The 56,821-nt window shown below is 54.0% G+C and carries 59 protein-coding genes (1 of these 59 only partly in view); 27 read left to right on the forward strand and 32 right to left on the reverse strand.

Features of this window, described 5'->3' with window-relative positions; translation table 11 throughout:
• From CW354_RS02240 to CW354_RS02280, 9 genes are all read left to right on the forward strand, one after another.
• Positions 1-690 carry the 3' portion of a succinate dehydrogenase iron-sulfur subunit gene (locus tag CW354_RS02240; RefSeq protein ID WP_207764633.1) on the forward strand. The gene continues 75 nt to the left of window position 1, outside the view, so the window shows 690 of its 765 coding nt (coding positions 76-765); the start codon falls outside the window, past its left edge; the stop codon is at positions 688-690.
• Between the two features lie 5 nt (positions 691-695).
• Positions 696-1,082, forward strand: a complete 387-nt coding sequence (sdhC, locus tag CW354_RS24005; protein WP_104828491.1) for a succinate dehydrogenase, cytochrome b556 subunit — start codon at positions 696-698, stop codon at positions 1,080-1,082.
• 8 nt (positions 1,083-1,090) lie between these two features.
• The gene (sdhD, locus tag CW354_RS24010; protein ID WP_165793483.1) at positions 1,091-1,477 is read left to right on the forward strand and encodes a succinate dehydrogenase, hydrophobic membrane anchor protein; all 387 of its coding nucleotides are present in this window, start codon (positions 1,091-1,093) and stop codon (positions 1,475-1,477) included.
• Between the two features lie 84 nt (positions 1,478-1,561).
• Complete coding sequence (locus CW354_RS02255; RefSeq protein ID WP_104828403.1) at positions 1,562-2,005, forward strand: CBS domain-containing protein; 444 nt, start codon at positions 1,562-1,564, stop codon at positions 2,003-2,005.
• 66 nt (positions 2,006-2,071) lie between these two features.
• Positions 2,072-2,425, forward strand: coding sequence for a DUF488 domain-containing protein (locus tag CW354_RS02260; RefSeq protein WP_104828492.1), 354 nt, complete (start codon positions 2,072-2,074; stop codon positions 2,423-2,425).
• 216 nt (positions 2,426-2,641) lie between these two features.
• Entirely contained in the window at positions 2,642-3,682 is a 1,041-nt protein-coding gene (argC, locus tag CW354_RS02265) for an N-acetyl-gamma-glutamyl-phosphate reductase (RefSeq protein ID WP_104828404.1), read from the forward strand.
• A 1,228-nt stretch (positions 3,683-4,910) separates the two neighbouring features.
• Positions 4,911-5,336: a nucleoside diphosphate kinase regulator gene (rnk, locus tag CW354_RS02270; protein WP_104828405.1), complete on the forward strand. Its 426-nt coding sequence runs from the start codon at positions 4,911-4,913 to the stop codon at positions 5,334-5,336.
• A 135-nt stretch (positions 5,337-5,471) separates the two neighbouring features.
• On the forward strand, positions 5,472-5,900 hold the full coding sequence (locus CW354_RS02275) for a GreA/GreB family elongation factor (protein WP_104828406.1): 429 nt from the start codon (positions 5,472-5,474) through the stop codon (positions 5,898-5,900).
• A 107-nt stretch (positions 5,901-6,007) separates the two neighbouring features.
• Positions 6,008-7,261 (forward strand): D-amino acid dehydrogenase, encoded by a 1,254-nt coding sequence (locus tag CW354_RS02280; protein ID WP_104828493.1) that lies wholly within the window; start codon positions 6,008-6,010, stop codon positions 7,259-7,261.
• A gap of 50 nt (positions 7,262-7,311) precedes the next feature.
• Here CW354_RS02280 and CW354_RS02285 read toward each other — a convergent pair whose 3' ends face one another.
• Together CW354_RS02285 and CW354_RS02290 are read right to left on the reverse strand one after the other, a co-directional pair.
• Positions 7,312-7,746: a cupin domain-containing protein gene (locus CW354_RS02285; protein WP_104828407.1), complete on the reverse strand. Its 435-nt coding sequence runs from the start codon at positions 7,744-7,746 to the stop codon at positions 7,312-7,314.
• A gap of 37 nt (positions 7,747-7,783) precedes the next feature.
• Positions 7,784-9,934 carry a TonB-dependent receptor family protein gene (locus tag CW354_RS02290; RefSeq protein WP_104828408.1) on the reverse strand — a complete coding sequence of 717 codons (2,151 nt, stop codon included), beginning with the start codon at positions 9,932-9,934 and terminating at the stop codon, positions 7,784-7,786.
• Positions 9,935-9,960: 26 nt separating this feature from the next.
• On the opposite strand from CW354_RS02290, the gene CW354_RS02295 reads away from it, so the two are divergent.
• Both CW354_RS02295 and CW354_RS02300 read left to right on the forward strand, forming a co-directional pair.
• Positions 9,961-10,905, forward strand: coding sequence for a Crp/Fnr family transcriptional regulator (locus CW354_RS02295; RefSeq protein ID WP_207764624.1), 945 nt, complete (start codon positions 9,961-9,963; stop codon positions 10,903-10,905).
• Positions 10,906-11,003: 98 nt separating this feature from the next.
• Positions 11,004-11,480 (forward strand): hypothetical protein, encoded by a 477-nt coding sequence (locus tag CW354_RS02300; RefSeq protein WP_104828409.1) that lies wholly within the window; start codon positions 11,004-11,006, stop codon positions 11,478-11,480.
• Positions 11,481-11,517: 37 nt separating this feature from the next.
• Here the strand turns inward: CW354_RS02300 and CW354_RS02305 are convergent, their stop codons facing one another.
• From CW354_RS02305 to CW354_RS02370, 14 genes are all read right to left on the reverse strand, one after another.
• On the reverse strand, positions 11,518-11,964 hold the full coding sequence (locus CW354_RS02305) for a SirB2 family protein (protein WP_104828410.1): 447 nt from the start codon (positions 11,962-11,964) through the stop codon (positions 11,518-11,520).
• Positions 11,965-12,017: 53 nt separating this feature from the next.
• A complete protein-coding gene (locus CW354_RS02310; protein ID WP_207764625.1) occupies positions 12,018-13,238 on the reverse strand; it encodes an NnrS family protein in 1,221 nt (406 codons plus the stop codon).
• On the reverse strand, positions 13,222-13,974 hold the full coding sequence (locus tag CW354_RS02315) for an anaerobic ribonucleoside-triphosphate reductase activating protein (RefSeq protein ID WP_207764626.1): 753 nt from the start codon (positions 13,972-13,974) through the stop codon (positions 13,222-13,224). Before CW354_RS02315 ends, CW354_RS02310 begins: the two co-directional genes overlap by 17 nt.
• Positions 13,922-15,796 carry a ribonucleoside triphosphate reductase gene (locus CW354_RS02320; protein ID WP_104828412.1) on the reverse strand — a complete coding sequence of 625 codons (1,875 nt, stop codon included), beginning with the start codon at positions 15,794-15,796 and terminating at the stop codon, positions 13,922-13,924. The genes CW354_RS02315 and CW354_RS02320 overlap by 53 nt, the downstream gene beginning before the upstream one ends.
• A 192-nt stretch (positions 15,797-15,988) precedes the next feature.
• Positions 15,989-17,746 carry a pyridoxal phosphate-dependent decarboxylase family protein gene (locus tag CW354_RS02325; RefSeq protein ID WP_133162133.1) on the reverse strand — a complete coding sequence of 586 codons (1,758 nt, stop codon included), beginning with the start codon at positions 17,744-17,746 and terminating at the stop codon, positions 15,989-15,991.
• A 498-nt stretch (positions 17,747-18,244) separates the two neighbouring features.
• Positions 18,245-18,598: a YbaN family protein gene (locus CW354_RS24015; RefSeq protein ID WP_104828414.1), complete on the reverse strand. Its 354-nt coding sequence runs from the start codon at positions 18,596-18,598 to the stop codon at positions 18,245-18,247.
• Positions 18,599-18,648: 50 nt separating this feature from the next.
• Entirely contained in the window at positions 18,649-19,047 is a 399-nt protein-coding gene (locus tag CW354_RS02335; RefSeq protein ID WP_207764627.1) for a hypothetical protein, read from the reverse strand.
• A gap of 142 nt (positions 19,048-19,189) precedes the next feature.
• The gene (locus CW354_RS02340; RefSeq protein ID WP_104828416.1) at positions 19,190-19,762 is read right to left on the reverse strand and encodes a hemerythrin domain-containing protein; all 573 of its coding nucleotides are present in this window, start codon (positions 19,760-19,762) and stop codon (positions 19,190-19,192) included.
• A gap of 16 nt (positions 19,763-19,778) precedes the next feature.
• The gene (locus CW354_RS02345; protein WP_104828417.1) at positions 19,779-21,026 is read right to left on the reverse strand and encodes an alginate export family protein; all 1,248 of its coding nucleotides are present in this window, start codon (positions 21,024-21,026) and stop codon (positions 19,779-19,781) included.
• 14 nt (positions 21,027-21,040) lie between these two features.
• Positions 21,041-21,748 (reverse strand): respiratory nitrate reductase subunit gamma, encoded by a 708-nt coding sequence (gene narI / locus CW354_RS02350; RefSeq protein ID WP_104828418.1) that lies wholly within the window; start codon positions 21,746-21,748, stop codon positions 21,041-21,043.
• 2 nt (positions 21,749-21,750) lie between these two features.
• A complete protein-coding gene (narJ, locus tag CW354_RS02355) occupies positions 21,751-22,458 on the reverse strand; it encodes a nitrate reductase molybdenum cofactor assembly chaperone (protein WP_104828419.1) in 708 nt (235 codons plus the stop codon).
• Between the two features lie 9 nt (positions 22,459-22,467).
• Positions 22,468-23,985, reverse strand: a complete 1,518-nt coding sequence (narH, locus tag CW354_RS02360) for a nitrate reductase subunit beta (protein WP_104828420.1) — start codon at positions 23,983-23,985, stop codon at positions 22,468-22,470.
• On the reverse strand, positions 23,982-27,719 hold the full coding sequence (locus CW354_RS02365) for a nitrate reductase subunit alpha (protein WP_104828421.1): 3,738 nt from the start codon (positions 27,717-27,719) through the stop codon (positions 23,982-23,984). The genes narH and CW354_RS02365 overlap by 4 nt, the downstream gene beginning before the upstream one ends.
• On the reverse strand, positions 27,716-30,475 hold the full coding sequence (locus CW354_RS02370; protein WP_104828422.1) for a nitrate/nitrite transporter: 2,760 nt from the start codon (positions 30,473-30,475) through the stop codon (positions 27,716-27,718). Before CW354_RS02370 ends, CW354_RS02365 begins: the two co-directional genes overlap by 4 nt.
• Before the next feature lie 257 nt (positions 30,476-30,732).
• On the opposite strand from CW354_RS02370, the gene CW354_RS02380 reads away from it, so the two are divergent.
• The 9 genes from CW354_RS02380 to CW354_RS02420 all read left to right on the forward strand — a co-directional run bounded on the left by CW354_RS02380 (position 30,733) and on the right by CW354_RS02420 (position 37,976).
• On the forward strand, positions 30,733-31,458 hold the full coding sequence (locus CW354_RS02380; RefSeq protein ID WP_104828424.1) for a helix-turn-helix domain-containing protein: 726 nt from the start codon (positions 30,733-30,735) through the stop codon (positions 31,456-31,458).
• A 2-nt stretch (positions 31,459-31,460) separates the two neighbouring features.
• Entirely contained in the window at positions 31,461-31,772 is a 312-nt protein-coding gene (locus CW354_RS02385; RefSeq protein ID WP_104828425.1) for a carboxymuconolactone decarboxylase family protein, read from the forward strand.
• 152 nt (positions 31,773-31,924) lie between these two features.
• Positions 31,925-32,473, forward strand: coding sequence for a hemerythrin domain-containing protein (locus tag CW354_RS02390; protein WP_104828426.1), 549 nt, complete (start codon positions 31,925-31,927; stop codon positions 32,471-32,473).
• Positions 32,474-32,826: 353 nt separating this feature from the next.
• Positions 32,827-33,354 carry a molybdenum cofactor biosynthesis protein B gene (gene moaB, locus CW354_RS02395; RefSeq protein ID WP_104828427.1) on the forward strand — a complete coding sequence of 176 codons (528 nt, stop codon included), beginning with the start codon at positions 32,827-32,829 and terminating at the stop codon, positions 33,352-33,354.
• Positions 33,355-33,752: 398 nt separating this feature from the next.
• Positions 33,753-34,370 carry a UbiX family flavin prenyltransferase gene (locus tag CW354_RS02400; protein WP_104828428.1) on the forward strand — a complete coding sequence of 206 codons (618 nt, stop codon included), beginning with the start codon at positions 33,753-33,755 and terminating at the stop codon, positions 34,368-34,370.
• On the forward strand, positions 34,370-34,780 hold the full coding sequence (gene lpdD, locus CW354_RS02405; RefSeq protein WP_104828429.1) for a prenylated flavin chaperone LpdD: 411 nt from the start codon (positions 34,370-34,372) through the stop codon (positions 34,778-34,780). Before CW354_RS02400 ends, lpdD begins: the two co-directional genes overlap by 1 nt.
• Positions 34,781-34,831: 51 nt before the next feature.
• On the forward strand, positions 34,832-36,307 hold the full coding sequence (locus tag CW354_RS02410; protein WP_104828430.1) for a UbiD family decarboxylase: 1,476 nt from the start codon (positions 34,832-34,834) through the stop codon (positions 36,305-36,307).
• 20 nt (positions 36,308-36,327) lie between these two features.
• Positions 36,328-37,275 (forward strand): LysR family transcriptional regulator, encoded by a 948-nt coding sequence (locus CW354_RS02415; protein ID WP_104828431.1) that lies wholly within the window; start codon positions 36,328-36,330, stop codon positions 37,273-37,275.
• 59 nt (positions 37,276-37,334) lie between these two features.
• Complete coding sequence (locus CW354_RS02420) at positions 37,335-37,976, forward strand: TfuA-like protein (RefSeq protein WP_104828432.1); 642 nt, start codon at positions 37,335-37,337, stop codon at positions 37,974-37,976.
• A gap of 589 nt (positions 37,977-38,565) precedes the next feature.
• On the opposite strand, the gene CW354_RS02425 is transcribed toward CW354_RS02420, so the two are convergent.
• From CW354_RS02425 to CW354_RS02450, 6 genes are all read right to left on the reverse strand, one after another.
• A complete protein-coding gene (locus CW354_RS02425) occupies positions 38,566-39,456 on the reverse strand; it encodes a universal stress protein (protein ID WP_104828433.1) in 891 nt (296 codons plus the stop codon).
• Between the two features lie 12 nt (positions 39,457-39,468).
• Entirely contained in the window at positions 39,469-39,831 is a 363-nt protein-coding gene (locus CW354_RS02430; RefSeq protein WP_133162134.1) for a hypothetical protein, read from the reverse strand.
• A gap of 30 nt (positions 39,832-39,861) precedes the next feature.
• Positions 39,862-40,203 (reverse strand): hypothetical protein, encoded by a 342-nt coding sequence (locus tag CW354_RS02435; protein ID WP_104828435.1) that lies wholly within the window; start codon positions 40,201-40,203, stop codon positions 39,862-39,864.
• Positions 40,204-40,775: 572 nt separating this feature from the next.
• On the reverse strand, positions 40,776-41,210 hold the full coding sequence (locus tag CW354_RS02440) for an NADH dehydrogenase ubiquinone Fe-S protein 4 (RefSeq protein WP_104828436.1): 435 nt from the start codon (positions 41,208-41,210) through the stop codon (positions 40,776-40,778).
• 12 nt (positions 41,211-41,222) lie between these two features.
• Positions 41,223-41,888 (reverse strand): hypothetical protein, encoded by a 666-nt coding sequence (locus CW354_RS22890; RefSeq protein WP_133162135.1) that lies wholly within the window; start codon positions 41,886-41,888, stop codon positions 41,223-41,225.
• A 1-nt stretch (position 41,889) separates the two neighbouring features.
• Complete coding sequence (locus CW354_RS02450; RefSeq protein ID WP_165793484.1) at positions 41,890-42,300, reverse strand: GreA/GreB family elongation factor; 411 nt, start codon at positions 42,298-42,300, stop codon at positions 41,890-41,892.
• A gap of 406 nt (positions 42,301-42,706) precedes the next feature.
• Here CW354_RS02450 and CW354_RS02455 point away from each other — a divergent pair, with 406 nt between their 5' ends.
• The 4 genes from CW354_RS02455 to CW354_RS02470 all read left to right on the forward strand — a co-directional run bounded on the left by CW354_RS02455 (position 42,707) and on the right by CW354_RS02470 (position 45,915).
• On the forward strand, positions 42,707-42,943 hold the full coding sequence (locus CW354_RS02455; protein WP_104828439.1) for a glutaredoxin family protein: 237 nt from the start codon (positions 42,707-42,709) through the stop codon (positions 42,941-42,943).
• A gap of 142 nt (positions 42,944-43,085) precedes the next feature.
• Positions 43,086-44,000, forward strand: coding sequence for a bifunctional transcriptional activator/DNA repair enzyme AdaA (locus CW354_RS02460; RefSeq protein WP_104828440.1), 915 nt, complete (start codon positions 43,086-43,088; stop codon positions 43,998-44,000).
• Positions 44,001-44,152: 152 nt separating this feature from the next.
• Positions 44,153-44,533, forward strand: a complete 381-nt coding sequence (locus tag CW354_RS22895; RefSeq protein WP_133162137.1) for a hypothetical protein — start codon at positions 44,153-44,155, stop codon at positions 44,531-44,533.
• Between the two features lie 164 nt (positions 44,534-44,697).
• The gene (locus CW354_RS02470) at positions 44,698-45,915 is read left to right on the forward strand and encodes an MFS transporter (RefSeq protein ID WP_104828442.1); all 1,218 of its coding nucleotides are present in this window, start codon (positions 44,698-44,700) and stop codon (positions 45,913-45,915) included.
• Between the two features lie 11 nt (positions 45,916-45,926).
• Here CW354_RS02470 and CW354_RS02475 read toward each other — a convergent pair whose 3' ends face one another.
• Genes CW354_RS02475 through CW354_RS02480 form a run of 3 tightly spaced genes read right to left on the reverse strand, consistent with a single transcriptional unit; the run spans position 45,927 to position 47,573 of the window.
• Positions 45,927-46,529, reverse strand: a complete 603-nt coding sequence (locus CW354_RS02475; RefSeq protein WP_104828443.1) for a superoxide dismutase — start codon at positions 46,527-46,529, stop codon at positions 45,927-45,929.
• A gap of 22 nt (positions 46,530-46,551) precedes the next feature.
• Entirely contained in the window at positions 46,552-46,803 is a 252-nt protein-coding gene (locus tag CW354_RS22900; protein WP_133162138.1) for a hypothetical protein, read from the reverse strand.
• On the reverse strand, positions 46,800-47,573 hold the full coding sequence (locus CW354_RS02480; RefSeq protein ID WP_104828444.1) for a 5-formyltetrahydrofolate cyclo-ligase: 774 nt from the start codon (positions 47,571-47,573) through the stop codon (positions 46,800-46,802). Before CW354_RS02480 ends, CW354_RS22900 begins: the two co-directional genes overlap by 4 nt.
• A 53-nt stretch (positions 47,574-47,626) precedes the next feature.
• On the opposite strand from CW354_RS02480, the gene CW354_RS22905 reads away from it, so the two are divergent.
• Complete coding sequence (locus CW354_RS22905; protein ID WP_133162139.1) at positions 47,627-48,196, forward strand: hypothetical protein; 570 nt, start codon at positions 47,627-47,629, stop codon at positions 48,194-48,196.
• A 56-nt stretch (positions 48,197-48,252) separates the two neighbouring features.
• Positions 48,253-49,128, forward strand: a complete 876-nt coding sequence (locus CW354_RS02490; protein ID WP_104828446.1) for a LysR family transcriptional regulator — start codon at positions 48,253-48,255, stop codon at positions 49,126-49,128.
• 58 nt (positions 49,129-49,186) lie between these two features.
• Here the strand turns inward: CW354_RS02490 and CW354_RS02495 are convergent, their stop codons facing one another.
• From CW354_RS02495 to CW354_RS02530, 7 genes are all read right to left on the reverse strand, one after another.
• Positions 49,187-49,903, reverse strand: coding sequence for a CPBP family intramembrane glutamic endopeptidase, BDIM_20840 family (locus CW354_RS02495; protein WP_133162140.1), 717 nt, complete (start codon positions 49,901-49,903; stop codon positions 49,187-49,189).
• A 194-nt stretch (positions 49,904-50,097) separates the two neighbouring features.
• Positions 50,098-50,805 (reverse strand): FAD-dependent oxidoreductase, encoded by a 708-nt coding sequence (locus CW354_RS02500; RefSeq protein ID WP_104828448.1) that lies wholly within the window; start codon positions 50,803-50,805, stop codon positions 50,098-50,100.
• Between the two features lie 172 nt (positions 50,806-50,977).
• Positions 50,978-51,394: a c-type cytochrome gene (locus CW354_RS02505; RefSeq protein ID WP_207764628.1), complete on the reverse strand. Its 417-nt coding sequence runs from the start codon at positions 51,392-51,394 to the stop codon at positions 50,978-50,980.
• Between the two features lie 54 nt (positions 51,395-51,448).
• Positions 51,449-52,048: a ferritin-like domain-containing protein gene (locus CW354_RS02510; protein WP_104828497.1), complete on the reverse strand. Its 600-nt coding sequence runs from the start codon at positions 52,046-52,048 to the stop codon at positions 51,449-51,451.
• 57 nt (positions 52,049-52,105) lie between these two features.
• Entirely contained in the window at positions 52,106-52,930 is an 825-nt protein-coding gene (gene folE2 / locus CW354_RS02515) for a GTP cyclohydrolase FolE2 (protein ID WP_104828449.1), read from the reverse strand.
• Between the two features lie 31 nt (positions 52,931-52,961).
• Positions 52,962-53,687: an RNA polymerase sigma factor gene (locus CW354_RS02520; RefSeq protein WP_104828450.1), complete on the reverse strand. Its 726-nt coding sequence runs from the start codon at positions 53,685-53,687 to the stop codon at positions 52,962-52,964.
• Positions 53,688-55,370: 1,683 nt separating this feature from the next.
• Positions 55,371-56,186, reverse strand: a complete 816-nt coding sequence (locus CW354_RS02530; RefSeq protein WP_104828452.1) for a uroporphyrinogen-III synthase — start codon at positions 56,184-56,186, stop codon at positions 55,371-55,373.
• A gap of 433 nt (positions 56,187-56,619) precedes the next feature.
• Here CW354_RS02530 and CW354_RS23895 point away from each other — a divergent pair, with 433 nt between their 5' ends.
• Complete coding sequence (locus tag CW354_RS23895) at positions 56,620-56,745, forward strand: hypothetical protein (protein ID WP_279303115.1); 126 nt, start codon at positions 56,620-56,622, stop codon at positions 56,743-56,745.
• Positions 56,746-56,821: the final 76 nt, after the last annotated feature.

A 56,821-nucleotide genomic window follows, 5' to 3' on the forward strand; every position in this document is an offset into this window, starting at 1 on the left:
GAGGTTTACCGATATGAACCCGACACTTCAACAAATCCTCGGATCGATACTTATGAAATCGATCTCGGGAGTTGTGGTCCGATGGTCCTTGATGCGCTTGTCAAAATAAAGAACGAAATTGATCCCACATTGACCTTTCGCCGTTCCTGTCGTGAGGGAATTTGCGGCTCTTGTGCAATGAATATCGATGGGATGAACTGGCTGGCGTGCACGCGTTTCCTGTCCGAAACCGCGGATCCCGCAACGATTTATCCGCTCAATAATCTTCCGGTCATCAAAGACCTGGTCCCGGACCTGACACATCTTTACGCACAATATCATTCGGTTGAACCATGGCTCCAGACGACAACTCCGGATCCCGATTGCGAAAGGACGCAATCGCCCCGGGACCGGCAGAAATTGGAAGGGTACTATGAGTGCATTCTCTGTTTTTGTTGCACTTCGGGATGCCCCAGCCATTGGTGGAATGGAGATCGTTTCCTGGGGCCGGCCGCTCTCCTGCAAGCATGGCGCTGGCTGGCTGACAGTCGCGATGAATCGACCGGCAAACGCCTCGACGAACTTGAAGATCCATTTCGCCTGTATCGCTGTCATACAATCCTGAACTGCACGCGCACCTGCCCGAAAGGGCTTAATCCCGGAAAAGCCATCGCCGAAATCAAAAACTTGATCATCCAACGCAACGGTTGAAACCAATGCCTAACTGTCATCGCCCAAAATCACCGGATATTCAGATTTACCGTCCACAACTCACCTCAATACTATCGATCAGCCACAGAATTACGGGAGTATTTCTAAGCCTTGGCAGTTTTGTGATTGTAGCTTGGCTTGCGGCCGGCGCTTTCAGTCCCTCCGCTTACCTTAACTTACTGGCGTTCCTTAAATCCTGGTTTGGCATAAGCATTCTGGTAGGCTGGAGCTTCTCTGTGTTTTTTCATCTGTGCAATGGCGTTAGACATTTATGCTGGGATCTCGGATACGGATTCCGACTCAGCTCAATCTACGCCTCAGGATGGGTCGTGGTCACATTGAGCGCCGTATTGACGATTGGGTGCTGGGCAACAGCAATATATTTGAATTGAGGCGTCAAATGAAGAGATTTCAATTCCAAACGCCTCTCGCGCATGCTCGCGGGATTGGTTCCGCAAAGTCAGGCGCCGGCCAATGGTGGGCTCAACGAACTTCAGCATGCGCGCTCGCTCCGCTGACACTATGGTTCATTGTTTCGGCTGTGCGCCTACTCTCAGACGATCATGAAGCTTTCCTTATTTGGATCGCCTCCCCCGTAAACGCCGTTTTAATGGCGCTTATGATCTTGGCGCTGTTCCGTCATATGGGACTGGGTCTTCAGGTGATCGTGGATGATTACCTACACGATGACCGCCTCCGAACGCCGGTCAAACTCTCAGTCCAAGCTGGCTGTCAAGTGTTGGCCACAATTGCGCTCTTCGCAATATTGAGGGGTAGTATAAGATAGCATGCCGATTATTAACTCACGCCACAGGCCGTCCCCAGACAAGACGCGAGTGAACACGATCAGGCGTTCGTTTTAGGAGGCTTTATGACAGTGGAAACATTGTTTCCCGCCGCAAAAGAACGACTTGTATCCATTAGCAATACCGCGCCTTTAACCGAAGCAGCAGCGCGTCTTGGCTCCGGACATGTCGATCTTATCGCTGTTTGCGACAAAAGCGGAATAATCGCTGGCGTCATCAGCAAGACAGATATCGTATCGCGGATTAGCCAATGCCGCGGCGATGCATGCGCAATAATGGCTTCTTCCGTCATGAGTAAGAATATCGTATATTGCCGCCGTAGCGATAGCCTTCGATCAGTCTGGAATCTTATAAAGCAGAACGGAGTTTTACACCTTCCGGTCGTCGATGACGATCTTCGTCCAGTTGGCATGATCTACGCACGCGATGTCCTGCAAACTCTATTGCAGGAAGCGAAACATGAAGAAGATCTATTACGTGACTACGTTAACGGAGTCGGTTATCACTAAAGCATCGAAACGCAACACTAGAATAATCACGCCAATTATCACTTTATGACGAAACAAAAACTGACGATGGATATAAAGATACGAAGGGCTTATGACTGCGTAACATCGTCGGACGGTTATCGCGTCCTTGTGGATCGAATTTGGCCACGCGGGCTCTCTAAAAAAGAGCTCAGAATAGATTGCTGGATGAAGGACCTCGCTCCCAGCACACCCCTGCGAAAATGGTATGGGCATGATCCGAAAAAATGGAAGCAATTCAAGAAACGCTATTTCGGCGAACTTGCCGACCATCCTGACTTGATAGACGAACTCATCGCCCTGGGCCAAAAATCAGTGATTACGCTTGTCTTCGCCGCGAAAGATCAAGAACACAGCAACGCCGCCGCGCTTCGAGATTATCTCATACAAAACCCGGCCTGAATTTCTGCTGAGTTGCATCTTGCGACTATGATTTATCTGATCACTGGCGCTTCGCAACGAGCCCTATTGTCATTTCCTTAATGTCGGCCATGCTGCGCCTCATCATACGCGCCACACATATGATCAAAATTTTTGCTATGCGCCGCCAATTAATTTCGTTTGTTACAATAAGGGTGCGTTGCGATGATATGACAGGAAGCAACGCGTCGGCACTTAATGACTCGACAACTTGAAATCGCTATTCTCGGCGCCGCCGGTTATGCCGGCGTCAATCTGGTCCGGTTGGCCTTGTCTCACCCAAACATTAAAATCAAGGCGCTCGGAACGCGGCGCAAGGACGGTGAACATCTGCGAGAGATATGGCCCCAATTTCTTGGGTCTCCGTTGCCTCCTTTGAGACACATAGACGAAATCGATTATTCATCAGTAGATGTTGCATTTAGCTGCATGCCCCATGGCGTTTCGGCGCAGCGTCTTTCTCAATTAACTTCGCCGCACATTATCGATCTTTCGGCGGATTTCCGGTTAGACTGCCCTGAAACCTATGCCCAATGGTATGACGCCGCGCATCCGTGTCCAGATCTGTTGTCGACAGCTGTTTATGGACTTTCTGAGTTCGCAAAGGAATACCTTCCACGGTCGCGTTTGGTCGCCTGCCCCGGATGTTATCCCACTGCGGTCTTGTTGTCTTTATTGCCCCTAGTTGAAAACGGCCTCATAGATACCACACGTATTGTCATTAACGCGCTTTCCGGACTCTCCGGCGCCGGTCGCAGTGGAAATAATTCGCATTTGTTTTCGGAAGCCAATGAGTCGGTGCAACCATACAATGTCGGTCATCATCGGCACGTGCCCGAGATTGAACAGGAACTCTCAAAGCGCGCGAAGAAGACGGTAAGTATCAGCTTCACGCCGCACCTGGTTCCCATGACTCGAGGAGAGCTCACGACTACAGTTGTTGAACTTTGTTCGGGCGTAAGCGTGGATGACCTTCAAACAACGCTAAGTTCTCGTTACGACTGCGACCCTTTCGTTTATGTTTTGCAGGATGACGCTTGCCCGTCGACTGATATGGTCCGGGGTACGAATAACTGTGTTCTCAGTGCATTCTCCGCCGGACCGCCAGGTCAGGCCGTCATTATTGCCGCGATCGACAATCTGGTGAAAGGCGCAGCCGGGCAGGCAATTCAGAATATGAACCTGTTATTCGGATTTCCCGAAACTGCAGGGCTCAAATCGGCGCCCCTTATGCCTTGAGGCGGAGGAAATCATTTCTGTAAGAACAATATAAATTCCATATAGAATTCATAGGAGTTGGGATGGCAAATTGGATCACACTAACAACTGCATGTAGTAAAGGATCGATATGGGTCAATCTTGACAACGTCGCTGGAATTCATGTCGTTCCAAAGCAGCATCGATACCAGCACGAGGGACCGTGCACGCGTTTGCATTATGTGGGAGACATTAATTCGTTCTTCGATGTCATAGAAAGTCCTGAGGACGTAGCCAAGACGGGCGGTATAAAAATACTGTAACGGCATAAAAAGACAAGGCAATGTGTCGATGTCCTACACTGTAAAAGCGAATAAGAGCGCCTGCTGCAAAAAGAACCAATATTTCGATGACAAAGAGCATCACCACGCGGCCTATGGCCTGAACGACTGGGAGCGCGCGGGCGGGCGACGATGCCGAATACGCCATACTGGTGAGGATTTTACGGTTAGCCCGGAAAATATTTTAGGCGCATGTTAGAGCACGGCCGGTAATCTAGACGCGCCGACAAGACGATCGGTGGCGTATCTTAAGCGCGCTTGGCGCTTTGCCAAATAAACGCAGCTATATTGGACGGCTTTTGGCGAAAACAAAAATGCCGACTTTTGGTAAATTATCCGGGGCTTCATTTCGAATTTCACTCCGCAGAGAAAAAGAGCCCGAGGTAACCTCAACGTCGATCCTGGTTTGTCATATCTGATTGAGCAGATTTGGCGGTGTGCCAAGAATTTCACTGGGCATCAACTTTCGTGAAACGATCAAGGCGTGGTTTGGCGTGACCGACAACAACCGGGACGCGGATTTGTGGCCCCTTACTCATCATACGTCATGTTACACTGCGCGGTTGCGCAGCGGCCCAGTTCGCCGGCTCCCATAACGCGAAAGGAGGGCAGCCTTTTCCAAAAATGCCGAATACGCATTAAAATTCAGATTGAAAACCTGGTTAATTTTGCTTGACATTACGATCCAGCGTACCGATCTTTGTAACTATGTGTATGACCTGGCCAAAGCTCCGAACCCAAGAACGGGTGTGCCCTATCGCGGGCGCCTAGCCCCGGGCCGGTCTTGTCGCGCTCCGGCTGGGGCTACCACCTCGAAGCCGGTGCCAATTTAGGCAAAAGGCCAACGGCGCGATATTCAAACCAAATCCAGCAGACTGCCGTGCGGACGATCCGCGCGCATTCATAATGTGAACTGTGGAGAGTGACCGATGGCGCCGCCCCCCGGTATTCCAGACATAACACTTTGCAACACTGACTATGAGCATCTTTGCGATGTCGCCAAAGCGTTTCTCGACAAACAACCTGATATTGCCGAAGCCCTGATATTTGAACTCGACCGGGCCCACGTCGTTAACGACTCAAAATTGTCTGCAAGTGTTGTGCGCATGGGGTTGACTCTGCGCTTTGCGACGGATGGCGCAGAAGACCGCGTTGTTACGCTCGTTTATCCCACTTATGCAGACATCTCTAAGAGCAAAATTTCCATCATGACGCCAATCGGTGTGGCGCTAATCGGCTTGTCGGTCGGCCAGTCAATTGACTGGGCTACACGAAGCGGAGGCAAGAAGCGACTTACTATTGATTGCGTATCTAATGAGAGCGATCCGTTGCTCGCGCATGAAGCATGGAAATGAACCGCTTTTTGACCACCAGGTTCGTCTCAAGGGTGAAAGACCGCATTCTCGCAGGATATTAGCCCCTGCGTCGTCACTGTACGACCAGGGGCCATTTTCCATATCTTCCAGATCACTCAGACATTGGAGAATGTCATGTCTCCCGAAAACTTCATCCTGACCGAGAGAGATTTCCTCATTCTTGACGCCTTGACCGCAAACGATGGCGAGATGAATCCGTATTTCTTAGATATTTTACGACAGAAAATCCGAACGGCATCCGTCGTGAAGGTCAATGAAATGCCCGTGAACGTGGCGACGCTTGGAACCAGAGTTTCCTTCGACGTCAACGGGACAAATGCCGGCGAACGCATCCTTGCACAAAAAGCCGATCTATACCCGGTAGGCGCCTGCCTGCCAATCACTTCCCTGCGCGGGCTTGCTCTTCTTGGACTAACAGAAGGCCAATCAATGCGTGCATTGAACATGGCCGGCGTTCCGGAAACGATTACGCTCCGAGCTATCTTGTACCAACCGGAAGCCGTGCTTTGCGAGGCCGCTGCAAGAGCATTGCATCTGACATAGTCGGGTGAACGGCCAGGCGATGTGGCGCGCGCCCCGACGGGGTCGCGCGCTGCATCTATTCTCAGAAAAAGAATTCAATGAAAAAGGCGTACGGACGAGGCATAAACATGAGAGTCCTAATTATTGGAGGCGGCGTGATAGGCGTGACCACCGCCTATTATCTTGCCAAGGCCGGACATGAAGTTGAACTGGTTGAACGGCGCGACGGCCCAGGCCTTGAGACAAGTTATGCAAATGCCGGGCAGATATCTCCCGGCTATGCATCACCATGGGCGGCGCCAGACGTTCCGGCAAAAGTGGTAAAATGGCTTTTAATGACTCATGGGCCGCTAGTCATCCGCCCAAGACCGGATCCTGCGATGTGGGATTGGTTATTTCGTATGCTGCGCAATTGCACGGCTTTACGCTATGCGAAGAATAAGGCGCGTATGACTCCGCTTGCCGAATATAGCCGCGACTGTCTCCGCTCGCTCGCCGCCGACTGCGGTATCGAATTCGATACTGGTCGCCGCGGCACCCTACAGCTGTTTCGCACTCAACAACAAATTGACACGATAAACCACGATGTCGAAATACTAAGACATTTTAATGTCAAGTTTGAGGTGCTTGATAGAAACGGATGCATCGGAGCGGAACCGGGGCTTGCAGACACGAAAGCAAATTTCGTCGGTGGATTGCGCCTGCCGGATGACGATACGGGAGACTGCAACCTCTTCACGACTGCACTTGCAGAACACGCTGCCGCGCTTGGCGCGCGTTTTTCCTATAGCACCGTATTTTTCGAATTCGCATCGGATGGCCGCATGGTAACCGGGGCGCACACATCTCGTGGATTCTTGAGCGCTGATGCATATGTCGTAGCGCTCGGAAGTTATTCTCCGAATGCAGTCCGGGAACTTGGTCTCGATCTGCCTGTATATCCTGTGAAAGGCTACTCTCTCACAATGCCTGTCAATGATGCGACCTCGGCGCCCATATCAACCATTATGGATGAAACCTATAAGACCGCCATCACGCGTTTGGGCGATCGCATCCGAGTGGGGGGCACCGCTGAACTGGCGGGATTCGATCTCCAATTGCGACAATCTCGCCGCGACGCCCTCGAACGGTCTTTTCTTGATCTCTTTCCCAGAGGAGGCAAACCGGAGAAAGCATCCTTCTGGTGCGGTTTGCGACCAATGACGCCTGACGGTCCGCCAATCATTGGCGAAACGCCCATCCAGCGTCTTTACCTCAATACCGGTCATGGAACACTGGGCTGGACAATGGCCTGCGGTTCAGCGCGAATAACTGCCGACCTGATTGAAGGCAAGTCTCCAGAAATAGATGTTGCTGGACTTAAATTGGCTCGATTTAACTAACAGCCAAAAGAAATGTCTGCCATCGACAGCAAAAAAAGCGTCGCTCCAACTTAATCTGGAATCCCCGCCGCCAAAGCGCCCTCCCGGATAAAGACCACCTGGATCAGCACGTCGCCACCCCGCGCCGCCGCCCAGTGTTCGCCGCCTTCGGCCGGAACGATGAGGACGGTTCCGGCCGGGAAAATCCGTTCCTTATCCGGATCAACTTCGGCGCCGTCGCCCCAGGACAACTCGCCCGACAGCACCGTCAGCAGCCGGAGACCGCCGCCCGCCCCGTGCGGCGGCAGGAAATCTCCGTCATCGAGCTTCAGAAGCGCGGCGAGCGGCTGGCCCGCATCGTTGCGAGCGAGAATGCTGCGCTCAGCGACCTCATGCACCGTAGCAAAGGCAAGATCGTCGATCGCGATGGGTGTCGACTCCGCCGCCGCCCCGCCGGCGCAGAAGAGTGCGGCGGCCATCGCGGCGAAGGGGGTGTGCTTTTTCATAAGAGTATTCCTTTTGGCTAGAACTATTGAAGAGCACCTAGAAGGCGAGCTTGACGCCCCCGAAGAACCCGCGGCCGTCCCCCGAGAGGTAAACGGCCTGGTCCGGGCGCGCCTGATCCGTGATCAGCGTCGAGGACGCATAGGTCTCGTCAAAGAGATTGGTGATTTCGCCGAACACCGACACCGCCTTGCTGATCCGGTAATCGCTGCACACATCGACGACGGCGTAGGGGTCGTTATAGAGCGTATTGAGGTTATCGACCGGGGTCTTTTCCGGCGCCCAGCGCACGCTCGTCCCCGCGGACAATTTATCCGAGAGGCTGTAATCCGCCGAAGCGTAGATCCAGTGGCGCGGCGCGCCGGCGAGACGGTTGTCGCCGCGCAATGGATCGTCATGGAAACGGAAATCCTGATAATTATAGACCACGCGGCCGACCAGCGCGTCGGTGATCTGCGCCGTCAGGCCGAGCTCCACCCCGAAATGCCGCGTCTTGTCGGCGTTGATGGCGGCGAGGCGCGCGCCGGACGTATCGCGCAGGCTGAGAAGCTCGTTCTCGACCCATGAGTAATAGGTCGTGGCGTCCCAGGCGAAGACGCCGGCGCGGCCACGCCATCCCGCCTCGATTGTGGTCGCCTCCTGCGCATCGAGATCGGGCGTGGCGAAAACGGCGGCGGCCATGGCCGGGTCGCCCGGATTGGGACGGCCGGGACTGCTGTTGGGCGTGCCGTTGATGGTGGCGAAGAGATCGTCATGGGTCGGCGGCTCGAAACTCCTGCTCACCGCCGCGAACACCAGATTGTCCGCATCCGGACGCCAGCTTATCCCAAGCGCCGGGCTCCATCCGTCATAATCGCGCTCACAGCTGGAGCGGACCCACGGGACCGCGCCGTTCGGCAGCGCCATGGTCGGGTTGCCCGGATTGTAGGCGGCGGCCGGCCGCGTCGCCCCGTCATAGACATCTTCATTGTCGCGGGTCGCGCGGGAATAGGCTACAGAAGGGGAAAGCGTGACGAATGCGCCGAGAGGAATGTGAAACCCCGCGCTGAGCGACAGGGTGTCGGCGTCAAGTTCGTTGGCGCTGAACTGCGCGCCCTTCTCCCCCGACAGGTTGAGGTAATAATCGCGGTCCGCCGATCCTGTCACATATTGCGCCGTCGCCTCGAACAGCGGCAGCAGACTGTCCGCATCAGGCTTGTAGGCGTAGCGGACGACGCCGGTCACGTCGTCGCTTTGCGTCTCGCGCACGCCGGCGACGATGGGAAACCGGAACATGTCGTCGGTTCTTGTATAGCCGAGCGCGACATCGAGGATGTTTGCGCCAAAGCTGGCCGTCGCCCGCGAACCGATCAGCCATTGTTCGGCCTCTCGTCGCGGCTGGTCGCGCACTACATTGGGGCCGGGATTAATCGCGCCCGACGGGGTGACGGTCGGCCCCGTGAACACCGACTCCGGATCCTGTTCCAAGAGGTCCGCCGTCAGCGGGCCGCTGACGTCGAAGCCGAGATCGGTATAGTCGGCGAAGAGGCGGATGCTGACCGTGTCGTTGAGCTTGGCCCCGACATTGGCGCCGACGTGGATACGGCGGGAGTCGTTATAATCGCGATAGCCGTCGCGCCGGCTGACATCGGCCTGCAAGAGAGCGTCGTAATCCTCCGTATGCCATCCATACTGGCCGAGCGCGTTCGCCTGGCCGAAGCTTCCGCCGCTCAGATCAAGCCGCGCGCCTGGCGCCGAGTGCCCGGTCGGCGAAATGAAATTGAGCGCGCCGCCCCACACCGTTGCGCCGAGCCGGTTTGCCAGATAGCCGCGATAGATTTCGATCGCTTCGGCCTCGGCTGGATTGGCGAAGCCGACCACATAGGAGCCGTCGGCGCGGTTGGTCGGCAATCCGTTCTGAAGCACCAGAACGCCGCGCTCGACCGGGTTCTGTTGAAGCCCCGATCCGCGGATCTGGATGCGCGGCTGATCGTTGCCGCCGAAGAAATCCTGGATGATGACGCCAGGCGTCGCCGCAAGCGCACGCGACGCGGTGAGATTGGCGGTGCTGGCGATGTCTTCGGTCGCGACCAGATCGCCGCCGCCCGGAAGCGCCGCAATGCGCTCGGCGGTCAGATCGCGCTGGCCGATCACCACGATCTCGTCGAGAATCGTGGCGCCGGGCGCGGCGGACTGAGCGAATACGGCCATAGGGGACGCGGCCAGACAGAAGGTCAATGCGGCAAGATCCAGGTCGCAATCGCGCCAGCGGAAGAGAGAAAACCTCGGGCTCGACCACCCTATTTCTTTTGCTCGCCTGCGAAACACCGCCCTTACTCCAATTGCTATTAATAATCATTTGCGTATATCATGGGACCCTGGCGGAAAGGTTGCGCCAGAACAAACTGGCCAGCTTTTTTTCTGTGAAATCGCTGGCGCGAAAGCTGAATGCGCACATGGCACTCTTTTGCTCTCCACATCCGAATGCGTCTCCGGACTTACCTCTTTTTGCCCGAATGGAATTTTTCGTCGGTTTATCGCCGGAAGGCCTCAATGCTGTCCGAGCCTCGGCGCACATGGAATATGTCAACAAAAATGACGCCATCTTCGCTCAAGGCGACAACGCAAATCGCGCCTTTGCACTGGCGGCGGGCAGCGTTCGCATTATCCAAACGGGAAGCGATGGCAAACAGGCTATCATCCGGTTTATCGCCCCCGGCGATCTTTTCGGAACAGTCCCGCTCTTCACCAATAACAAGCTTCCCGCAGACGCTTTAGCGGCTGAGCGCTCATTGATTCTCAGCTGGAGCGAAACGGACCTTTTCGAGCTGATCGACCGATTTCCAAGTATCGCAGTCAACATCATTCGGATCATCGGGGCGCGCCTGGCGGAAACGCAGGACCGCGTACGCGAGCTAGCCACTCAATGCGCAGATCAGCGCATTGCCCACGCGATACTACGTCTAGCGGCACAAGCTGGACATAACGTGAATGGCGTCACGACAATTGGCATTCCACTACGACGCAAGGATCTCGCAGAATTTTCAGGAACGACCCTTCATACAGCCAGCCGCACGCTCGCAGCTTGGGAGAAAACAGGACTCCTGATGAGCCAAGATCAGCACCTAACAATCCGAGACATTTCGGCCATAGCACGAATCGCCGATAAAGGGGGGCATTAGGCGCCAGTCTATATCTCATTCAGATTTGCGCTTGCGCAAACCGATATGGACTAATCTGCTCTAAGTATTTTTGTTCATTCTTTATCGGAACACATCTCATGACCGACCTCTTTTTCGCCCGCGCGTTGCACGTTCTCGGCGTCGTTATCTGGATCGGCGGAGTATCAATGGCGACACTCGTCGTCCTGCCGGCGGTTCGACGAGGGGAGTTCGGGCCGGACAAGCTAGCGGCCTTCCATGCGGTCGAGCGCCGATTTGTCTGGATCGCGCGGACCGCTGTGCTCCTCGTTGGCGTCACCGGCTACTACATGACGGAAAAGCTTGAGCTATGGTCGCGCTTTTTGGATGCCGCCTACTGGTGGATGCACGCCATGGTGATTGTATGGCTGTTGTTTTTCTTACTCTTATTCATCGGCGAGCCTTTCATCCTACACAGATATTTTCCTGGCTTTGCCAGACGAAACCCGGAGCGCGCATTCTTTCTTTTGCACTGGTTTCATATTCTGTTGCTTTCGCTAAGCTTCATCACGATTTTGGGCGCAGTAGCAGGCGCCCACGGCTGGATTATTTTTTAAACGTAATCGAAAGTTACGATCGCGTCCGGCCGGTAAACTAGCAGCTTGCAGCGGCCAAGTTGAACACAGCCTCGGCTCCCAAAGCAATATTCTCGACGAGAAACCCTAATGGATCATGCGCCCTCGCAATACTGAAAATAAACATAAATACAGCTAGCGCGGCGACCCAGAATGCAACGCGAATTCTTCGCGTCGCACCTCTTTTGAGAGCATAGCTGCCAAAGGCGATATACACGACAAGCAACACCACTTTAGCCGTCAACCATCCATGAACGAACGGGTACTGATCCACAATTGTGGTCAGCATCAGCGCAGCCGTCAGCAGAACCGTGTCAATCGCATAGCTCAGGAAATTGACAGGCTTCGCCATCACCCACCGAAATCCCAGAACATTGAGCGCAAAGCCTCTTAAGAAAAAGAGGCTTCCGCTCGCGATGACCGAGGCTATGTGGACGTTTCGGATCTGGAGGTAGTACTCGTCCACGCTCGCACCCCATTCTCATCTGTCGGCTTCTGATTGGCGGTGTTTAAGACGATTCATGACTCCCAAAGCATCGGCCCGTAACGTATCGCAAAAAGTGCAAAAGCGCCGCTCCAAAGCAAAGCGGATATCATGAGCGCCAGGAGATAGGTTTGCGCAAGAAGAAACGGAGCGGCTACCCGCATTAGAGCGCCGGTCACGACAAGCAAATAGATCGCAGTCGTCCAGATATCGGCTGTACGATCGCGGCCCGTATGGCCAAGAGTAGCACGCGTCATGACCGCCAGCGTCATTGTCCCCATGGCGCCGGCGGTAAGAGCATGCATCGCGGCGTGAGGCGGAACCGTCGCAGGTGCGAACGCTGCAATGCCCATCAACAAGAAAGAGGCAGGCAGCCATGCGTAACCGATATGCAGTATGAGAACGAGCGGTTCGCGGCCGGTTTTCCAGCCGCGCCAGCGCGCAAGCCTCACCCAATGGATGACGCTAGCAAGAATCAAAAGAAACCCCGTAGTTTCGCTGCCCGGCATGAATGACCAACCGAGAAGCGCAAGTCCGGCGGCGCCGAGCGCCATATTGTCGAACAATCCGGCCTGTGCGGGAAGGTCAGTTTCCCCTCTCTGCGCAAGCCAATTTCGAGTGAAGCTTGGAACGATGCGCCCGCCGATCAGCGTAATCAGCAGCGCAATCACGCCAATTGCAAGATGCTCAATGAATTCATGAAACGCACTACCCAGCACGCTAGCATGAAATCCAATATTCGTGAACGCCAGCAATGTCGCCATTACACATACGGGAATATTTCGAATATTCTTTCCAGCGATGACCTCGCGCCACATCATAGCCGCAAGGGAGATCAAAAATAAGGAATCAACGCCTCCTGCAGCCACCGACCCGATAATCCCTGATGCGAGCATCGCGACTCGACCTGCAGCCCATAATGCAAATAAAAGCATTAGCCGCACGCCGAGGACCGGGAGACGACCCGTCCAGTTCGGTACGGCCGTTAACAAGAAGCCCGCGATGATCGCGGCGAGATAGCCGTAAAGCAACTCATGGACATGCCATTCCGGCGCAGACATGAGGCCAACAACGCCGGCTCCTGTACTGTAGATGTAAATCCAGTATGGCACGGATAGCGCCGCCCAGACCGCGCCAAAAAAGAAAAAAGGTCGAAAGCCGTAACTGAAAAGAGCCGGCCCGGAATAATCTTTTCGCGCAGCAAGCAGTTCTTTCGGCGCGCCCTTGGCGAAAAGTAATTCAAACAATCTCTGCACGGCGCACCTCGAATTGATCAAACATGGCGGCTGTGTCGGAAAGAAAAGCCGGATCCTGCAACATATCGTCGCCGGGCCATGCTTTTTGATCCGGAGTTCGCGCTTCCTGCAAAACGTACCGGCGCACGCCCATTTCTCGCAGCATCGACGCCATCACACAAATTTCGGTCTTGCCGATTCGCCCCGGCCATACAGTCGTGCGAACTTCGTAAGGAACGCCTGACGTCACGAGGATTTTCAAAGAAGCGCGCGCTTTCTCACCGACGTCAGCGCCCGTCACCTTGCGGTAGTCGTCGAAAGCCGCCTTGACGTCAAATCCGACCCAATCGAGGAAAGGGAGCGCTGCTTCAAACAAGGACGGATTTGTTCCTGCGGTATGAAGGCCGACCTCAAAACCGCGCGCCCGCATCGACGCCATTGCCGGAATCAACGCTGCTTGCGCTAAAGGCTCGCCGCCGCTGAATACCACGGCGTCCAAGAATTCCTTGCGACGAGCGATTGCCCAAAGAACATGCTCAAAAGTCAACTGCCCCGCCGACCTCGCCGGTATCAGATCCGGATTATGGCAATAGCCGCAACGCAAGGGGCAGCCCTGGCAAAAAATAACGGCCGCAAGTCTGCCCGGATAATCGACCGTGCTGAACGGCTCGAAGCCGCCGATCCGCAACAACGTCGTATCCATTTTACGCTGCGGTAAGTTCCGCGCGATGTTCTTCGAAGTGTTTGCGCTCTTCATGTTCGCTTCTCTTGCCGGGATTGAAGGCGGACACCGGCCGGTGATAGCCCATGACGCGGGTCCACACCTCACAAACCTGCCCTTCGTTGCCCGCCGTTTCGCATTTCGGGCACAGAGCGTGCTCGCCAGAAAGATAACCGTGAACCGGGCAAATCGAAAATGTCGGCGTCACAGTGATGTAAGGCAGATGAAACCGGGAGAGCGCCCGGCGCACCAACGCCGCACACGCGTCAGCGTTCGAAATCCGCTCGCTCATATATAAATGCAGCACTGTGCCGCCCGTATATTTCGTTTGCAGCGGGTCCTGACGATATAAGGCTTCGAATGGATCATCCGTAAATCCCACGGGGAGCTGTGACGAATTCGTATAATAAGGCGCGCTCGTGGTTCCCGCCTGCAAAATGTCCGGATAGCGTTTCAGATCTTCCTTCGCGAACCGATAGGTCGTCCCTTCGGCAGGCGTCGCTTCAAGATTGTACATGTGCCCTGTTTCTTCCTGAAACTGGAGCATCCGGCCGCGAACATGATTCAGCAGATCTATCGCCAGCGCCTCGCCTTTCTGCGTCGTGATATCGTGCGCGCCACCAGTAAAATTGCGAACCATCTCATTGAGCCCGTTGACGCCCAATGTCGAAAAGTGGTTGCGCAATGTGCCGAGGTAACGCTTGGTGTAAGGAAAGAGCCCGCCATCCATCAGCGTTTGTATCTCCCGGCGTTTGACTTCGAGACTATCGCGGCCCATCGCGAGAAGTTCATCAAGTCGGGCCAGAAGACCGGTCCAGTCGCCGCGAAAAAGGTAGCCGAGGCGTGCGCAGTTCACGGTTACGACGCCGATGGAACCTGTCTGTTCCGCCGAGCCGAAGAGCCCGTTGCCCCGCTTTAACAGTTCCCGCAAGTCGAGCTGAAGGCGGCAGCACATGGAGCGAACCTGCCCGGGCTCCATATCGGAATTGATGAAATTCTGGAAATACGGCAGTCCGTATTTCGCGGTCATGGCGAAAAGCGCCTGCGCGTTTTCGCTCTCCCAGGGAAAGTCCCTAGTGATATTATAAGTCGGTATCGGAAAGGTGAAAACGCGGCCTCTGGCGTCTCCGGCACACATGACTTCAATAAAAGCGCGATTGATGAGGTCCATTTCCGCCTGCAGGTCGCCATAACAGAATTCTGCTTCTTTTCCGCCGATGAGCGGAACCTGCTCGCGCAAATCCTCGGGGCACGTCCAGTCGAAGGTGAGATTCGTGAATGGAGTCTGCGTTCCCCAGCGCGAAGGCACATTGAGGCTGTGAACGAATTCCTGAAGCCCTTGCCGTACATCTTCATAACCGAGCCCGTCGACCCGCACGAAGGGAGCCATATAAGTGTCGAACGAACTAAACGCCTGAGCGCCCGCCCATTCGTTCTGCAGCGCCCCAAGAAAATTGACCGCCTGTCCGAGCGCTGCGGAAAAGTGCTTTGGCGGGCCGGCTTCGGCCTTTTCCGGAATCCCGTTGAGGCCTTCATTAAGGAGGGTGCGAAGAGACCAGCCTGCGCAATATCCCGACAACATGTCGAGATCATGGATGTGAATGTCGGCTTCCCGATGGGCGCGGCCGATTTCCGGCGGATAGATATGATCGAGCCAATAATTGGCGATCACCTTGCCGGAAACATTAAGGATTAGCCCGCCAAGCGAATAGCCTTGATTGGCGTTCGCCTTGATGCGCCAATCGGCCTTTCCGACATACTCCTCAACGGTGTCGGCGACGATAACCGCCGTTGTGTGCGCCCGGTTGACGCCAGGACAGTCACGGGGATCAAATTCGGTCGGGGACGCATCGAGCATTGGAAGACCTCCTAGAATCAACATGCTGTGCTTTCATGAAAATGATGCACAATATATACCTCTTTGCAAGATGCCCCTTCGGGACTTGGCGATTCAAAGGCTTTTGCGCTAACGAAATCATTGTCCGGTGAGAAAACCCGCAAATGAAACGAATCATGCGGCCGACTGCCCACAACCGTGGCAGCGCCATGATTAATCGCAGAGTTCCAACGCTTGTTCGGCGTAGAAGTTCAGGCGCGCGATAAATTTCGGCAAGAACTTCTCCAAAACCTCTCCTTTCGGCAAAAACGGATTCATGAACACACATCTGATCAAGCTGAGCTTGCCATCATCCAAGGCCATCTCGTGGCGCTTGGCGTGCGCCTCAACTAAACGGCAATAATTTTCAACATCGAAAACAGTTTTTGACACAGAAAAACTCGGGTCTTTCTGGAACAGACCGAAGACATAATCCGTGCGCTTATTACTATAAGACAGACTGTCGCCCTTCTTGCCTATTGAAAAACACAAAATGTTCGTATCGGCAGGCTCCAATACCGCAACATTTTTGCACTGCGAAGTTATCGCTTTTGCAAATATGCGGCGCGCGTTTATGGTGCTCGCCATAAATGCGCCAAAACAATCCGGTTCAAATCCCATTGTTCGCCCACTCAACCATGTCGCTGCTGCGCCTGCAGCTGTACGTGAGCCTTCGATCGTACTCTGCCATTTATCGCCAATTTCCGCTCGGTCTATATAAGGAGCATTAAAAGTAGACGCAGTGTACAAACGCTCGTCACGCGTGAGGAATGCGCCACACGCATATGGGACGTAACCGAGTTTATGAGGATCAATTGTCACAGAATCTGCAAGCCTGATTGCTTTCAATGCGGCGCTTCTTCCATCGTCTAAAATTTTCTCTAACTCGCTTCCTAGCATTGAACAAAAATAGCCGCCGTAAGCCGCGTCCACATGATGCCAGATATGAATTCCGTTAAGCCTATATTCGTTCAGAACGCTGGTGACGCTGTCTATGGGATCAATTTCCCCGGCCTCGGTCGTTCCCGCCACGCTCACGACCGCTATTATTGGTCTGTCCTCCCGGCGCGCCTTTTCTATCAGTGTCTGGAGTTCTCCCATATCCAGCCGCCCCTCATTATCAAGCGGAGCATTCCAAAGCGACTCCTCGCCAAGGTGAAAAATGTTTGCAGCCTTACGCCATGAAAAGTGTTTACTCCCCGGAGTGATCAATACCGGGCCCCGATAGGAGCGGCGTGAACATTTCGAAATACGTTCGGCAATCTCAAGCGGATTGCATAAAACACTGCTAGCTGCCCGGGTAGCCAGTTCCGATGTCGCATCGCGCAAACGAAGCCTATCAAACGCGGCCCAGCCCATATGTGCGGATTCAAATGCGCTAAACGGCATCCGTGATTTTTCTGCTGCGACTAACCCAAGAGCAAGCGCGTGATCAATCCGATACCTCGCTCGCCATACCGCCTCAAAATTCGCTATCGTGCCGCCACTTGTGAAGTGGCCCTGAGCTTTAGCCGAATTGAAACCTATCATATCTGCGAGCATGGCAATGGCTTCAACCTCCACGCGAGCGCCAACCCGAGAGACCTCCCGCGATGTATTGTTGGGATTGTGAAGCAACGCAGCAAGATGTCCGAATAGCGCCGGGAGAGAAGCTTCTGACAGCATGTGGCTTAGATAGCGCGGTGTGAAGGTAGGCGTTTCGGCAAGCAGCATGTCGCACAATGCTTTTAAAGCAGTATGAAGCCTTTCGTTTTCTATTGAGAATTTTTCTGACTTACGCTCTGCATCTGAAATAACATTATCATCATCTGGAAAACGCTCGGAACGCCAATCGAACCAGTGCCTCAAAATTTCGTCAAAAGCTCGCCTGACGCTGTCGGCGTTTTCAGATTTCGCGCCAAGGAAGTAAGCTTCAATGGACATAGCCGCCATAATATCATGCGTCCTATATACGCCCACTATTATTTACATTTTTCAATCGCGACCGCTTGATGCAAATCAAGATGATACGCAGATAGCCCGCCAAGCTGCCGTGAGGCTAAGTCGATGCCAGCAGCGAAGGCATATCATATAAAACCAAAATAATAATGAAATTTCATGTTTTGAAGGCCTGATTTCAAAGGTCGGGAATACAACCGGATTTCTTGAAACCGTTCGCGGCCAAAATGGCAGGTTAAAGCGAGCTATGCCGGCGAGAAAAATTTTCGATGGGGGGCTATTCGGATAATGGACAGAAATCTCGCTTAAGGCGAATGCCTCGCGACGGAGCAAAACTCTTGCGCAGTTACTTGTGCACCAGGCCTGAAGCACGACTTTTCTACCACGCTGGCAACATACTTTATTGTGCTAGATCACACCATGCCCGCCGATGTCACGCGAAAACGCAAAGCGTTGTCGCGGTTTCGTGACCTTGAAACCGTGACATAGGCGTTAACTGTTACGGCGTGTAACGACAAAAACAGCCGCACCAACCATAATCGATATTGCCGCCGCTTTTGCTATGCTTGGCGCATCTCCGGCGGCAATAATCCATATGGAAATCGCCATGGCTACAAGCGCAACAATCTTGGCCCGCACGGGTATAGCACCTGTTTCTCTCCATGCTCTTATAGGCGCTCCCAGGCGGGGATGGGTGACAAGATAGCTTTCGAACCTTGGCGATGAACGCGCAAAACATGCGGCCGCCGCGATTAACAACGGCGTCCCAGGGAGCAAAGGCAGGACCAGCCCAGCAACCCCCAAGGGGACAAGCACGAGCCCGAGAATCAGGAAGGCTGTTCTCATAGAATCAAGCCATAATTCGAATCATATTTCCCTGGAAGGACAGTTCAGAACTACATCCCATGCGCGCCCAGCACCGCCGCGCAGATTGTTACAAGGCTGACGCTCAACAGCGCCCAGTGAGGACGTTGAACCAGCGCAATGGCGCTATCAGGCAAACGCTTGGCCTTGCGAAGAGACCATGCATGGAGAAAGAGCGGCTCGGCTACAAACAGGGCAACCGTGAAAACGGTCAGGACCAGTACCATCGCATGCATCCACCAGTAACCGGAATCCAAAAAGCGATCCCAGGCGCCGAGACGATGGGTCATATAAACTCCTGTAGCCCCAGCCAGCGTAACGAAAATTTTTGTCTGCCCGGCAAACCGGCCCTCGGCCCGTTCGAAGAGCGTTATGCGCCTCTTCGGCTCTTTCAGCCGCGCCACAGCGGGAAGTATCACCGCTGTGACCATGGAAACGCCTCCGATCCAATGAACAACGGCGAGAATGTGTAATGCGCGGGCGATTGTGACGTCTAAATTCCGATAACGGCGCCTTTCAGTCCTGTTCAAATTGTCACTTCTGGTACACTCTAGAGAACGATGGTCCACTTCCCTACCGCCTTCGCGCTTTTAGCAAGTCTGCGAGAACGCCAAGTTCATTTTCCCTCAGCCGAACGCGCGCGATCGGCAACAAGACGCCGTTTTCGAGCGCCAGATGCTGACGGATATGCTCCGCGAACATCCGCAACCGGCGTTTGTCGTTTACGCCCAGCTGCTTGTCTGAAACGCTTTTTGTGAGGATCGCGGTCGCCGTTTCCAGACTGGCCTCATCTTCGCGGTGCTCATCCTCCAGCCGGGCGAGAATGCGTTCAACATTATCTTCCGGCAGACAGTGCTCCCGCAACATAGGAAATAGCGCCAGCTCTTCGTCCCCGATATGAAGAGCAAAATCTGTTTCAAGGAAGGTGAGAAGCGCATGCACGCCTTCGCCGTCAAACTCGCCATCGGCAAGCATCGTCAATATCGATGCGGCCTCCCGCTGCCGGTGATGTTCGGCGAAAATAAAATCCAGTGGACTGTCGATCAGGTCCGCCGGCATCGGTTCAATAGCCCAGAGGTCATCGGCACGTCTTTTGTCTCCCCTGCTAGGGGAAAAATGGACGTTAGTCGTATTTGGAGCCGTCATAACCTAACTCCTGTCGCTAATACTGAAACCGTAAGGAAGCCCAGACTAGGCTGCGATCGGCGAAAGCGCCGGCGCCATCATAGACCGCACCTTTCACCTCTGCCGACCAATGCTTCCTGAAATTAATCGCAAGGCCTGCGTCAAACTCAGCGCCGAAGTCCGTGTCGCCAAGACCGCTTTCGAACTCATGATATGTAGCGAACAACCGCACGTTGTCGGTTTTTAATAGACCGTCCCAGCTATAGCTGATCGTTCCATAAAGATCCTCAAGACCGGCAGCCGGCGTCGTCAAAAAGACATCAGCAAAACCCTGGAATTTGTGAAGCGTCGCCAAGGGTGTTGAGAAGCCGATGACGCCGTCGCCGCCAAGGGATTCATATCCCAGTTGCGCCATGAACGGCGCGACGGAAAGGGAGACCTCCCCGTGAATGTAATCTTCCCTGTAATTGACCGGATTAGCGGCGTAATCCTTTTGCGATGCATATTCGCCGACAACGCCAATCTTGATGCGGGCTGTATCATCAAGCGCTTCTGAATTCTCATAACGCAGCCCCCAAGTGGCGGATGACAAAGCAGGCGCCTCTTCAAAATCGAACAACAGGCCGTAGCCTTTGAGGCTTCCGAGCGCGCCCGCGTCATAGGCAACCGAGACGACATGACTGTCGCTGTCAAACTCGCCCAATGGATTGTCATTACCGAAAACCCTGTGCACGCGACTGATATAAAGATAGTCTACGGTTACACTATCGATGAGCGTCGACGAAATCCGGGCTGCGTCGAATGTCTGCTGGTTCTGACGGAAATCCACCGCGCCGACAAACCGCTGACTGTTGAGATTGAACCTCTGCCGACCGACGGTGATTGGCGTCTTTTCGATGCCTGTGAAAGTTACATGCGCCCGATTGAGTTCCGTCGCGTCAGGATCGGCGATCACCGGAAACTGCATGCGCCCGTTGGTCGTCGAATTGAAATGATCATCCCCGATGGAGGCGACGTTTTCGAACTCGACCAGAAACTTGAAATTATAGATTTCCGCCGTTTCGAAACCGAGCCGGGTTCTTATCGTGTTGGCGTAGGCGCCCTCGGAAAACCCGTCCTGGGTCTTGAATTCGAAGCGATAACGAACATCAAGCAGGAGCTTGCCGTCTTTAATCGTTGCAATGATCGGACTTTGATCGGTCACCGGCGTCTCGTCTTCGGCAAGAACCGGAGAAGCGACTGACGCCGACAGCATCAAGGCTAAAACCGCTTCACGAACCGACATTTCACTTGCTCCTTTTATTCGGCCGCCGTTGCGCGCGGATTTCGCGTTCTCACCAGCTGGTATCCGCGCCGGCCGAGATACCAGACCGGCGCCGACAGCATGTGAACGAGACGGGTGAAGGGAAAAACGAGAAAGATCGTCAGCCCCAGAAAAAGGTGCGCCTTGAAGATCGGGTGCACATCGGCGACTAATTCAGCCGCGCCGGCGCGGAAGGTTAAAATCCGTTGCGCCCATTCCATGAACTTGACCATCTCGTGACCGTCCAGGTGTTGGAGCGAAACGAAAATGGTCGACAGGCCCAAGAGAAGCTGCGTGAACAAAATCAAGAGGATCGACGTATCGCCGAAACTCGACGTCGCCCGGATGCGCGCATCGAACAGCCTGCGGTGAATGAGCAACAAGATGCCGGCAAGGCACATAAGCCCTGCAAGCCCGCCCGCGACAATCGCCAGCAATTGTTTCGCGCCATGGGAAATCCCGATGGCGTCAAACACCCAGATCGGCGTCAGGAGCCCGACAAAGTGTCCGACAAAAATAACCAGGATGCCGACATGAAAAAGAATGCTCCCGAGGACGAGCTGCTTACGGCGCAATAACTGGCTCGATCCCGAGCGCCAGGAATATTGCCCATGGTCGAAACGCAAAATGTTCCCGACGACAAACACGGCGAGACAGATATAAGGATAGACGCCGAAGAAGAACTGATTGAGATAATCCGCCATGGTCAGCTCCTTGCGGTTCTGGCGATGTCGCCCGGCGCCTCGCCGGCGTTCATCCGGTCGAGCATCTGACTGACTTTCGGACAACCGGCGTCTCCCGGCCCGAACGTGACCGGCTGATCTTCCCAGGCGGCGTCTAATCCTTCGAGATCATGCGGGTCGTCATCCGGCGCCTTGCGCAAATCTTCGAGTTCGCGCTCGGAAGGCGCTTCGCCCGCAATCGCTTCAAGCGCGCGAAAGACCGATGTATAAGGCGTATTGCGTTTCTCGATCCGTTCTTTCAGCGCTGCGATGACGCTCAAGGGCTCATTCAGCAAAGCCCGCGCCTCCTCTACCGGCAGCGTAGAAAGATATTCGAGGAACAGCGGCAGAAAATCCGGTAGTTCGTTGGAACCGATTTCAAGCCCGCCTTGCGCATAAAGCGTTTTCAGATCGACCATGGCCTGTCCGCGATCGCGAGACTCGCCGTGGACATGTTCGAACAAATAAAGCGAAAGCGAACGCGTGCGATCGAACAGGAAGACATAACGCTCCTGCAATTCATAAAGATCGAGCGTCTCAAAATCGTCAATCAACCGGTCGATCTGTCGCAGCGCCCAGGCAGGCGTCAGTTTCTCATCATGGATCGCTCTGCGGATTTCCGCCGCCGCGTCTTTAATCTCTTGCGTCGGATAAGACAGAAGTGCGCTCAAAGCCTTGTAAGTGTTTGACATGCAGTCCTCCTACGCTTTTTCTTTTGCGGCGCTTTTGGCGAATAGCCCGGTCCACTCGATGGCGCGTTTGGGTTCGCCGCAGCCATCCCCGAAACTGAATCCGCATTCGCCGCGAAGGTCGTAGGCATCTTCGGCGTATTCACGGTGCGTTGTGGGGATGACGAAACGGTCTTCGTAATTGGCGATCGCCATCAGGCGGTACATCTCGTCAATCTGGCCGCCCGTCATGCCGACTTTGCCGGGGAGCGTTTCGTCCGCATCGCCTTCATAGTGTTTCGATCGCATGTAGGCGCGCATGGCGATCAGCTTTTCGAGCGCCCTGGCGACGGGCTCCTCATCGCCCGCCGTCAACAGATTGGCGAGATACTGCATGGGGATGCGAAGGTCGCGGACATTCGGCATCGCGCCTTTTTCACCGAAGGCGCCGGCCTCGGCCATCGACTGGATGGGCGACAAGGGCGGCACATACCAGACCATGGGAAGCGTGCGATATTCCGGATGCAGCGGAAATGCGATTTTCCACTCCATCGCCATTTTCCAGATCGGCGATTTTTTCGCCGCGTCCAGCCAGGCTTCCGGGACCCCATCCTTACGGGCCTGGGCTTGCACCTCTGGATCGTTAGGATCGAGAAAAAGGTCGAGATGGCTCTGATAAAGGTCCGTTTCCTTTTCGACGCTCGCCGCTTCTTCGATCCGGTCGGCGTCGTAAAGGACGACGCCAAGATAGCGAATGCGGCCCACGCAGGTTTCAGAACATACGGTCGGCTGGCCAGCCTCAAGGCGCGGATAGCAAAGCGTGCACTTTTCCGACTTGCCAGTGTTCCAGTTATAATAGATTTTTTTGTAAGGGCAGCCTGAAACGCACATCCGCCAGCCGCGGCACTTGTTCTGGTCGATCAGAACGACGCCGTCTTCTTCGCGTTTATAGATGGCGCCGGAAGGGCATACCGCGACGCAGGCCGGGTTAAGGCAGTGCTCGCAAAGCCGAGGCAGATACATCATGAATGTATTTTCGAACTGGCCGTAAATTTGTTTCTCGACCTTCTCGAAATTGTAGTCCGCCGACCGCTTGGAAAACTCGCCGCCTAAAATCTCTTCCCAATTCGGCCCTTTTCGAATCTTCTCTATTCTTTCGCCTGAAATCAGCGAACGCGGGCGCGCTGTTGGCGCAGTCTTCATTTTTGGCGCTTTTTGCAGGTGCTCGTAGTCAAAGGTAAACGGCTCATAGTAGTCGTCGATTTCCGGCAGGTCCGGATTGGCGAATATCTTCGACAATACGCCGAGCTTGCCGCCCATTTTCGGCTGGATTTTGCCGTTCTTTTTGCGCTCCCAGCCGCCGTTCCAGCGGGCTTGGTCCTCCCAGTCGTCAGGATAGCCAATCCCCGGTTTCGTTTCGACATTATTGAACCAGGCGTATTCAACGCCCTCGCGGCTCGTCCAAACGTTTTTACAGGTCACGGAACACGTATGGCACCCGATGCACTTATCGAGATTGAGCACCATGGAAATTTGGGCGCGGACTTTCATTCTGCGGCCTCCAGTTTTTCTTGGGCAGGTTGATCCATCCAGTCGATCTTGTTCATTTTCCGAACGATGACGAATTCATCCCGGTTAGAACCGACGGTCCCGTAATAATTGAAACCATAAGATTGCTGGGCGTATCCGCCGATCATGTGTGTCGGCTTCAATACAGTTCGCGTGACTGAATTGTGGATACCACCACGCTGGCCGGTGATTTCCGAACCCGGCACATTCACAATTTTTTCCTGGGCGTGGTACATCATGACCATGCCCGGCTTCACGCGCTGAGACACCACCGCCCGGGCCGTCAGGGCGCCGTTGGTGTTGTAGGCTTCGATCCAGTCATTGTCCTCGATGCCTGCTTCACGGGCGTCATCTTCCGATAGCCAGACGATCGGGCCGCCTCTTGAAAGCGTCAACATCAGGAGGTTATCCGTATAGGTTGAGTGAATGCCCCATTTCTGGTGCGGCGTGATGAAGTTCAATACGACTTGCTTGTTGCCATTGTCCTTGGCGTTAATGACAGGAGCGATAGTTTTGGTGTCCACCGGCGGGCGATAAACACAAAGCGTCTCGCCGAAAGCGCGCATCCATAAATGATCCTGGTAGAGCTGCTGGCGCCCGGTGAGCGTCCGCCACGGGATCAGCTCATGCACATTGGTGTAGCCGGCGTTATAACAGACCTTTTCCGACTCAATGCCGGACCAGGTCGGCGATGAAATAATCTTTCGCGGTTGGGCGACGATGTCCCGGAACCGGATTTTCTCATCTTCCTTCGCCTCAGCGAGATGGGCATGTTCACGTCCGGTCGCCTTTGAGAGCGCATCCCAGGCTTTGACCGCAACCTCGCCGTTGGTTTCTGGCGCCAGGGTGAGGATGACTTCCGCCGCGTCGATCGCGCTGTCGATACGCGGCAGGCCTTTGGCCGGTCCCTCCTCGGTTACGGCGCCGTTTAGCGCTTTCAGTTGCTCAATCTCATGTTCGGTGTTCCATGCAATCCCCTTACCGCCATTGCCAATGCTGGTCATCAGCGGCCCGACCGCCGTGTAGCGTTTGTAGAGATTGGGATAATCGCGCTCGACCACCGTCACCGCCGGCATGGTCTTACCGGGAATAGGCTCGGCTTCGTTCCGCTTCCAATCCTTGACGTCGAAAGGCTGTGCAAGTTCTCCGGCAGTGTCGTGCAGCATCGGCGTCAGCACGACATCTTTTTCAACGCCTAACGCTTCAGGCGCGATTTCTGAAAACGATTTCGCGATGCCCTTGAAAATATCCCAGTCGCTTCTGCTTTCCCAAAGCGGGTCGACCGCGCTCGACAGCGGGTGGATAAAGGGATGCATGTCCGATGTATTGAGGTCGTTCTTTTCGTACCAAGTCGCCGTGGGCAGCGCGATGTCGGAATAAACGCATGTGGTCGACATGCGGAAATCGATCGTCACAAGGAGGTCGAGTTTTCCTTCCGGCGCTTCGTCGCGCCACACGACTTCTTCAGGTTTTTGACCGCCGGTTTCACCGAGATCCTTGCCTTGAACGCCGTGATTGGTTCCGAGCAAGTGTTTCAGGAAATACTCATGCCCCTTCCCGGAAGATCCCAAAAGGTTCGAACGCCAGACAAATAGATTGCGCGGCCAGTTATCCGGCTTGTCCGGGTCCTCGCACGACATCTTCAAGGCGCCGGACTTCAGCGACTTCGCTACATAGTCTTGAACGTCGAGCCCCGCCGCCTCGGCCTCTTTGGTCAGCTCCAACGGGTTACGCTCCAGCTGTGGCGCGGACGGCAGCCAGCCCATGCGTTCGGCGCGCGCATTGAAATCGATGAAGGAGCCGTCCCAATGTCCTTCCGGCGCCAGTGGCGATAGGATTTCATCGACGCCCAGCGTCTCGTAACGCCACTGATCCGTATGCGCATAGAAGAATGATGTCGAATTCATGTGACGCGGCGGGCGCGCCCAATCGAGGGCGAACGCCAGCGGTTGCCATCCCGTCTGCGGCCGCAGCTTCTCCTGCCCCACATAATGCGACCAGCCGCCCCCCGATTGACCGACACATCCGCACATCACCAGCATGTTGATGATGCCGCGGTAATTCATGTCCATGTGATACCAGTGGTTGAGCCCCGCCCCGAGAATCACCATGGATTTGCCGCGCGTCTTTTCGGCGTTGTCGGCGAAACCGCGCGCGACAGCGATCACTTTGTCGCGCGCGACGCCGGTAATCTTTTCCTGCCAGGCCGGCGTGTAGGGCGTATCGTCATCGTAGGAGCTGGCGGCCCAGTCGCCGCCAAGCCCACGATCGACGCCGTAATTCGCCGCGAGTAGATCGAAAACCGTCGCGACCAGCGTTTCACCGTCTTTCAGCGTCAGGCGTTTGACGGGCACGCGGCGTTCAAGAACGTCCGGATGATCCGTTCCGTGAAAATGGTCATGCTCTCGGTTGCCGAAATAGGGAAAGGCGACATCCGCGACGTCATCACGCGTCTCGATCAGCGAGATCGCAAGGTCGGTTTCATCGCCCTTGCCGGTCTTTTGTTCGAGATTCCATTTGCCCTGCTCTCCCCAGCGGAAGCCGATTGACCCTCGCGGGCAAACAATACCGTTCGCACACTTGTCATAGGCGACGGTCTTCCAATCGGGGTTGTTGGCCTCATTGAGAGATCCGTCAAAATCTGAAGCGCGCAGCAGCCGGTCGGGAACGAGTCGACCGTCTTTCTTCACGAGCCGGACCAGCATCGGCATATCGGTATATTGCCGGGCGTATTCCTGAAAATACGGTACCTGCCGGTCGATGTAATATTCCTTGAGGATTACGTGACCAAACGCCATGGCGAGCGCTGCATCGGTGCCCTGTTTCGGGGAAAGCCACATGTCGCCGAATTTCGAAGCCTCGGAATAATCCGGCGAGATCACGACGCTTTTGGCGCCTTTGTAGCGAACCTCGGTATAGAAATGTGCGTCCGGGGTCCGCGTCTGGGGGACATTCGACCCCCACAGCATCAAGAAACCGGAATTATACCAGTCCGCGCTTTCGGGGACGTCGGTCTGCTCGCCCCAGGTCATCGGGCTCGCCGGCGGCAAGTCGCAATACCAGTCGTAAAAGCTCATGCAGGTTCCGCCGAGGAGCGACAGATACCGCGAACCCGCCGCATAGGAGACCATGGACATGGCGGGGATCGGCGAGAAACCAATCACCCGGTCGGGACCGTATTTTTTCGCCGTATAGGCGTTTGACGCCGCGATGATTTCGTTCACTTCACTCCAGTCGGCGCGAATGAAACCGCCGAGGCCCCGTTGGCGCACATAGGATGCGCGCGTTTCGGGGTCCTCGACGATCGACGCCCAGGCCGCGATTGGGGAGGTTGTTTCGCGGGCCTTGCGCCACGCCTTCATAAGCGCACTGCGAATCAGCGGATGCTTGAGACGATTTCCGCTATAGAGATACCAGCTGTAACTGGCGCCGCGCGAACAACCGCGCGGTTCATGATTTGGAAGGTCCGGCCTTGTGCGCGGATAGTCCGTCTGCTGGGTTTCCCAGGTAACGATACCGCCCTTGACATAAATCTTCCAGCTGCATGACCCCGTGCAATTCACGCCATGCGTAGACCGGACAATTTTGTCGTGCTGCCAACGTTTGCGATAGGCGTCTTCCCAGGTCCGGTCCTCTTTCGTCAGAACGCCGTGACCGTTTGAATAATCACCAACGCGATTTTTAAAATAAGTAAGTCTGTTCAGAACGTGGCTCATGCCGCGCCTCCCTGAGCGATTGTGGAACTTGGCGTGGATTGAGGCGCAGCATGCCGGCCGCGCTCAATGTCATGAAGCAAGCCGCCTTTGCGGGAATAAACAATCCATGTGACCACCGCGCAAAGCACGTAGAATGCCAGAAAACACAAGAGCGCAGCTTCCGGCCCGCCAGTTGCAGCGATTGAAGTGCCGTAAGACTTCGGGATGAAGAAAGCGCCATAGGCCGCGATCGCCGATGTAAATCCGATAATGGCCGCCGACTCTTTCTCTGCCTGACGCAGGCGTACATTAGCGTCGAGTTCAGGCATCAGACGCGGCATTTCTTCGCGCATCATGATTGGAATCATCTGGAAGGTGGATGCGTTGCCGACGCCTGTTGCGAAAAAGAGCACCATGAACATTGCGAAGAAGCCCCAGAATGCGCCCGGCTGGTCTTTCATCCCGAGGAAATAAAGAACGCCGGCGACAGCGACGATCATCAGAAGAAACACCCAAAAGGTTACACGCGCGCCTCCCCATTTGTCCGAGACCCATCCCGTCATGGAGCGCGATAGGGCGCCGACGAACGGCCCGAGAAAGGCGAACTGGAGTGCGTTGATCTGAGGAAACTCAGTTTTCATGAGAAGCGGGAAACCGGCCGAATAGCCGATAAAAGAACCGAAGGTGCCGGTATAAAGAAGGCACATGATCCAGTTGTGCTTGCGCGAAAAGATCACCGCTTGCTCGGCGAAAGACGCCCGAGCTGAAGCAATATCATTCATGCCGAACCAGGCCGCCGCGGTCGAAACCAGAAGAAACGGCACCCAGATAAAGCCGGCGTTCTGCAGCCACAGGCGCTGCCCCTCCGCAGTCACCTGCGCATCGCCGCCCATAACGCCGAATACGCCGGCGGTGATGGCGAGCGGCACCGCGAATTGCATGACACTCACCCCGAGATTGCCGAGTCCGGCATTCAGCGCCAATGCATGGCCTTTTTCCTTCTTGGGAAAGAAGAAGCTGATATTGGCCATGGAGGAGGCGAAATTGCCGCCCCCAAAGCCGCACAGAAGCGCGAGCACCAGGAACAGGAAATACGGAGTCTCCGGATCCTGAACGGCGTATCCAATGCCGAACGCAGGTATAAGCAGCGAAGCCGTGGTCAGCGTCGTCCACAAGCGGCCGCCAAAAATCGGCACCATGAAGGAATAGAAAATCCGGAGTGTCGCCCCTGACAATCCCGGCAACGCCGCAAGCCAAAATAATTGATCCGTCGTATAGTCAAAACCGATTGCGGGCAGTTTTGCGACGACAACAGACCAGACCATCCAGACGGCGAATGCAAGAAGGAGAGCCGGGATTGAAATCCACAAGTTCCGATTCGCGATTCGCTTGCCTTTCTCCTCCCAGAAGGCGTCATCGTCAGGGCGCCAGTCCTCCAGAACGGGGTTGGTTTTTTCGCCATGCTCCGCCGTATGGATCTCCTGCAGCTCCGGAAATTGCGGCAAGGCGCCAAGTTCCGGCGCCAACGCCTTTTCCTCCATGCGCCGGATGGCGAAATGCATCCATGCAAGCGAGATCGCAACGATTGCGAACAGGAGCATGAAACAGCTTGTCCAGACGCCGGTAAGATCATTCATGACGCCGAACGCAATCGGCAGGACGAAACCGCCAAGGCCGCCGATCATGCCCACAAGGCCGCCGACGGCGCCGACATGATCGGGGTAATAGACGGGAATATGCTTGTAGACCGCCGCTTTTCCCAGAGACATGAAGAAACCAAGGACAAAAATGAGAATGACAAATGGCACAAGTCCCATCTGCGTTGAAAAGGCGATCGGCCCGTCAATGCCGTGGATGACATAATCCGTGTGCGGATAGGATAACATAAAGACGCAAATAATGGACACGATGAATGTCCAGTACATCACCTTGCGGGCGCCGATTTTGTCGGAGAGATAACCGCCATAGGCGCGAAAGAGACTGGCCGGCACCGCATAAAACGCCGCCAGCATCCCCGCCGTCTTGATCTCGAGTCCGTAAACGCCGATCAGATAACGCGGCAGCCACAGGGCGAGCGCGACAAAGGCGCCGAAGACAAAGAAATAATAAAGCGCGAAGCGCCAAACCTGAAGGTTCCGCAACGGCTCCAGCTCCAAAAGCGCAGAGCGTGGCTTTTCGCCGCGCGCCTTGCGCGCCAGCGTCGACGGGTCTTCCTTCGTAACAAGAAAGAACAAAACCGCAAGCGCCATCAAAACAAGCGCATATATTTGCGCGGTGCGTTCCCAGCCAACGGCGACGAGAATGAAAGGCGCTGCAAAGTTCGTAATCGCGGCGCCGACATTGCCCATACCAAAAACGCCAAGCGCCGTTCCCTGCCTTTCATTGGGAAACCACTTCGAAGTATAGGCGATACCGACAGCAAAAGATCCGCCGGCAAGGCCAACGCCCAATGCCGCCGCCAAGAACATCGGATAGGTGCTGACGGTGGAAAGAAGCCAGGCGGCGACAGCAGCAAAGAACATGACGGCGGCGAAAACCTTTCGCCCGCCGAATTGATCGGTCCAGATTCCCAGGAATATCCGGCTGATGGAGCCCGTCAGGATCGGCGTCGCCACTAGCAAACCGAATTCGGTTTCGCTTAAACCGAGGTCCTGTTTGATTTGGACGCCGATGATCGAGAAAATCGTCCACACGGCGAAACACGCCGTGAAGGCGATTGTGCTTGCGCCGAGTGCTCTGTTTTGCTGACCGCGGGTCACGCCTGCCAAATATTCCATCGCTCCGCCTCCGGGCTGATTAGAATCTTGGCGGCTTTTCTGCGCTGTAATTTTCCCTTTCAAAATTCGACGTCTCGTCACGCATCGCTCATTTGCGCTCCTGAGCTTTACAATTTGACATATGAAGCCGCCGACTTGATCTGGGTCGCGCTCGCCCTGAAAAACGCCAAATTCAGTCTTGACATTTATCAATACGCATCGAAAACTTCGTCAAATTTCTAGCATTTCTTCCCTAGTCAGTGGCCAGGAACCCGAGATTGCGCGAGGAAGACAAACAGGTCGTCCGAAATTTAAGCCTCTTCCATGACATGGACGCAGGCCGCTTCGATGGCCTCGTCAATGCAGCGTTTCTCCAGCGATTTCCCGAGCGCGTTGTCCTTATCAAGGAAGGCGAGCCGTCGGATTTTCTTCATGTCGTGATCGACGGGGTTGTTGAACTCTTCGCTGCCCTGGACGGGCGAGAGAGCACGATGACAGTGCTGAGCCCCGTTTCTACTTTCATTCTGGCGGCGGTACTGAAAGACGCTGTATACCTTATGTCCGCACGAACGCGCACGGCGTCGCGTGTCTTGATGATACCCGCCAAGAGCGTCCGTGACGCCATGGCCGAAGACGACGCCTTTGCGCGATCTATTGTAAGTGAGCTTGCCAATTGTTATCGCGGCGTCGTACGAAATCAGAAAAACCTCAAGCTGCGCACCGGCGTTGAACGTCTTGCGAGCTATCTGGCGCACCAGCATGTCCGACAAGGAAATTCGGGGCGCTTCACGCTGCCTATCGATAAGAAAACCCTTGCTTCCATGCTCGGCATGACGCCTGAAAATCTGTCGCGCTCATTTTCGGCCTTGCGGAAAATCGGCGTCACCGTGTCCGGGCCTGATATCATCGTCGAGGATGCGGAAGCGTTGATCGAAATCGCTCGAAACGCGCCGCTCATCGATAATTTTCCGCCACGCTGCGATCACCCAGCAGGAAAGGACTAGTCATGTCAGAAAAGCTTCCAGCCGCCGCCGGCAACATCGCCGACGCCTACCCGGAGATTTGGAAGGCTTACGCCGCTTTCGGCAAGGCGATTTCCGACGCGGGACCGCTCGACGCTAAAACACGCCGCCTCGTTAACCTGGCGCTGGCGATAGGCGGTCGTTCAGAAGGCGCAGCTCACTCCCATGCGCGCCAGGCATTGTCTGAGGGACTCACGAAAGAAGAAATCAAGCATGTCGCATTGCTCGCCATGACAACGCTCGGTTTTCCGCAGGGCGTCGCCGGGCTCAGCTGGATCAAGGATGTAACGGATTGAACACGGGCGCTTTAAGAAGCCTGACCGAAATTCTTGCAAAATATCTGGCCCATTGTTGTATGTTTCTAGACGGAATATTCATCCCCCTGCGACGATTTTGACCTGCACCTTATGAATAATCGGGAGTAGAGTCGGCGCGCAGAGAGGTGTCTATGGCGACGCTCATCACCGACCTTGAAGCTGATCACGCCCGATTCAGGCGTTATCTTGCCTGGCTTAATCAGGAAATTGGCAAGCTTGCCGCTGGAACGAGCCCCGATTATTTATTGCTAAATGAACTAGCGACTTATTTCGCCGATTACCCCGATGAGCTGCATCACAAGAAGGAAGACATAGTGTATGCGCACCTTGCTGAAAAGGCTCGGCGCAGAGACCTAGCACTCGAAAATTTGCAGGAACAGCATTCAGAATTATCAGGACGCGCCAAACGCTTCGCGGAGATTGTTCTTATGATTATAAACAACGAACAGCTTCCAATCGCCGTAATCGTCGAAGAAGCCTCCGCTTATCGAACCATCCTCACCGCGCATATGTCCTGCGAAGAGACCTCTTTGTTCGAGCCCGCGCGGACCTTGCTCAAGAAAGATGATTGGTGGGAAATCGAACAGGCTATCGGTGATCTTTATGCCGACGAAATCAACTTTGAGAAAGCCCGCTCCGTCCTGGCGGTTGAAAAATTGCTGGATAGCTACGGCCGGTAGCCAATCCGTTGACTGAAAACATTTGATATCCGGAGGGCGCTCAATCAGAATTCCATGCAACAGGCGCTCCGGTACGAAACAACGGATCGCTAACGCCAACAGGATTTAGGAAAACCTCACTTCATCGATATTATGTCCATGCAATTTGATCTATATCAATTGAGAAGCTTAAGCGGGGTCGCATGCTTTTCATTTCTGCGAATTGGCGTTTTTGTTATCTTGGTTCGCGCGGACGAATACTTTCCAAACCCGCCGATAAAGCGGTTCCAAATGCAACCCTGTCAACATCTCGTCGCATTTTAACTCGTCGGAACACAGGCATTGCAGCCTAATTTAGGAAATAGGAGAAAAATATGTCCGGGGTGAAAGAGGAGCGTCAGTTCATTCCCGTCAGAGTTGCGTTGTTGACAGTTTCCGATACGCGAAACCTCGAAACTGACGTCTCTGGAGATATATTGAAAGCGCGCATCGAAGATGCCGGACACTTTCTCGCAGACCGGTCGTTGCTTCGTGATGAAGCTGCACAGATTCGCCAACAGGTTAAGCGCTGGACAGAAGATCCGGGGATTGATGTCGTGATCACTACCGGCGGCACCGGTCTTACCGGCCGTGATGTCACAGTCGAAGCCATCCGGCCCTTGTTTGATAAGGAAATCGACGGGTTTTCTGTAATATTTCACCACGTTAGTTACCGATCCGTTGGGTTGTCCACTTTGCAGTCTCGCGCATGCGCTGGCGTCATCGATGGAACATTCGTCTTTTTGCTGCCCGGGTCGCGCGGGGCGGTTAAGGACGCCTGGGATGAAATCATCTGTTGCGAACTAAATTCACTCTACAGCCCCTGCAATCTCGTTGAAATCATGCCGCGCCTGATGGAGTGACTTGACAACTTTCGCGAGACCAATAGCGGTCGAAATCAACAGATCTGGCGAAAATACACGATATGATGCGTTGTTTCGTTGGTCATCAGACCGGGTTTGGCGCGTCATACGAATTGTTGGCGCAGACTATGAATCGACTTCCTTAAAGTCGCATGAGACTGCCCATTCAGGTCTGCCATCTGGCCTGACACAGTTGGCATGAAAATCATATCAGCCAATTAAGAAACTATTTTTTACAGACCGGTGTGGCCAAATCATTCCCCGCGTGCCGCCTTGATGCAACCGACACTCAGTATCCGAATTCCGTATAGTCGGTATCCGCGAAATCACGGCGCCTTTTTCCCCTCTCTTATTTTATGACATTCTTCATTGAAAGCCGCTGATAACGGGAGACCGTGATGGCGAATAAACGTCTTGTTGTCGGCGTTAGCGGCGCCAGCGGCGCAGCGCTGGCTCATGGACTTCTGGATCAAATGTCGCGTCAGACGAACTGGGAGACCCATCTGGTCATCTCATCCGCAGCCTCCCGCACGATTGAGCTGGAACTGCAAGCCTCAGCGGCGGAATTGGGAGACGTTGCAAGCGTTGTATACGACGAAAACGACATGGCCGCAGCGATTGCAAGCGGCACATTTCAGACGGAAGGCATGGCCGTCATCCCTTGCAGCATGAAAAGCCTCGCCGGCATCGCTCATGGCTATACGGACAATCTTCTTCTCCGCGCAGCAGACGTTACATTGAAAGAACAGCGTAAACTTGTGCTAGTGGCGCGCGAGACGCCGCTGGGGCGCATTCACCTCGACAATATGTCAAGGCTCGCAGAATGCAACGCACGCATTATCCCACCCATGATGACTTTTTACACCCGTCCGCGAACAATCGAGGACATGGTCGATCATATTGTCGGCAAGGTGCTTGGCGAGTTTGGCATCAAGGGACGCAATTTCCACCGATGGCGAGACGACGAATCTGGAAAACAGCTTGACCCACGTCGCGGGAACGACGGAACAGTGTGATGAAAGAAACCTTGAGTGGATTTTACTTCAGGACGTCCTGCGGACAGGCGGACATTGTCTTGCAGGCGACCCCGATGGGAAAGGATCTTGCCATTTCGATTTTCGGTGGACAATGCCCTCATATCGGCGCCGTCGCCCTGGCGCAGCCGCGGCCCAGCCTCCGCGATCCTGATTGCGTCAGCGCAACGGCCTCGGTCATCACCTTGTCAGGCCATAAAGAAGACATGCTCGCGCGTAACGTCGCTAACCGCGTCGCCGCAACAGCAAGCTGTGTGGTGTCGGTCTCCTGCGGAATTCATTATGAGGCGGCGACGCCCGAACAGATTTGTGAAATCGAAATTTTCGTAGAAACGCTAACCGTTCAACTATTACAGGCCTTACAGCGACAGCGCGCCGCAGATTTAAAATAAAGTGGCGCCAATCGGCTCGATAATCGGGAGGAAACGATGCGGGAAACAACCATGGCCATCGAGATCAACGACCTGCGATCGGCAATCGACTTTCTCAGGAGCATTCCCGGGCAATTTGTCGAGACCAGTGTGGAAGTTGATCCTTTCGCAGAACTGGCCGGTGTCTACAGGCATATAGGCGCAGGCGGCACGGTGCAAAGGCCGACCCAAACAGGGCCGATGATGATGTTCAACGCGATCAAAGGCCATCCAGGCGCCCGCGTCGCGATCGGAATACTCGGAAGCAGGGAACGAGTGAGCTTATTGTTGGGTGCTCGCACAAACCGGCTTGGCCATCATCTTAATGAGGCGCTCAAGCATCCGGTCAAACCAGTCATGATCGCTTCCAAAGATGCGCCTTGTCACGAAGTTGTACATGAGGCCACGGACCCAGACTTTGATATTCGCAAGCTGATTCCTGCTCCGACCAATACGTCGTTGGATGCGGGACCGTTCATTACGATGGGACTGGTATATGGTCAGGATCCCGAAAATGGCGATGAAAATGTCGCCATTCATCGACTATGCCTTCAGTCCCGCGATGAGATTTCGATATTTTTTTGCCAAGGCCGTCATTTGGACGTATTCCGTCAAAAAGCTGAAGCCGCAAGCAGGCCTTTTCCCGTGTCGGTCAATATCGGTCTCGATCCTGCCGTCTATCTCGGCGCCTGCTTCGAACCCCCCGCCACACCCCTCGGTTTTAATGAACTCGACATTGCCGGGGCATTGCGCAATCGCCCCGTTGAGATGGTTCCCTGCAAGCGAATCGACAGCAAAGCTCTGGCCCGCGCCGAAATCGTCATCGAAGGCGAAATCTTGCCGAATATCAGAGTGGCGGAAGACAAGAACAGTCACACCGGTCGCGCCATGCCCGAATTTCCTGGCTATAATGGCCGCGCCGACCCTTCCTTACCTATTCTCAAGGTGCGAGCCGTGACGAACAGATCAAACGCAATTACGCAAACCACGATCGGCCCCGGTGAAGAACACGTCAATCTTGCAGGAATTCCGACCGAGGCGAGCATCCTGACCGCAGTGGAAAAGGCAATGCCGGGATGCATTAAAAATGTTTATGCAAGCCCAGCCGGGGGAGGAAAGCTGCTGGCCATCATGCAGGTCTGCAAACGCGCCATCACCGATCAGGGCCGCGAAAGGCAGGCCGCGATTTGCGCGCTTGCCAGTTTTTCGGAACTAAAAACAGTCGTCCTCGTGGATGACGATGTCGATATATTCGACCCCAATGACGTGCTCTGGGCGATGGCGACCCGTTACCAGTCGGACGTAGACACGATCATCTTGCCAGGCGTCAGATGCCATCAGCTGGACCCCTCCCAACGGCCTGGCTTCAGCTCCTCCATACAGGCGACAGGCGTCTCCTGCAAAACGATCTTCGACTGCACCGTCCCGTTCCATATGCGGGAGGAATTTCAACGGGCCCAATTCATGGAGGTCGACTATCGACGCTTTTTGCCCGATACTTGCCTTTAAATTCCGCGGGCTTCCTGTTCATGACAGAACTCCCAAACATTAACCTCAATCTGCTTATTTCTCTTAAGGCGCTGCTTGATACAGGAAGCGTCACACATGCTGCGGATCAACTTGGCGTTACTCAGCCGACCATGAGCCGCCATGTGGCGCAGCTGCGTGAAATTTTCGATGATCCCCTCCTCGTACGGACGGGAACCAGATTCGCACATACTCCTAAAGCACTGGCGCTGGCGGAAAGCCTCGGGCCAACGCTTTTGAATATCGAAAAACTCTTTCAGCTCGAAAGCGATCCCGTAAAAATTCCGCGCGAATTCACTATCGCCGCGCCCGACGTCGTTTCGACCTATATTCTGGGTGAATCGTTGGCGGATTTGTTAGTGACCGCCGACAATTTTACAATAAACTTGCTGAACTGGGACGACAACGCGAAAACAGCGCTCCAAAATGGCGATATCCATCTCGCGATCAGCATCGATGATGTTTTCAGCCCGAACATCTATCGCCTTAAGATCGGCGTCGACCGTTGGGTGTGCCTGATGCGGAATGGCCATCCATTACGTCGTATTAAAAAACCACTGACTCCCGACAATATTCTATTGCATAGCCATGTCAGCGCTCACACAGGAGGCGGTCGTGACAAGCAGGTCGACGCCTATTTGCGCAAAAACGGCCTAAAACGAGATATTAGGGTACACACGGATGGATACATGCCCCTTTGCTCCATCCTCTGCAATACAGATTTTATCGCTATCGTCCCTTGGCATCAGGCACGGATGAATAGCCGATTTTTCGATCTGTCTTTTTCTCCCCTCGCTTTTGATTTACCCAATCTTCAATATTCCATCTGGTGGCACGAACGTTACCATCATGACCGGGGACACAAACGACTGCGCGAGATGATACTCCCGAAAATCCGCGACCACCCCGCTCACGAAGGGATCTTCAATCGCAAGCAGGACGGCTCTTGAACAAATTATCGAGGCCGATTTGCAGGGAAGTTCGACTGCTGGAGGCATAATCCTCTGACATGACGGAAAACGCCCGCTCTAACCAAATGGTGCCGCTACCCATCGTATTTCTTGGGCTCAGCTTAACTGCCGAAGAAGGGCGACATTTACTGCATGCGGACTATCGGCGGCCGATTGAGAAAGGTGACCTGGATGCGATTTCTCCGCCTGCCACGGTGTTGATCATTGATGGAGTATTGGAGGATCGGCGGCTTCCCCCTTCGGAGGCCGTACGCGCACTCGAACGTGGCGTTAGGCTCTATGGCGCAGCGAGCACCGGCGCGCTGCTGGCGATTGAATTGCTCCGCGACGGAATGGTGGGGATGGGGCGCGTGTTTAAGTTTTTGCACAGGTTCCCTGGCGATCGTGAAGATTTGGTTGCGCTCTTGTATTTGGAAAAAAAACAGCAGCCAGTGACTGTGCCGCTTATTAATATCATTTTCGCCTGCATAGACGCTGGAATGACTCCCCCACAACTCAAGAAACTGATGCGCTTGCTTACTTCGATTCCCTTACATAAAAGGACATGGGCTACTATTGAAACCGCCTGCAGCGCAAGTGGATTGACATTGCCGCACTCCATTCGCACTTTTGATGTCAAGAAGGAAGATGCATCCTCGCTTCTCGATTCGTTTCGTGAAGAAGTCTCGTCACCTGTCTGATGCCGCCGTCCGGCTGATGCCACGCGGCAAAATGATTACGTAAGAGTGATTTCGTATGAAAACGGTCCGACACTTCGACCATATCCGCCAACCGTTTCGCCAACAGGCACGCCCGCATCATTTCGAGCATTGAAAAGACCGCCAGACCGCACCCTTGATAGCTCCAGAATTCATCATCGGCTAATAGGTCGTCAAATTGTTCTTGCATTCGCCATATGCGGCGCTTTCCAAGACTGGACGATTCAAGCTGGCGCGGCGCTTATTTGACAAGGTTCCCGAAATCTATTCGTCTCGCTTCTATCTCGCGTGTTATTGGCGTTTTCTGTGGGCAAATCGAAACACCGGCATTTGCCCGAACGTGATTTAGCCAAATGAATTCAGTAATGCTTAGCGTATCATTATGTAACATGACAAATTTCTCAGTGAGACCTTCTACGTATTCGGCTGTCGCTCTTGTCGCATGTCTTCTTCGCAACAGACCTTGTTTAGCGAATTGCACGTCATGGTCGCTCGTTAAGACTTTCTGACGATATCTCCTTCTTCGTATATTTCCTTCGATCACTACGGTACTGTATTTGACACAACCCGCTTATTCTTCGCCTTTCCATGGCCGCCAAACGAGCACATCACAGGCGGCATCCCTGATTACCTGCTGCGTCACGCTGCCAATCAGCGCGCGACGCAAAAGGCTTGAGCGACCCGGGCCGACAGTGATCAGATCGGTTTTTGGACTGCGCGTAGCATTCGTCAGGGCGTTACCCGGCCCGCCGGTCGCTATTCGCGTTGTTACCGCACGACCGGTCACACCGTTGGCAAGCTTTTTCAAATTTTCTTTTGCCCTGCGGATAAGAGCCGCACGATGTGAGTCGATAGCAGCCTGGCCTACGCCCGTGCTTATCAGCGACTGTTTGAGTGGCGGTAAAATTGTCACGACCTGCATTATGTGCAGTGCGGCGTCAGGCAGAAGATTAGCCAGATAATTGAGAGCTTCCGCCCCTCCTTCCCGGCCGTCAGTCGCAAGCAGGGCGCGTTGATAAGGTTCTTTGACGGGACGTTTGACGATAAGAACTGGCGCCGATGCGCCGCGAATTACCCGATCGGCCGTTGAGCCGATAAGCTTCGCCAATATAGATTGGCGCTGGTGCGAGCGCACGACGATGAGGTCTGGCGCAAATGTTTCGCAATGTTTGATCAAGGCGGCGGCGGAAGCGCCGATTTCGACAAAAATGTCCGCTTTTTCGACGTCAGGGGCCGCCCTGTCGATAGCCGCTTTGATCATCTCTCGCGCTTCGCGTTTGGCCTCCTGCTGCAGCCGAACGACTTCCGGCGTCGCAAGCTCGAAATCTTCAGGAAACTCGATCACATGAAGCACCGTCAAGGAAGCTTTATGGATCAATGCAATTTCTGCGGCGCGCATCAAAACATCGTCGTCTTGAGGAAACTCTCCGACCGCTGCTAGAATGTTCTTATACGGTGTCATGTGACCCCCATTTTACTGCTGGAATATTGACGCCGTTTGCAGGCGCTTTCCGTACCACTTGATATGATCGATACGCTTCTGAATCTTTCGACATTCAGGGAAAATCAATTGATCGGCGGCGTTCTTCCAGAAACTGGATGCATAGTTCATTAGCAACTGGGCTGAGGAGTTATCTGATTGTCGCCAATCCCGCTGTCCGATTGCAGAATCTGAAGTTCGTCTCCGACTGGACATATCGGCAATCCTGCCGCCGTCGTCTTCCCAGCGCGCAATACAAACAGCGCTCGCGTTCTTTGCGGGATTTTTGCGCTCTTGGCGAAGCTTTTGCGCAACTCGAGCCGGCGTCAGTTCGTCAAACTTCATCTTGGCCTTCATGGATTGAGCTCTTTCTAAAAATATCATCGGTCAAAACCCTTTTTCGATGCGCCGTCGAAAAGTGGGCGGCATTAACGCTGCATCTTGAAACTTTGTTCCAACGCCATTCTGACAGACGGTCGGCGATACTTCCTCGGGAGCAGACCTCCGAATAGGAACGGATTCACCGACCAGCAGCAGAATCTCGTTTCGCGGGACGCCAAAATCGGCAAGCAACCGGGCGGCGAAACTCTCTAGAGGCTCTTTGCTTTTCCCCCTGGACAAACGATTAATCGGAACAGCCAAAATCTTTGGCAGTTTCGTCCGCTTCTCGAGTCGTTGGAATTTGGGAGCTTCAGCAAATTCAAGTTGTTCTTCAGCGCGCCTACCCATTACTTTCTCCACTGTTATTCCGGTCTGCAATGACGCCCACCGTAAGGCGCGCTTGGCCGGAAACCGCCGAAATTCTTGGCTTCTCCAGACGCAGAAACTGGTCTTCCATTTTATTACTTTTGAGAGTTCAGAAAAGGCCCCAAAAATCAACCCGGCTGAACAAAACCGCGCTGCATGGGGTTAAGAGCGGTTCAGGAGTGTTCCTGCAAACCGGATAAGCTTGGTATGATGAAAAATCATAAGCATGACTGAGATATAGTGCGCACTGATTGTTTTTCAATGATAAGAAAATGCTGCGGCCGAACAACTCAGACCGAGTTTTCGTTCCCGGCAAATCGAAGCCGTAATTGGCGCAATTTGCTAGAAACGTTCGAGAGAACAGCGATGAATCTCGAACTTTCAGCGATCAGGTCACATCCTATCTTTTCACCGAGAACTGGCGTTGAATCGTTCAATCACTTTGCTTTGTTAAGTTTCACGCCACCCAACATCTGCTCTGATCGACTTACCAACCACTTATATCCCGAGGTCGCGCTAGGTGCGGCGCCTGGCCTTTACGCCAATCACCTCAGCTACGCGCCTTCACCCGATAAGTTGGCGGGCCGGCGCAAAGTTCGCTGTCGCGCCAATTCTGCCTGATAGTTGCGGCGCTGGAGCGTCACTGGTCGGTCGATAATGCTGTAGCTCCACCCTTTGGATTCCGCGAATGAAACAGCGCTATTCAGACTTGGAAACTCAAGCCGAATATTGCTGTATGGATCACACGAGCTGGTCCAACCCATCAATGGTTCTGTTTTGCGCGGCGTCCATGGTTCAAATTCAATATGCCACCGCGACAATGAACGCAGTCCGGCGCGCCCAGGCGTTCGCGAACGTTGACGGATAATAGCCAGGGGGCGTTCGCGCGCCGGCGCAATTGAATGGGACGACAATGATTTTGGAATTGCATCGTCTTTACTGACTGAGCGCGGCGTTTCGAGAAAGTCGTTATTTCGGTGAATATTCATCGTTAATTTCCTCTAGTTCGCGGACAACCGCCTAACAGATTCAAACCGGCTGTTGAGGTTCCGGCCAACATTTTTCAGCACCGAAACCGTCGGCCTTTGCCCAACTACGATGTGATGCTTTGATTTGCTCACGCCGCTGTCGTAACGAAGCCGCGTTTCAACCATCGACAATGACAAAAACATCACGAGGCGAATGTTCGAATCAGCCTGTATTTGCGGGTGGTCCCCAATATGCCTCTGTAATGTTACCGTCGCCTCGGTCAGGTCTTTTGTTAAGTTCCGAGTGTCGGTCTTTTGCTTTTCGTTAATCCGCTGCGATTGCATGAAAACAGCGGCTTGTTCGAGCCCTGCTCCCCAATGATCGCCGGCATGGCGACAAACTTTATTGCGGCATGCGCCCCGCACGGTTTCTAACTTGCCGTCATTATCGAGAAAGACCGTTGGCGGGCTCGTTAAGACAGTCCTGCCTGCGGAAACCTCATGTGCGGCCTCGGACAATGCCGCGCACAACAATTGATCCCGAGTCTCTGGCGATAACGTTAATTCCGTCGCGTGAGCGAAGAGACGCTCAACTGCCGATTCATGGGAGCACCGAGACAGAAGTTTACACGCGTTCCAGCGCACTTTCGCGAGCAGTGCGGCAGCAACCGCACAACGGTCATAACGATTACGTGACATATCAGGCCACCATTTTTGGATCCTCAATGCTGAGAATCTCCATTTCGCGCTTGCGCATGCCCGCGCCACTCCATTGAACTCGGGCGTTCGTGGTCAGGCCGATCAGCGATGCGCCAACGGGCGTCAGAACCGAGATGCGGCCCGCGTTGATGTCGGCGTCTTTCGGCAATACGAGTTGGACGTCCTTGACTTGACCGTTCGAAACATCGCGGAACTTAACATGCGACCCAATTGTGACGAATGCATCTGCATGGTCGACGCGAACCTTAACGGCTCGATCTAGTTCATCCGCCAACAGCCTCGCGCCCGCCGAAGCGCCGCCTCCGACGTCGGACAAGCGGGAAAGAACTTCATAGTCGGTGTCGGTTACGTAAATCACCGGCTTTTTGAAAGTTCCGGCGCCTTGGGTCATTTTTATCTCCATGATGGACTTTGCGCGCGCGTTGACTGGCGCCGGCAGAGGCGACGTCAAAACTTTAATGCTAATGATTCGAAACACTTCGCGCCGCCTTACCAGGCGCCGTCAGCTCAGCTTTTGATGAGTTTCCCCGAGCCCCCGGTCAATTAGCGTCGGCGAGCGCGGGGCTAAGAGCCTGCGAGTATAAGACCTGCGTGAACTACGCGGTGTGAGAAATTGGGAGCCATTATCATATTGAGGATTAGATTGGATTCGCTTTGAGAAAAGTCAATAGACGATCGTGTCGACGAACCCTGAGAAAAGGCAAGACCAGAACGTCGGGAGCAACAAGGCAAAAAACGGATAGAAACTGATCTTCGCCATCCCAATATGGGTATTAAACCATTCCAAGGAGCTAAAGATGGCTGAGAAAGTATACTTTTATCATGCAGGCTGCGATGTGTGCGCCGACGCCGAACGCCAGTTCGTTGAGAACTTGGACAAAAACAAACTCAAGATCGAACGGGTTAATTTGGCTGAAGAACCGGCAAAGCGCGCCGAGGCTGAAGCTGCGGGCGTAAAAACTGTCCCGGCCTTTGTTATCGCTGGCAAGCCATACCACATCAATTTCGGGGCGAACCTCTCTGATTTGAAGTAACGGCGCTGGGAATGACGAAGCCCAATGCATAAATTCGACAGGAGCGCCAGTTTTGTCGGCGCTCCAGGATTTTAGAAATACAAACGAAGAGAAACTTATCGTCGCCATGTAGGTTTAGGGTGACGTTTTCATAGGAGTAAAAATGAAGGCGGCGGTCGAGGATTGGCGTTGGCAAGCGTTGGTTTCCCGCGATCCTGAGGCGGACGCCGCCTTCCGGTATGCCGTGGAAGCAACTGGCATCTATTGCCGGCCTACCTGTACGACCCCAATACCCTTGCAAAAAAATGTTCGTTATTTTCCGGACAGCACATCAGCGGAAGCGGCGGGGTTTGCGCCTTGCAAGCGATGCCGTCCTGCGCTGGCGTCATCATCAACGCCGCAAATCGAATCTGTACTCCTCGCCTGCATACATATGCACGATTGTGCGCGACCGCCAGCGCCAGCGGCGTTGGCGGACTTGGTGGGCATGAGCCGGTTTCGTTTTCCTCGCGTATTTAAAACAACGCTTGGCGTTACGCCGCACGAATACGCAGACGAGTTGCGCTGGAACCGGTTTTCACAATATTTGACGTTGGGATTGCCGATCGCTGAAGCAATTTATGAGGCCGGCTTCGGCGCTGTATCCTGCGTTTACGAAAGGGCGCTCCATTGGATGGGCATGACGCCGGCAATTTGGCGGGCCGGCGGCGCCGGGGCCGCCATCTGGTATGAGGTCGTTGAGCGACGTCAACGGAACGCCCTTATAGCCGGCACCGACGATGGCGTTTGCATTATTGCTCTCGATCATAGTCGCATGAAGCTTGAAGACTCGCTGCACAGCCAATTTGCTTCAGCATCTATCCGTTCGGCGGATCCTGACACCGCTTATTGGCTTGCGAATGCGGTCCAAAGAGCGGAATTGCCCGAAATAGTCTGCTCATTTCCATCGCATATTCGCGAAATTGGGCTTGCAGCGAGGCTTCGGAAAGCCGTCAACAATGCCATCCTCGATGGCCCGTTAGCGCCGAGTGCGCCATTCACATTTCCGCCAAGGGACATGGCATCTCTCCTCCGTTAGTCAGTCCCTTGCCGCCGGGCCGGTCTCCCCGCCGGCCCGGCAATTCAGTTCCGGGTTCAACCAAGTGATCGCACTTGATCACAAGCACACGGGCCGCGAAGACGCAAAGCGATTCGTAGCCCATCCCAATACTTTGTCAGGAGCACCGCGTCATGGACAGGCCACTCAGAAAAAGAGATAGATATTCGGTGGATGCGAGGCCCGCCGCGAGTGCGGCTGCATTGCAATCCGAACAGGATCTTGACGCTACGCTTGAAGCTTCTTTTCCGGCAAGCGATCCGCCAAGCTGGACGTTGGGCGCCAGTAAAACTGAAGCGACTGCGACCGCCCACAAAGACGTTTCTGCTCGCAGCGATTCTGCTGGAGCACAAAAGTCAGCATCAAAATCATATGGCGGTCATCAAGACAGGAAGCGTTGTAAAAGCGCATGTTTCGAATTTCCGGCATGGATGAATGAAGAGCCGCTCTGCCGAGACGCGCCGGGAATTACAGTTTTAGGAAAACGGATAACATTGCCGATCTTTCCAACCTGAGACGCTATAGCAAAGCTAGAAGGAGTGCTCTGGGTTGGCGCAAAGCGTATGTGATCAAGTTGCGGCAAACGGCTTTCCCGGCGGCGGTTCATACGTCGCCGGTTTTATATTGAGCGGCATACTCGAGTATTTCCAGACGGCATTTATTACGACGGTTAAAAACCATGATAGAAAGTGCAGCAAAAATTAGATCGCTATTGTCGAGCGGCGGCGTGTATGTGATTGGCAATAGCTTGTTGGGAATCATATTGCCGCTACGCATGGAAGCTGAAGGCTTTTCCATCTTCCTGATCGGCATAGTCATGACAGCCTACTACGCCGGACAGGCCATTGGCAGCCATTTTTCGAAAAACATCATTTTTGGCGTCGGACACATTCGCGCGTTTACAGTCTTTTCTGCAGCCGCCGCAGCAACCACATTGATCTACGATCCCTTCTTCTCTGCGCCAACATGGTTCGCCTTGCGCGCGGTCAATGGCTTTTGTTTTGCCGGCATGGCGACGACGCTCGAGAGCTGGTTGAACGATGAAAGCACCAAACAGACCCGAGGAAAGATTCTGGGTCTGTATATGACGGTGCAATTCCTTTCGGTCGCGGCCGGGCAACTATTGGTCAACATTGCAGACATCAGCCAGCCGGATCTGTTTATGCTTGCAGCAGGACTCGTAAGTCTGTCATTGATTCCCGTCGCGCTCACTCAGCTCCCCGAACCGCATCTGGGGAAATATCATCCATTCGGGATTGTTTCGCTTTTTAGGAAATCTCCCATTGGCGCCGCCGGCGCCATGACGGCAGGCGTTCTCTTGGGAAGCTTCTATGCGATGGGCGTCGTTTTCGCTTATGAGACCGGCCTCAGCGTCTCGGAAGTCTCGATTTTTATGGGTGTTGCAATTCTGGGCGGCTTTTTCATCCAATGGCCGGTAGGCAAACTATCCGATCTTTTTGATCGCCGATTGGTGTTAATTGGCATAACGGCCCTGCCGCCGTTGGCCTGGGCATTACAAATCCTCTTTAATTTCAACGGCGTCGCTCCGCAGGGACTATACTTCATCGCGCTGATATTGGGCGCCGCCATAGCAAGCGTCTATCCGATAAGCGTTGCCCAAACATTTGATCGCCTCGAACGGCATGAATATGTTTCTGCGTCCGGCGGACTTGTGCTCTCCTACGCCATCGGCGCCACTGTGGGCCCGCTGATCGCGACCGCCGCGATGTCTACTTTCGGACCGCAAATCTTTTTGGGCTTTGAAGCGGCTATAGCCACATTTTTCTCTGTCATTATATCTTATAGCATGTTCAAGAGGCCGCGTCCGGCGCCAATCAAAAGGGAACCGTTCGTGCCTGTACCAACACCGTCACAGGCCGCCGTCGAAACTGATTAGAGATTCGACAGCTAAGCGTGGTGTAAGTTTTCGTTCACAAAAGCCCAATTGATGAGCTTGTCGATGAAGACATCAATATAGCCCGGACGATCATTCTGATAATCGAGATAATAGGCGTGCTCCCATACATCCATGACCAGGAGCGGCGCCACGCCGGGTTCGGTAAGCGGCGTCTCCGCATTGGATGTGCTTTGCACATCCAGTTTGCCGTCCTTCGCGACAAGCCACGCCCATCCTGAACCGAATTGTGTCCGGGCGACTTTTGCGAACGCTTCCTTAAACCCTTCCACGCCGCCGAAACTTGCATCTATAGCCTTCTCCACATCGCCCGCCGGCGCGCCGCCGCCCGACGGCGTCATCGATCGCCAATAAAAGGTATGATTCCATATCTGCGCAGCGTTGTTGAAAATACCGGCTTTGTCAGGATCCCCGGCGGCCTCTTTAATAATCTCTTCCAGAGTCGCGTGGTCTTCCGAACGGCCGGCGATCAACTTATTTAAATTATTGACGTAACCCTGATGGTGCTTGCCGTAGTGATAGTCGAGCGTTTGCTTTGAAATATGCGGCGCCAGCGAATCGCGTGAAAAGGGGAGCGAGGGAAGTTCAATCGCCATGATAGTTGTCGTCCTCCTTGGACTAATCAAGTTGGAGTGCGGCCTTTTCGCGGATTGATTCATCGTCAATCTGCAGAAAATCAGCGTCGAGTTCATGCATGGAACATGGAGACGAGGCCAATGGACGCAGTTCGTTTTCGAGTGAAAGTGGATTGGGCTTTTCAGGCGCACAGGCGTCATGCCGCTCAACATTCCTGAAAGCGCCAGGCAGGAGACGGCGAACGAGGTTCGAAACGTTGCGAGAGATCGATCCGCAATTTTTCAATACGCTCATATCCGCCTCATCGAACAATTGCGGCGTCTGGCGTTGCGGCTGCCGAGGCCCGACAAATTCGCGCTCGGCGCTGACATCCCAAGTTGCTGCAGTTGAGGCCACATGACGCCGCTCTCGGTGACAACGGCGTTCATTGGAATGTCGTGAGTTTGCGGATGAATTGTGGCAATCTTACTTATAGTATAGCCAACGCCATATTTAATGGGAATATGCGCCATCGCCGCCAGCGTCCGGTCAAAGTAACCGCCGCCATAGCCGAGACGAAATCCGCAAGGATCGAAGCCAACGACCGGCGCCAGCACGATGTCAGGCAGGACGGTTTTTCCGGCGCGCGGAACCGGAATATTCCAGACGCCCCTGTCAAGCGCCTCGCCCGGTCGCCAGGATTTGAATATCAGCGGCTGACTTCGCTCCTCAACGACAGGAAGCGCAATCGAATTGTTTCTTTGCGAAAGACGCGCCATCAAGTCGCGAAGATCGGGCTCGCCTTTGAACGGCCAGCAAAAACTAATCGTTTGATCCGTTGCGCCGCCGAGCAATCTTTCGAGATATTGCGAGATGTCCCCGGTGAATTGCGCGCGCTGACGCGGGGTCAGATTTTTCCGGACGCCGATTAACCGCCGGCGCTCAAGCTGTCGCCATTCTTGCAAATTGAAGGCGGCCGAACGGTCGTTTATGCATTGCAAGTCTGACGTCGCCTGTTCACACGAATAATCTTCCTGTGTTGACGCATTGGCGATACTCGTCAAATTGGCGGTCGAGAGACTCATCAAAGCACCGCCGTGTTGCACCCATCACGCGTCGCGATATCTCGATCGTGAACATGAGCCTTGCAACCATCATCACGGCGAGCTGGGACGGGACGCAAGGAATTGCAAAGGGCGGCGTGAGGATGTGTTTCACCGGCGGCAAGAATGTGGTTCAGCCGCTGACGAAACCACTCGGCCAACTTTGCGAGTTGGGACGTCCTTGCGCTGTCGAGTCCTGGTCCTGGGACCTGCCGAAGTGGCCGGTGGTCGAGCAAAGCCGCGTTCACCCGCAACGACTCGGCGATGGTCTCTTCAAGACCGTTTTCGCGCGCCATGCTAGCCGTCAGCGCGATCATGGCGTGCATCGCGGCGCCGTCGCCGTATACGCGGCACGCGCGGCTCAATGCAGGCAAGAGATCGTCAACGCAAAGGGAGAGTCTTTGCAGTACGGGATCGTCAGCGATGGCGGCGCCATGAACGCCAACGCTTTCACCCACAATCTTTTCTGCCGCATCGAAGCCGCGCATGTCGCGCCCTCCTCTGTCTCGGGGCGGATTTCGATGACGGTTGTGGAGCACCGAAATCGTCCAGGTTTTGCGCACTATTCAGGTAGGAACCGACTTGACATTATGCAAACGATATAAATTCACCTTTATTATTGATATTCCTCATGTTAAAATAGGCGGAAATCAGTGCGCTTATGGACACGGAACTCGCCAGAACCTTTCTTGCGGTCGTCGCGGAGGGTACCTTTTTCGCCGCCAGCGAGCGGTTGCACCTCACTCAATCGACCGTCAGCGTTCGCATTCGCTCGCTGGAGGAAACGCTTAATTGCCGACTATTCGTTCGCAACAAAGCTGGCGCGGTCCTGACGCCAGCGGGCCGGCGATTTCAAAAACATGCGCGCGTTTTGTTGCAAACCGTTGAGCAGGCTCGTCACGACGCCGCTCTAGGGGAAGGGTTTCCGGACACCGTTGAGATCGGCGCGCGAATTGGTTTGTGGGACGGCTTTTTGGATCAGTGGTTGAGCGACGTTCGCCGCTCAAGCCCGGATATCTCCTTTCGAACGATGATCGGTTTCGAAGAAGATCTGATGCCGGCGTTGGTCGAAAGCCGTATTGACATCGGCGTCATGTACACGCCTCAATATAGACCCGGCCTTGAAGTCGATCAGTTGTTTGAGGAACGACTGATCATGGTGACGACAAATCCCGATTCTCGCGATGAGCCCGATGCAGATCATGTGCTTGTTGACTGGGGCCCGGAATTTTACGCCCGTTTCCGCGCAGCGTTTCCATCATTTGCGGGATCTGCGGTTTCGGTTAGCGTTGGCTGGCTCGGCTTGCGTCATCTCAATTTATATGGCGGTTCCGGATATTTTCCGCTTCGTCTAATAAAATCGCGTATAGACCGCCATGAACTGTTTGCCGTGCCAAATGCGCCGCAATTTAAGCTTCCCGCCTATGTCGTATATTCCAGCAATAGGACACGCGATGAGATTGATGAATTGATTTCGAATATGCATCGCATGGCGGTCAAACAAAGCCTTTCCAGCCTGCACACACTGCATACTTAATATTCAAATATGGACATTTGGGGACGGCCACCAATCGAATCAACGTGGCCGCACAGGTCTAAAACAGGGTGAATACGCCATTCGCGACGTTGTGCCCGATAATCGGCAAGACGACGCTGCCGGTTTTTTCCCTCATCCACAACAATAATAGGGACGGCGCGCCAGTGGATGCAACTGCAATCATGTCGAAATCAAAACCGCTTTCTCCGAATGACATCCCGTGCGCGAGGCCAAACAGGATTGACGTCAATAGACCGCCATACCCAATCGGTGTTCCAATGATCGATACTCGCGCGGTAAATGCTTCGTTCATTGCTAACAACAGAACGCCGCGATAGAATATTTCTTCATCTATGCCGGGCATTGTCCATTGAAATGCAATTGTTTCCCAATCATCACGTCCATCCGCGTTGCTAACGGCCATGTAGAAAAAGAAACCGCAAAGAAGGGCCAGCAGTAAAAAGGCTGGCCATGATCCTCGGAGTTGAAAATGAGTGATACCGGTGCGCCTGACGCCGAAGACAGGCAGACTGGCGACAACGAGCATGCCCGCCAGGGACATCGATTTTCCTAGCCAGTTCCAGCCAGCGGCTGGAGGAAAGTTCGGGATCGAAAAAAAGGCGCGTGTAAGAAGAAAGTTATAAAGTGCATAAAGAAGCAACGCGCCGACGAACCAGTTCAACCTAAATGATTTACGAAAAATCGACGCGCCGAGAAAACCAAGAAGCGTAATTACGCCGATTTGGCCAACCGTGAGCATTAATTCCGTATGCACTATTATTCACCTTGAGTAGAAAATATTTTCAGCGAAATTTCTGAATAGTGTCATTGCCGTCGGTGCGATTGGTAAGGAGCATACCAAATTCCGCCAGTCCGTTGCCGGATCGTTTCATTTTTACTTTATGCTCGCATTGGCCTCCACGAGGGGATCGACGTTGTCCGGACAAATATCACTCGAATGCATTCTCGTCAGTAGCCGGCAAAATCCTCGGATTTTATCTGCAATTCATCAACGCCAAGTTCGTCCAGCATTTCCTTCATCGCCGCAACCATCGCTGGCGGCCCGGCGACGTAGTAAACGGGCGCATGAAGGTCGGCAACATGCCTCGACAACATCTGTTGGTCGAGAAGACCTGTTTCAAATGGCCAGGAGCCGGGGCTCTCATCTGTCAGCGTCGGCACGAAGTTGAGTTTTGGATTGTCCGCCCTCCATTTCTCGAAGTCATCAAGGAACGCCATCCGGGCGCACGTCGTATTTGAATAGAAAATAGAAATCTGTCGCCGTGTTTTTTGCCGTATAACCTGTTCGACAATGCTGCGCACAGGCGTGATCCCGATCCCGCCTACGAGAAATACCGCGGGACGCGCAGGATCTTTGTGCAAGGTAAAGCTGCCCATTGGGCCTTCAAACTCCACTGGCGCGCCGATCGACAGTTCAGCCAGGCTGCGCTTAAACGCGCTGTCGCGCATTCGCGTCGCGATCATGATATCATCGCGTTCGGGAGCGCTGGCGAAGGAAAATGCCCGGATGTTTCCCTTTGCATCCGTATAGCGCGGGCTTGTTAGCGTGTAGTCGCCAAATTGTCCCGCCAAGAAGCGCACGGGTTGTTCAGGATGAAACCAAAACGCCAGAGTGCCTTCAGCAATGTTGCGTCTATCCGATAAAAAAAACTTCATACCTACTCTCATTGTTCGCGCGGACTTTGCCCCAAGTTGCAGGCCGGTTCGCTCTATTCGGAACGCACGCCACAGCAACGGACCGGGAGTACGAAGACATCGCTGCGCGCTCTTTTCCAGGCGCATGGTCGCGGGCAATGAGATTGACGATCCGCGGCTGCAGCACCAATAGTTATTCTACTTGCGCCGCAGCGGCCTCCGATACCTGGCGAAGATAAGCTATAATGTCGGCGCGCTCTTGCTCGTCCGTCAGACGAAAACCCATGCGCGTGCCCGGAGCCATGGCGCTCGGGTTTTGCAGCCATTCATCGAGAGTTACTTCATTCCAAACGACATCAAGTTCTTTCAAGGCTTTCGAATAGGCAAAACCTTCAACAGCGCCTGCTTTCGAGCCGAATGTGTTTTGGTGTTTCGGACCGATGCGATTTTGATCAATCGAATGACAGGCGCCGCAGCGCCGCTGATATAGCGATTCGCCGCGCCCAGCGTCACCCTCAATTTCGGGAGATACTTTCGATTCAAAATTTTGCTGTTCATCTTCCGCAATCGCGCCAACAAGTAGGACAGCGCAAAGAATGGCGAGCATCATATCATCCATCCTCATATTGTCGCGTGGCGGGACTCCGCGAAACTTTCATATCTTCTACCCAAAATAGAGCGCGTTTTTCGGCAAGGCTTCACCCACAGCGCCCTTGAGCGCAGTCCAGTGCATCGCCTCGTCCGCCGCCAGGCGCGCGAACAAATGTCCGAATTCATGATCGCTGAGGGATGGAATTACGCCAAGATAGGCATTGGCGGCGCCCAGTTCGAGACTGATCGCGAGCTGCAAAATATCAGCTTGCGACTTTAACTTATCGGCGCCAAGCGCTTCCGCATACTCGCTAATTGCTTTCGCCTCGACCGGCGTCCCACCCAATTCGCGCACGGCCTTGATGAGCTCGTCACGATGTCCTTTGTGATGACTTTGAAATAAAATCCCAACCTGCAGGACAGCATCGTTAAGGACGCCACTCTCCGCCGCAATCTGATAGGCGGCGATGCCTTCATGCTCCAGAGATAGCGCTGTGTTGATCAACCCAGCGTCTGTTGACGGTTCTTCTTTTGCTCCCTTGCGACTTGCCATGGCGAGCGCGCCGCCGGATAGGACGCTTAAACCGGCCACTGAAAGAGTGGCTGTAGTTCCTCTGCCGATAAAGCCTCGCCGGCTAAGTTGCTTCTTCGGCGGGACCTGTTGAATGTGCATAACTTCCTCCTCTTGCATTTGTTATTGATGGGCTTACGCAACCCGACTTTACTTGTCTCATGCCGCTTTCTGGATCTTCGTATCCGGGCGGCCGACAATCCGTGCATAGGCCGTGTGGTTGTGAATCGATTCAAAGTTCTCTACTTCGACGGCGTAATCCAAGATTCGAGAATCTGCGCTTAAAGCGACGGCGACATCCCTCACCATATCTTCGACAAATTTGGGGTTGTCATAAGCACGCTCAGTGACGAATTTTTCATCGGGGCGTTTTAAGAGCCCATAAACCTCGCAAGATGCCGCGTTCTGGGCGACGTTCACAAGCTCCTCTAGGGAAACCATTTCCAGCAATGTTGCTTCAATTGAAATCAGCGAGCGTTGATTGTGCGCCCCGTATTTTGAAATCTCCTTTGAGCAAGGGCAAAGGCTAGTTGCTGGAACGATCGCCTTTAACGTAAATTTAGCGCCGCTCGCGCCGGAAACGACCGTCCGCCAGACAACGTCATAGTCGAGCAAGCTTTGCGCACCTGAAACTGGGGCAGATTTATTCTGAAAGAATGGAAACTTCAGTTCGATCTCGCAAAACGGGGCGTCAAGACGATCCGCCGTCGCTCGCGCGAGATTGACAAAATTTTCCTGTGTCAGTGGCGAAGAATGGCTCTCCAGCATTTCAATGAAGCGCGACATATGCGTTCCCTTGACCTCTGATTTGAGGCCGACCGACATGGAAAATTCGCCGATTGTCGGAATTGCACCTTGCGTCGACATGATCACGACTGGGTAGCGAACTCCTTTAACCCCGACATGATCGATAGCGACATTGCGCGAATCTCGCCGGTTTTGAATGTCCGGTAATGCGGAAACATCAAATTCGTTTGCAGGCATACAGTTCACGGGATAACCTCTTTTTTGTATGTTACTGGGTCAGTTTCGCGAGCACGCGAAATACGATGCGGTCACAACGCTCGCCGTCAAACGAATGCAGGGACGGCACAAGTTCATCGAATGCGTCGCCCAGTGTTTCCTGCAGCTTTTTCTTGGCGCGAAATAGGCGCGTTTTTACTGTCTGCTCATTAAGCGACAGCGTTTCGGCGATTTCCTTGATCGTTTGGCCGTCAACTTTCGCCAATATGAACACTGTCCGAAATTCCACCGGAAGGGCGTCGATAGCGTCTTCAAGAAGCCGGCGCAGTTCAGCAATTTGCACGTTTAACTCGGGATCAGGTTCACTGGATTCAATATTTTCTATTCTGGAAAAAAGCGGGTCGCCTTCTCCGTTTGGGGGAGAGACAAAGTCTTCGAAAAAGACGACCCGGCCACGCCGACGCACGCGTCGATAGGCGAAATTAAGCGCGATTTTCGCTAGCCAGGCTGAAAATCCGCCTGGGCCCCTAAACGATTCGAGCTTTTGGAATGCTGTTACATAGGTCTCCTGTACAACATCCTCCGCGTCAGTTGGGTTTTTCAGGATGCTCCGGGCCAGCCGATAGAGATGTTGATTATGGCGCCGCATGATGAGTTCAAACGCTGCAGCGTCACTTTCCCTCAAGACTCGTTGAACGAGGTCATAATTGGTCAGCGGCTCCAGTGCGGTAGGAGCGCTAGTTTGCGGTGTAACGAGCTTTCTCAGTTTCAGCGTCATGGTCTATAGATCATACGGGGGCCAAAAAGTTCCCGAAAACCGCAAACAGGGAAACACCCACCTTCCGTCGCTATTTCTTTGGTGGGCCAGACATAGGTGGACGACATTGCGCACATCACAAATGCGTGATTTGCCTTGTTAGTTGTACAAGAAATACTTCTTTGTGGTCGCCTCCCTCAAGGCTTGGGGATGCCGCAAACACATAGACGTTCCAAACTTGAATGCGTCGAGAAAACCTTTCCACCGTCAAAGCCGCCATTCTGTCCCGAGGTAGCCGAGCGGGAATCCGCAATACCGCCAGAAGTAAATTGTTACGATATCTAATCGTCTCGTTTGAATTTAGAAGTTAGAAATGTCACCTGACCGAACTTATAATTCGCTGTTTTCCAGCTTGCTGGTAATTGTTTTCGAGCCGGAGATACGCGCCTGGTGCGGCGCGCAATCTTTGGGAAAAGTGTTCTGGGGCTACGGTGTTATTGTATGCTCTGCGCTTATCCTCCTATGTACTCGCACCTTTTACGATGGCAACATCGTGATGCAAGAAGTGCTGGGGATCTTATTCGGCGCATACACGGTCTGGGTTCTTGTTGCAGTCTGGCGTTGCGCAGAGAACGCTAATCCGTTTTGGTGTTCACTCGCCCGGTGGTTGACTGTCGCCTGGGCTGCGAACACGGCTTTTGTATTACTCTTCCTTCAATTTCAATTGCTGACGAGCATAATATAAATGCCTACCTTGGGCATGCTCGTAACCGAGCGGAAATTTGCCCTCCAGACCGTGCGCGATATTATTGCCCGGGTCATTCTTGGCACTAAAGACTATAATGCTCCGCTGCGTCGGCCTCACGGTTTTCATCTTCGCAAAAGCGCCACATGACGGGAACGGAACACGCCGTCTGGACGCGCTACATTTTCCATGGGAACTCAACCGCAGAAAACTAACTGGCAAAAGGCGAATCCGAATGAAAGCCGATTCTGCTCGCAGGCCTTCCGCTCGCACGATCAATGCAATACGACGATTTACGCAATGGCGGACCGCCATCGCGACAATTGCCGCATTCGAAAGATCATTGTCGTTAACGTCTGCGACATTGAACTTAACGGCGCAAAACCTGACGACCTAGTCGAGGCAATGGGGCCGAGCAAAAATGATTGGACTCGTATCGCAAAGAGCTTCTCCCTAGCGTCGTAAGGCATCCCGTAAAATTATCTGTCCGGAGATTTTCCAGAACTCAATATCTTCGCACCTATTTCACACCTTGGGAAAAAGAGCGATGCGTCGACATCTAAATCTATCGCCATGCCTCTGCATCAATATCGCGCGTCCCTTCCCGCCTGACTAAACAGCTACCTGCCTCAACCAGACGACAATTTTTCGGCCCTTCTGCTCGAAGTAGAACAATTATGCACGACGCACCTCAATTTCTGCACGCGGGCGTCAGGAATACTCGTTGTAGTCTCCTTCGATATCTCAGACGATAGCCGCCGTTTTGCGAAAATATTCAATATAGAGCATACGCTCGTCTTAAGAAAAGCGTGGCGTTTGATCGGGCCGGACCTGTTTCGTCTCGAACCTTGTGACGAATGCACACAGAGAATAACACTCGAATGAAATAGCGCGGGTCGTCCGAGAAAGCAGTTACAGTTCACCGCCATCCAGCGCATTCATCGTTATAAACAGGGCGCCTAACTATACCCCCCAGATTCGTTGAAAAAACAATCGGGCTCGTCATCACCACTATCCGCAATAAGGCGTATCATCGACTCTTCTGACGGGTGGTCCGCAATGAATATTCGAGCGCTTTTGACAGCGTCAAACGGAAAAGCCGCCGCAGGGGAGATGCAATAAACGCTGCCCTCCCATGTTTTAATCTGCGACCGAAGAAAAGCGGCGACAACGGATCCGGCCTTGGGTGAATGAATGACGATCCCATGGAGACGGTCCAGAATCGACGCAATACAATTCAGCCGATCGCGCGTGACAGGCCGGCTTTCATAAACAGCCTTGCGTTTCTGGCGATAACCAGCCGACTCCAATGCACCGAGAAGATCACCCGCAGGGTCTCGCGCTGACAAGTGCAGGATCCTGCCGCCAACCGCCGACCGCTGCCGGATCAATTTTTCAAGGGACCGTACGTCGCCGTCCGCCGAATAAACATTCCGGTATCCGGCCCTCATCGCTTCACTCGCAGTATGATCTCCCACCGCGAAAACCGGCAAGTCAAGGAACTCGCTTCGTGGATTGTGCATGCGTACTGCATTGGCGCTGCTAAAGACGATCGCATCGGCGTTGCAGCTCGCGATCACAGCACGAAGCTCGATAATCTCCAGCACCGGCATGAGGAAAGATATATGACCAAGTTTCGTCAAGCCCTCCGCGGTTCGGTGATTGCCGGGCGCGGTCCGCGTGATCCAAAATGTCTTCGCGGCGCTGCGCGTTGCATCAAAACACTCCTCATCGTCTGAAACGGTAGTGCCGATCGAAAAATTCGAACTATTCATGGGGATGTTATTCTCGACATGTTGTTTTATGGAATCGGCGAAAGGAAACGCGCCGCTTGTCAGCCGGCCGGCATGTCACCACCGATGCGAAATGCTTGTTGAGCGACCCAACCTCGAAGAGATCCGCAGCGCAATGCGCTTCCTGAGCGTTTCTGGCATCGTCGCCCCGATGTATATTCCATACGAGTCTTAGCACCGTGTGAATTGCGCGGCGAAGAAAAACAATACGGCCATGATAACGGCAGCAACAAAGCAATAAACGGATAGAAACTAAAAGTCGTCGTCTCAATATGGGGATTGAACCACTGGAGAGGGATTAGAAATGCCCGAAAACGTATATTTTTATCACGCAACCTGCGATGTGTGCGCAGATGCTGAGCACCAATTCGTCAAAAACCTGGATACAAGCTAGTTCAACGTAGAACGCGTCAATATGGGTGAAGAACCGGCGAGGTGCGCCGAAGCAAAAGCCGCTGGCGTAAAAACAGTTCCGGCGATCGTTATTGCAGGCAAGCCATATCACATTAACTTCGGCGCAAATCTCGACGATTTGGGGTAACGGCGCCGAAATGACAACCGCCATTGCCCAAATTCGGAAGGAACACCCTTTGATTGATGTTCCCGAATTGTTGAAC

Source organism: Hyphococcus luteus, from assembly GCF_002943565.1.
GTDB classification, from domain to species: domain Bacteria; phylum Pseudomonadota; class Alphaproteobacteria; order Caulobacterales; family Parvularculaceae; genus Hyphococcus; species Hyphococcus luteus.

Excerpts from the sequence above, each read along its gene's own strand:
- CW354_RS02490 (WP_104828446.1), top strand. The coding sequence starts at position 48,253 with ATGGACACGGAACTCGCCAGAACCTTTCTTGCGGTCGTCGCGGAGGGT.
- CW354_RS02385 (WP_104828425.1), top strand. The coding sequence starts at position 31,461 with ATGTCAGAAAAGCTTCCAGCCGCCGCCGGCAACATCGCCGACGCCTAC.
- CW354_RS02415 (WP_104828431.1), top strand. The coding sequence starts at position 36,328 with ATGACAGAACTCCCAAACATTAACCTCAATCTGCTTATTTCTCTTAAG.
- sdhD (WP_165793483.1), top strand. The coding sequence starts at position 1,091 with ATGAAGAGATTTCAATTCCAAACGCCTCTCGCGCATGCTCGCGGGATT.
- CW354_RS24015 (WP_104828414.1), bottom strand. The coding sequence starts at position 18,598 with ATGAGAACAGCCTTCCTGATTCTCGGGCTCGTGCTTGTCCCCTTGGGG.
- CW354_RS23895 (WP_279303115.1), top strand. The coding sequence starts at position 56,620 with ATGGGTGAAGAACCGGCGAGGTGCGCCGAAGCAAAAGCCGCTGGCGTA.
- CW354_RS02500 (WP_104828448.1), bottom strand. The coding sequence starts at position 50,805 with ATGAAGTTTTTTTTATCGGATAGACGCAACATTGCTGAAGGCACTCTG.
- CW354_RS02280 (WP_104828493.1), top strand. The coding sequence starts at position 6,008 with ATGAGAGTCCTAATTATTGGAGGCGGCGTGATAGGCGTGACCACCGCC.
- CW354_RS02460 (WP_104828440.1), top strand. The coding sequence starts at position 43,086 with ATGAAGGCGGCGGTCGAGGATTGGCGTTGGCAAGCGTTGGTTTCCCGC.
- CW354_RS02450 (WP_165793484.1), bottom strand. The coding sequence starts at position 42,300 with ATGACCCAAGGCGCCGGAACTTTCAAAAAGCCGGTGATTTACGTAACC.
- CW354_RS02295 (WP_207764624.1), top strand. The coding sequence starts at position 9,961 with ATGCGGCAAGATCCAGGTCGCAATCGCGCCAGCGGAAGAGAGAAAACC.
- CW354_RS02320 (WP_104828412.1), bottom strand. The coding sequence starts at position 15,796 with ATGCTCGATGCGTCCCCGACCGAATTTGATCCCCGTGACTGTCCTGGC.
- lpdD (WP_104828429.1), top strand. The coding sequence starts at position 34,370 with ATGAAAGAAACCTTGAGTGGATTTTACTTCAGGACGTCCTGCGGACAG.
- CW354_RS02345 (WP_104828417.1), bottom strand. The coding sequence starts at position 21,026 with ATGTCGGTTCGTGAAGCGGTTTTAGCCTTGATGCTGTCGGCGTCAGTC.
- moaB (WP_104828427.1), top strand. The coding sequence starts at position 32,827 with ATGTCCGGGGTGAAAGAGGAGCGTCAGTTCATTCCCGTCAGAGTTGCG.
- rnk (WP_104828405.1), top strand. The coding sequence starts at position 4,911 with ATGGCGCCGCCCCCCGGTATTCCAGACATAACACTTTGCAACACTGAC.
- CW354_RS02420 (WP_104828432.1), top strand. The coding sequence starts at position 37,335 with ATGACGGAAAACGCCCGCTCTAACCAAATGGTGCCGCTACCCATCGTA.
- argC (WP_104828404.1), top strand. The coding sequence starts at position 2,642 with ATGACTCGACAACTTGAAATCGCTATTCTCGGCGCCGCCGGTTATGCC.
- CW354_RS02255 (WP_104828403.1), top strand. The coding sequence starts at position 1,562 with ATGACAGTGGAAACATTGTTTCCCGCCGCAAAAGAACGACTTGTATCC.
- CW354_RS02430 (WP_133162134.1), bottom strand. The coding sequence starts at position 39,831 with ATGAAGGCCAAGATGAAGTTTGACGAACTGACGCCGGCTCGAGTTGCG.
- CW354_RS02285 (WP_104828407.1), bottom strand. The coding sequence starts at position 7,746 with ATGAAAAAGCACACCCCCTTCGCCGCGATGGCCGCCGCACTCTTCTGC.
- CW354_RS22905 (WP_133162139.1), top strand. The coding sequence starts at position 47,627 with ATGAGCCTTGCAACCATCATCACGGCGAGCTGGGACGGGACGCAAGGA.
- CW354_RS02325 (WP_133162133.1), bottom strand. The coding sequence starts at position 17,746 with ATGGCGGCTATGTCCATTGAAGCTTACTTCCTTGGCGCGAAATCTGAA.
- CW354_RS02290 (WP_104828408.1), bottom strand. The coding sequence starts at position 9,934 with ATGGCCGTATTCGCTCAGTCCGCCGCGCCCGGCGCCACGATTCTCGAC.
- CW354_RS02530 (WP_104828452.1), bottom strand. The coding sequence starts at position 56,186 with ATGAATAGTTCGAATTTTTCGATCGGCACTACCGTTTCAGACGATGAG.
- sdhC (WP_104828491.1), top strand. The coding sequence starts at position 696 with ATGCCTAACTGTCATCGCCCAAAATCACCGGATATTCAGATTTACCGT.
- CW354_RS02400 (WP_104828428.1), top strand. The coding sequence starts at position 33,753 with ATGGCGAATAAACGTCTTGTTGTCGGCGTTAGCGGCGCCAGCGGCGCA.
- CW354_RS02260 (WP_104828492.1), top strand. The coding sequence starts at position 2,072 with ATGGATATAAAGATACGAAGGGCTTATGACTGCGTAACATCGTCGGAC.
- CW354_RS02425 (WP_104828433.1), bottom strand. The coding sequence starts at position 39,456 with ATGACACCGTATAAGAACATTCTAGCAGCGGTCGGAGAGTTTCCTCAA.
- narI (WP_104828418.1), bottom strand. The coding sequence starts at position 21,748 with ATGGCGGATTATCTCAATCAGTTCTTCTTCGGCGTCTATCCTTATATC.
- CW354_RS02520 (WP_104828450.1), bottom strand. The coding sequence starts at position 53,687 with ATGACGCTGAAACTGAGAAAGCTCGTTACACCGCAAACTAGCGCTCCT.
- CW354_RS02480 (WP_104828444.1), bottom strand. The coding sequence starts at position 47,573 with ATGAGTCTCTCGACCGCCAATTTGACGAGTATCGCCAATGCGTCAACA.
- CW354_RS02275 (WP_104828406.1), top strand. The coding sequence starts at position 5,472 with ATGTCTCCCGAAAACTTCATCCTGACCGAGAGAGATTTCCTCATTCTT.
- CW354_RS02455 (WP_104828439.1), top strand. The coding sequence starts at position 42,707 with ATGGCTGAGAAAGTATACTTTTATCATGCAGGCTGCGATGTGTGCGCC.
- CW354_RS02435 (WP_104828435.1), bottom strand. The coding sequence starts at position 40,203 with ATGGGTAGGCGCGCTGAAGAACAACTTGAATTTGCTGAAGCTCCCAAA.
- CW354_RS02410 (WP_104828430.1), top strand. The coding sequence starts at position 34,832 with ATGGCCATCGAGATCAACGACCTGCGATCGGCAATCGACTTTCTCAGG.
- CW354_RS02365 (WP_104828421.1), bottom strand. The coding sequence starts at position 27,719 with ATGAGCCACGTTCTGAACAGACTTACTTATTTTAAAAATCGCGTTGGT.
- CW354_RS02390 (WP_104828426.1), top strand. The coding sequence starts at position 31,925 with ATGGCGACGCTCATCACCGACCTTGAAGCTGATCACGCCCGATTCAGG.
- CW354_RS02510 (WP_104828497.1), bottom strand. The coding sequence starts at position 52,048 with ATGCACATTCAACAGGTCCCGCCGAAGAAGCAACTTAGCCGGCGAGGC.
- folE2 (WP_104828449.1), bottom strand. The coding sequence starts at position 52,930 with ATGCCTGCAAACGAATTTGATGTTTCCGCATTACCGGACATTCAAAAC.
- CW354_RS22895 (WP_133162137.1), top strand. The coding sequence starts at position 44,153 with ATGGACAGGCCACTCAGAAAAAGAGATAGATATTCGGTGGATGCGAGG.
- CW354_RS02340 (WP_104828416.1), bottom strand. The coding sequence starts at position 19,762 with ATGACGGCTCCAAATACGACTAACGTCCATTTTTCCCCTAGCAGGGGA.
- CW354_RS02470 (WP_104828442.1), top strand. The coding sequence starts at position 44,698 with ATGATAGAAAGTGCAGCAAAAATTAGATCGCTATTGTCGAGCGGCGGC.
- CW354_RS22890 (WP_133162135.1), bottom strand. The coding sequence starts at position 41,888 with ATGTCACGTAATCGTTATGACCGTTGTGCGGTTGCTGCCGCACTGCTC.
- narJ (WP_104828419.1), bottom strand. The coding sequence starts at position 22,458 with ATGTCAAACACTTACAAGGCTTTGAGCGCACTTCTGTCTTATCCGACG.
- CW354_RS02440 (WP_104828436.1), bottom strand. The coding sequence starts at position 41,210 with ATGAATATTCACCGAAATAACGACTTTCTCGAAACGCCGCGCTCAGTC.
- CW354_RS02475 (WP_104828443.1), bottom strand. The coding sequence starts at position 46,529 with ATGGCGATTGAACTTCCCTCGCTCCCCTTTTCACGCGATTCGCTGGCG.
- CW354_RS02335 (WP_207764627.1), bottom strand. The coding sequence starts at position 19,047 with ATGGTCACAGCGGTGATACTTCCCGCTGTGGCGCGGCTGAAAGAGCCG.
- CW354_RS02300 (WP_104828409.1), top strand. The coding sequence starts at position 11,004 with ATGACCGACCTCTTTTTCGCCCGCGCGTTGCACGTTCTCGGCGTCGTT.
- CW354_RS02505 (WP_207764628.1), bottom strand. The coding sequence starts at position 51,394 with ATGATGCTCGCCATTCTTTGCGCTGTCCTACTTGTTGGCGCGATTGCG.
- CW354_RS02370 (WP_104828422.1), bottom strand. The coding sequence starts at position 30,475 with ATGGAATATTTGGCAGGCGTGACCCGCGGTCAGCAAAACAGAGCACTC.
- CW354_RS22900 (WP_133162138.1), bottom strand. The coding sequence starts at position 46,803 with ATGAGCGTATTGAAAAATTGCGGATCGATCTCTCGCAACGTTTCGAAC.
- CW354_RS02315 (WP_207764626.1), bottom strand. The coding sequence starts at position 13,974 with ATGAAGAGCGCAAACACTTCGAAGAACATCGCGCGGAACTTACCGCAG.
- narH (WP_104828420.1), bottom strand. The coding sequence starts at position 23,985 with ATGAAAGTCCGCGCCCAAATTTCCATGGTGCTCAATCTCGATAAGTGC.